General features: G+C 49.5%; 29 protein-coding genes and 2 pseudogenes (1 of these 31 running past the window's edge). 7 read left to right on the forward strand and 24 right to left on the reverse strand.

Annotation, left to right across the window (positions count from 1 at the left end):
• The 10 genes and pseudogenes from ACN6NF_RS21780 to ACN6NF_RS21825 all read right to left on the reverse strand — a co-directional run.
• The coding region (locus ACN6NF_RS21780; protein ID WP_474319555.1) for a non-ribosomal peptide synthetase at window positions 1–9,963 on the reverse strand (9,963 nt) is incomplete at its 3' end.
• 230 nt (window positions 9,964–10,193) lie between these two features.
• Window positions 10,194–11,927 (reverse strand): ABC transporter ATP-binding protein, encoded by a 1,734-nt coding sequence (locus ACN6NF_RS21785; RefSeq protein WP_474319556.1) that lies wholly within the window; start codon window positions 11,925–11,927, stop codon window positions 10,194–10,196.
• On the reverse strand, window positions 11,924–13,750 hold the full coding sequence (locus ACN6NF_RS21790; protein WP_474319557.1) for an ABC transporter ATP-binding protein: 1,827 nt from the start codon (window positions 13,748–13,750) through the stop codon (window positions 11,924–11,926). The genes ACN6NF_RS21785 and ACN6NF_RS21790 overlap by 4 nt, the downstream gene beginning before the upstream one ends.
• Window positions 13,740–17,048 carry a non-ribosomal peptide synthetase gene (locus tag ACN6NF_RS21795; protein WP_474319558.1) on the reverse strand — a complete coding sequence of 1,103 codons (3,309 nt, stop codon included), beginning with the start codon at window positions 17,046–17,048 and terminating at the stop codon, window positions 13,740–13,742. Before ACN6NF_RS21795 ends, ACN6NF_RS21790 begins: the two co-directional genes overlap by 11 nt.
• A 153-nt stretch (window positions 17,049–17,201) precedes the next feature.
• Window positions 17,202–32,192, reverse strand: coding sequence for an amino acid adenylation domain-containing protein (locus tag ACN6NF_RS21800; protein WP_474319559.1), 14,991 nt, complete (start codon window positions 32,190–32,192; stop codon window positions 17,202–17,204).
• Window positions 32,193–32,972: 780 nt separating this feature from the next.
• Window positions 32,973–33,404: a hypothetical protein gene (locus tag ACN6NF_RS21805; RefSeq protein WP_474319560.1), complete on the reverse strand. Its 432-nt coding sequence runs from the start codon at window positions 33,402–33,404 to the stop codon at window positions 32,973–32,975.
• A gap of 909 nt (window positions 33,405–34,313) precedes the next feature.
• Window positions 34,314–34,499: a helix-turn-helix domain-containing protein gene (locus ACN6NF_RS21810; RefSeq protein WP_141651601.1), complete on the reverse strand. Its 186-nt coding sequence runs from the start codon at window positions 34,497–34,499 to the stop codon at window positions 34,314–34,316.
• Between the two features lie 242 nt (window positions 34,500–34,741).
• Window positions 34,742–35,125, reverse strand: coding sequence for a TetR family transcriptional regulator C-terminal domain-containing protein (locus tag ACN6NF_RS21815; protein WP_474319561.1), 384 nt, complete (start codon window positions 35,123–35,125; stop codon window positions 34,742–34,744).
• Window positions 35,126–35,136: 11 nt separating this feature from the next.
• Window positions 35,137–36,468: an erythromycin esterase family protein gene (locus tag ACN6NF_RS21820; protein WP_165084616.1), complete on the reverse strand. Its 1,332-nt coding sequence runs from the start codon at window positions 36,466–36,468 to the stop codon at window positions 35,137–35,139.
• 221 nt (window positions 36,469–36,689) lie between these two features.
• Window positions 36,690–37,872 (reverse strand): annotated as a pseudogene (locus ACN6NF_RS21825) (serine hydrolase domain-containing protein).
• A gap of 719 nt (window positions 37,873–38,591) precedes the next feature.
• Here ACN6NF_RS21825 and ACN6NF_RS21830 point away from each other — a divergent pair.
• On the forward strand, window positions 38,592–39,389 hold the full coding sequence (locus ACN6NF_RS21830) for an SPL family radical SAM protein (protein ID WP_474319562.1): 798 nt from the start codon (window positions 38,592–38,594) through the stop codon (window positions 39,387–39,389).
• Between the two features lie 170 nt (window positions 39,390–39,559).
• Window positions 39,560–39,807: pseudogene (locus tag ACN6NF_RS21835) on the forward strand (Tn3 family transposase); the annotation flags it as partial.
• Between the two features lie 462 nt (window positions 39,808–40,269).
• Here ACN6NF_RS21835 and ACN6NF_RS21840 read toward each other — a convergent pair.
• The 4 genes from ACN6NF_RS21840 to ACN6NF_RS21855 form a co-directional block, all read right to left on the reverse strand.
• A complete protein-coding gene (locus ACN6NF_RS21840; protein WP_474319563.1) occupies window positions 40,270–40,707 on the reverse strand; it encodes a protein-tyrosine phosphatase family protein in 438 nt (145 codons plus the stop codon).
• A gap of 31 nt (window positions 40,708–40,738) precedes the next feature.
• On the reverse strand, window positions 40,739–41,158 hold the full coding sequence (arsC, locus tag ACN6NF_RS21845; protein ID WP_264217580.1) for an arsenate reductase (thioredoxin): 420 nt from the start codon (window positions 41,156–41,158) through the stop codon (window positions 40,739–40,741).
• Between the two features lie 25 nt (window positions 41,159–41,183).
• Entirely contained in the window at window positions 41,184–42,473 is a 1,290-nt protein-coding gene (locus ACN6NF_RS21850; protein WP_464688615.1) for an arsenic transporter, read from the reverse strand.
• 147 nt (window positions 42,474–42,620) lie between these two features.
• Window positions 42,621–42,971, reverse strand: a complete 351-nt coding sequence (locus ACN6NF_RS21855; RefSeq protein ID WP_165084439.1) for an ArsR/SmtB family transcription factor — start codon at window positions 42,969–42,971, stop codon at window positions 42,621–42,623.
• A gap of 131 nt (window positions 42,972–43,102) precedes the next feature.
• Between ACN6NF_RS21855 and ACN6NF_RS21860 the strand changes: the two genes are divergently transcribed.
• The 4 genes from ACN6NF_RS21860 (at window position 43,103) to ACN6NF_RS21875 (ending at window position 45,165) form a co-directional block, all read left to right on the forward strand.
• Window positions 43,103–43,552, forward strand: a complete 450-nt coding sequence (locus ACN6NF_RS21860) for a MarR family winged helix-turn-helix transcriptional regulator (RefSeq protein WP_165084437.1) — start codon at window positions 43,103–43,105, stop codon at window positions 43,550–43,552.
• A 61-nt stretch (window positions 43,553–43,613) separates the two neighbouring features.
• Window positions 43,614–43,793: a hypothetical protein gene (locus tag ACN6NF_RS21865; RefSeq protein ID WP_040103017.1), complete on the forward strand. Its 180-nt coding sequence runs from the start codon at window positions 43,614–43,616 to the stop codon at window positions 43,791–43,793.
• 61 nt (window positions 43,794–43,854) lie between these two features.
• On the forward strand, window positions 43,855–44,646 hold the full coding sequence (locus ACN6NF_RS21870; RefSeq protein ID WP_474319564.1) for an arsenite methyltransferase: 792 nt from the start codon (window positions 43,855–43,857) through the stop codon (window positions 44,644–44,646).
• A gap of 24 nt (window positions 44,647–44,670) precedes the next feature.
• Window positions 44,671–45,165: an arsinothricin resistance N-acetyltransferase ArsN1 family A gene (locus ACN6NF_RS21875; protein ID WP_474319565.1), complete on the forward strand. Its 495-nt coding sequence runs from the start codon at window positions 44,671–44,673 to the stop codon at window positions 45,163–45,165.
• Window positions 45,166–45,261: 96 nt separating this feature from the next.
• Here ACN6NF_RS21875 and ACN6NF_RS21880 read toward each other — a convergent pair whose 3' ends face one another.
• From ACN6NF_RS21880 to ACN6NF_RS21895, 4 genes are all read right to left on the reverse strand, one after another.
• The gene (locus tag ACN6NF_RS21880; protein ID WP_474319566.1) at window positions 45,262–45,996 is read right to left on the reverse strand and encodes a hypothetical protein; all 735 of its coding nucleotides are present in this window, start codon (window positions 45,994–45,996) and stop codon (window positions 45,262–45,264) included.
• 20 nt (window positions 45,997–46,016) lie between these two features.
• A complete protein-coding gene (locus tag ACN6NF_RS21885) occupies window positions 46,017–46,580 on the reverse strand; it encodes a hypothetical protein (protein ID WP_474319567.1) in 564 nt (187 codons plus the stop codon).
• Between the two features lie 1,211 nt (window positions 46,581–47,791).
• On the reverse strand, window positions 47,792–48,628 hold the full coding sequence (locus tag ACN6NF_RS21890) for a hypothetical protein (protein ID WP_474319568.1): 837 nt from the start codon (window positions 48,626–48,628) through the stop codon (window positions 47,792–47,794).
• 661 nt (window positions 48,629–49,289) lie between these two features.
• The gene (locus ACN6NF_RS21895; protein ID WP_474319569.1) at window positions 49,290–49,736 is read right to left on the reverse strand and encodes a contact-dependent growth inhibition system immunity protein; all 447 of its coding nucleotides are present in this window, start codon (window positions 49,734–49,736) and stop codon (window positions 49,290–49,292) included.
• 353 nt (window positions 49,737–50,089) lie between these two features.
• On the opposite strand from ACN6NF_RS21895, the gene ACN6NF_RS21900 reads away from it, so the two are divergent.
• Entirely contained in the window at window positions 50,090–50,488 is a 399-nt protein-coding gene (locus ACN6NF_RS21900; protein WP_474319581.1) for an integrase core domain-containing protein, read from the forward strand.
• 785 nt (window positions 50,489–51,273) lie between these two features.
• On the opposite strand, the gene ACN6NF_RS21905 is transcribed toward ACN6NF_RS21900, so the two are convergent.
• The 6 genes in view from ACN6NF_RS21905 to ACN6NF_RS21930 are tightly spaced (at most 29 nt apart) and all read right to left on the reverse strand, a layout consistent with a single transcriptional unit that may run on beyond the window.
• On the reverse strand, window positions 51,274–51,516 hold the full coding sequence (locus tag ACN6NF_RS21905; RefSeq protein WP_305166981.1) for a hypothetical protein: 243 nt from the start codon (window positions 51,514–51,516) through the stop codon (window positions 51,274–51,276).
• A 14-nt stretch (window positions 51,517–51,530) separates the two neighbouring features.
• Window positions 51,531–54,590 carry a CdiA C-terminal domain-containing protein gene (locus ACN6NF_RS21910; RefSeq protein ID WP_474319570.1) on the reverse strand — a complete coding sequence of 1,020 codons (3,060 nt, stop codon included), beginning with the start codon at window positions 54,588–54,590 and terminating at the stop codon, window positions 51,531–51,533.
• Between the two features lie 11 nt (window positions 54,591–54,601).
• Window positions 54,602–55,036, reverse strand: coding sequence for a DUF4280 domain-containing protein (locus ACN6NF_RS21915; protein ID WP_474319571.1), 435 nt, complete (start codon window positions 55,034–55,036; stop codon window positions 54,602–54,604).
• A 29-nt stretch (window positions 55,037–55,065) separates the two neighbouring features.
• Window positions 55,066–56,490 carry a phage baseplate assembly protein V gene (locus ACN6NF_RS21920; RefSeq protein WP_474319572.1) on the reverse strand — a complete coding sequence of 475 codons (1,425 nt, stop codon included), beginning with the start codon at window positions 56,488–56,490 and terminating at the stop codon, window positions 55,066–55,068.
• On the reverse strand, window positions 56,487–57,146 hold the full coding sequence (locus tag ACN6NF_RS21925) for a hypothetical protein (RefSeq protein ID WP_129550044.1): 660 nt from the start codon (window positions 57,144–57,146) through the stop codon (window positions 56,487–56,489). The genes ACN6NF_RS21920 and ACN6NF_RS21925 overlap by 4 nt, the downstream gene beginning before the upstream one ends.
• 22 nt (window positions 57,147–57,168) lie before the next feature.
• Window positions 57,169–57,671: the 3' portion of a hypothetical protein gene (locus ACN6NF_RS21930; RefSeq protein WP_474319573.1), read on the reverse strand. Its footprint extends 55 nt past the window's final position; 503 of the gene's 558 nt are visible here — the last part of the coding sequence; the start codon falls outside the window, past its right edge — the gene reads right to left on this strand; its stop codon occupies window positions 57,169–57,171.

The raw sequence follows: 57,671 nt of genomic DNA on the forward strand, positions 1-57,671 counted from the left end.
CATTTCTTCCGCCTGCTCCTCGCTGATCTGCACATATTCCACCTGGAAGGCGGCTTCTTTGTAAATCCGCTGAACCGCTTCGCCTTTTACCATCTCAAAGCCGGTACGCAGCGTTTCATGACGAGCTACGAGCCTACGGAACGCTTCTTCAAACCGCTGCCGGTCGAGCTCCCCTTCGAGCAGCATAGCTCCCGGTATGTTGTAGCTCAGCTCGGCTCCTTCCAGCTGGTTCAAGATATAGAGACGTTTCTGAGCGGAAGAGAGCGGATAATACTCGCTAGGTTCCGCAGCCGGAATAGCCGTGAACGAGCCGATCTCCAACCGCTCCATAGCCGCGGCCATTTCTTCAACCGTCGAGTAGCGGAATACGTCACGAAGCGGGAATTCAACGCCTAGCTCCTTATGCATTTTGCTGACAAGCGTCGTCGCCCGCAGGGAGTGTCCGCCGAGGTCGAAGAAGTTGTCCGTTACGCCTATCGCCTTCTCCCGAACAAGCACATCCTGCCAAATGGCGGCCAGCTTCGCCTCCAGTTCGGTGCGCGGCGCCACGTATTCGCGGCCTCCGCCTGCCCCCCCTTCCGGTGCCGGCAGCGCCTTCCGGTCGATCTTTCCGTTCGGCGTCAGAGGCAGGCGCTCCAGCTCCACGAAGTACGACGGGATCATGTACCCCGGCAGTTCGCTGGCAATCGCCCGTTTCAGGTCTGCCGCCGTCAAGCCTTCTTCTGCTGTATAATAAGCGCACAAAGCTTTCTGACCTTCTTGATCTTCCCTGACGACGACGACCGCTTCCGTCACGCCACCTACACTCAGCAGCTTCGCTTCGACTTCACCCATCTCAATCCGGTACCCCCGGATTTTCACCTGGTTGTCGATCCGGCCGATGAAGTCCACGTTCCCGTCCTCCATCCACCGCGCCAAGTCTCCCGTGCGGTACAGCCGCTCGCCCGCGGCGAACGGGCTGTCTACGAATTTCTCCGCCGTCAAATCCGGGCGGTTCAGGTAACCGCGGGCCACACCCGCTCCGCCGATAACCAGTTCGCCCAACACCCCGATCGGCACCGGCTTCAGATTCGCATCCACGATGTAGAACTTGGCGTTCAGCCACGCTTTCCCGATCGGCACGCTACCCGTCTTCGGCAGCTTCTCCAGCGGCTCGTCATAGAAGCTTGAGTCAATCGCCGCTTCCGTTACACCGTAGCTGTTAATAATACGGAACTGCGAGCCGAAGCGCTCCTGCAAGGTCCGGTAATCGGCTACGCTGCACGCATCCGAGCTTGTGATCAGTAGCTTCACCGAGCTGAGGTCCAGACCCTCGGCATGCACGTGCTCCATGAACGGCACGATCAGCGCCGGCGTCGATTCGAAAATTGTGACCCGCTCCTGCTCAATCCAGTGGTGCAGACGAGACGGATCGATCCGGTCGTCCTTCGGCACGATGACCATAGTGCCGCCGTTGTACAGCGTCCGCGCAATGTCTCCCACGAACACGTCGAATGAGAAGCTTGCGAGCTGCAGCAGCCGCACCGGGAACTGATCCAACCGGTATTCCCGCCGGTAGCCCGCCGCCGTGTTCACCAGGCTGCGGTGCTCGATCATCACGCCCTTCGGCTTGCCCGTCGTACCGGAGGTGTAGATGACGTAAGCCAAATCGCGCGGCTTGTTCACATTCGCCGGATTCGATGCGAGATCCGCCGCTAGTACGTTCTTCTCGGCTTCTGCCGTGGCGGACGTTTCGGCAGAAGCCGTTTCCGCTTGCGCCAAAGCCTCCGCCTCTGCGCCTGCTTCGCCCAAAGCTTGTACGCCCACAGCCGCTTCGAGGCTGTACGTCGCGGCATCGTCAAGCGCAAGCACCGTTTGCAGCACTAGAGCTCCGTCGCTGCGCCAAGCTTCCGCCTGCTCCAGCAGGCGGGTCTGCGTAAGCAGTACCGACGCCCCGCTGTCCGCGAGCATATACTCGATCCGCTCCGCCGGATAGTCCGGGTCGAGCGGCACATAAGCGCCGCCCGCTTTCCATACGGCGAGCACCCCGATCAACAGTTCCGCCGAACGGTCGGCCAGAATGCCGACCACCTGCTCCGGCTTCACCCCGCGCGCCCGCAGTGCATACGCCAGACGATTCGCTTTGGCGTTCAGCTCCGCATACGTCAGCTTGCTGTCTTCGTAGACAACCGCCAGCGCTTCCGGAGTGCGCTCCGCCTGCTCCTCGAACAGCTCGTGGAACGTTCTCTCTCTCCACGACTCATCCGCTTCCAAACCTGTGCCCTCTGCGGCGGGTTGCTTCACAAGAGCCGAAGACGACACGTCAAACCCGACCAGCAAATCATGCTTTTCGCTGTCCGTCAAGATATCCAAATCTGAAATCCGCGCACCCGGCTGAGCCAGGATCGACGCCAAAAGCTGCTCGTAATGACCCGCCAGCCGTACCATCGTTTCCTGTCTAAACAACGAGGTAGCGTACTCGATCTTGCAAACCAGCTCGTTATCAGCTTCCACGATATCAAAGCTAAGATCAAACTTTGCCGTCTTTTCCTCGATGTCGAACAGCGACCATTGCAAGCCTTCCAGGGTTAAATCCAAGCTTTCGTGCTTTTGCAAAGAAAACATGGTGTCAAACAGAGGATTCCGGCTTAAATCCCGGCTCACCTGAAGAGCTTCCACCAGCTCCTCGAACGGATAGTCCTGGTGCTCGTAGGCTCCAAGCGTCGTTTCCTTCACTTCCTGCAAGTAATCCAGGAACGTCCGCTCCGCCGTCGGACCCAAGCGAAGGGCCAGCGTATTGACGAACATGCCGATAATTGGCTGCAGGTCGGCGTGAGAACGGGCGGCAATCGGAGTGCCGACCACTATATCTTCCTGTCCCGCATATTTATGAAGCAATACGGAGTACGCAGCCAGCAGAAGCATGTACAGCGTCGCCCCCGAATCGCCGGCAAGCCGTTTGAGAGCTTCGCTTTTCTCCGCACCAAGCGTAAACGTGAGCGTTTGACCGTCAAACTGCTGGACGGCCGGGCGGGAGAAGTCGAGAGGCAGCTCAAGAACCGGAGGCTCGGAGTTGAAGACCCCGCGCCAGTATTCCTCCTGCCGTTTGATGCGTAGACGCTGCTCCTCGGATTGCTGCCAAACGGCGTAATCCTTGTATTGAATACGCAGCTCCGGCAATTCTTCCCCATTGTAAAGCCGCACGAATTCGCGCAGCAGCACGTCCATGGAAAGGCCGTCGGAACCAATATGATGAATATCCAGCGCGAGCAGGAATTTCTCTTTCTCCAGTTCGATCAGCAGGGCGCGCAGCAAAGGCGGCTGGGTCAAGTCAAAAGGCTGAATGAAGCCTTCAAGAATGGCCGCAACCTGATCTTCGCTTGCTTGAAGCTTCTCGACCTTGAAAGCTACGAGCGGATGAATACGCTGAACCGGCTCCCCATTCACGATTTCAAAACCAGTGCGCAGCATATCATGCCGGGCCACCAAAGTAGTCAGTGCCTTTTCCACTTTGGCCTCATTCAAAGCCCCTTCCAACTGCAAGGCGCTTGGGAGGTTGTAATTTAGCTCCGAGCCATCCAGCTGGTGCAGGACGTACAGCCTTTTTTGTGCGGAGGAAACCGGATAGTACGCTTTCTCTTCCGCCTTCGGAATTGAACTGTGCCGCGTTTCTTCCAAACTGGCAATAGCCCCGGCCATAGACTCTACCGTCGTATAGCGGAACACATCGCGCAGCGGAAGTTCAACGTTCATTTCCTTCTGAATCTTGCTGACAAGGTTTGTCGCCCGCAAGGAGTGGCCTCCGAGCTCGAAGAAATTGTCCAGGACTCCAATGCCGGAGTAGCCCAGCACTTCCTCCCAGATCTTCACAAGCTGGGACTCCGTCCGGTTACGCGGTGCTACATATTCGACGCCCGTCTGCAAGCTGCCTTGCGGCTCTGGCAGCGCTTTGCGGTCTACTTTGCCGTTGGCCGTCAGCGGCATGCGCTCCATCTGCACGAAGTACGACGGGATCATGTACCCCGGCATTCCCTGGGCCAGCGAGGCTCTCATTTCGCTGACCGTCAGTGTCCGGTCCGCCACAAAGTAGGCGACAAGCGCCTTCTCGCCCCCACCGTCCTGACGGGCAAGCACCACCGCTTCTTCCACGCCCTCGACGTTCAGCAGTTGCGTCTCGATTTCGTCCAGTTCGATCCGGTAACCGCGGATTTTGACCTGGTGATCGATCCGGCCCAGGTATTCGATGTTGCCGTCCGGCAGCCAAGCCGCCAAGTCGCCCGAGCGGTACAGTTTCTCCCCCTCTGCAAACGGGGAATCGACGAACTTCTCCGCCGTCAGATCCGGGCGGTTCAGGTATCCTCTCGCAAGGCCTTCCCCGGCTACGTACATTTCGCCCGCTACGCCGATCGGCACAGGGCGGCGGTTTTCATCAAGGACGTACACGCTCAGCGTCGGGATCGGCTTGCCGATATTGCTCTTCGCCGCCTCTATTTCGACCCATGTGATTTCCTTATACGTAACGTGAACAGTCGTCTCGGTAATGCCGTACATATTGATCAGCTTCGTCTCCGGGTACTTCGTCTTGAAGCCCTTGAGCAGTAGCGGACTCAGCGCTTCGCCCCCGAAGATGACGTTGCGAATCCGCAGATCGTACGGATGGTCCGCCAAGACCTCACGCAGCAGCTGGTAGAAGTACGTTGGCGTCTGGTTCAAAATCGTGACCTGTTCGCGGCCCAGCAGCGCCAGGAAATCGGCCGGATTTTTCGCTGTGAGCGGCGGTACGATGACCAGCTTGCCTCCGTTCAGCAGCGCTCCGTACATTTCCCAGACGGAGAAATCAAAGCAGAACGAGTGGAACAACGTCCACGTGTCGGACGGCCCGAAGTCGAACAGGTTCTTGTCGTTGAACAGGAGGCGCACGACGTTCTTATGCTCGATCAGCGTTCCTTTCGGTCTGCCGGTCGTTCCTGACGTGTAGATGACATAAGCCAGGTTGACTGGCCCGGAAATCGGCTTCAGGTTCGAAGCGTCCAGCGCACCTTCGGAGTCCGTCCCTCTGTCGCCCCAAATGAAGTCGTCCAATTCGAGGCGCGTTCCTGCGAAGTCGGTCTTCTCGTGCAGATGCTTTTGAATCAGCAATAACGGCGCGCCCGAATCCTCGATCATGAAGCGGATGCGCTCCTCCGGGTAGTCGGGATCGACAGGCACGTATGCTCCGCCCGCTTTGAGAATCGCCAGAATGCCAACGACCATATCGAGCGAGCGTTCGGCCAGAATCGCTACCAGCTGGTCCGCTTCTACTCCCGTCTCCCGCAGCTTCCGCGCAAGGCGGTTGGATCGCTCGTTCAGCTCGCGGTAGGTCAGCTGCCGCTCGTTCATGACGGCGGCCACGTTGTCCGGGTAAAGCTCCGCCTGTTCTTCGAACAAGCCGTGAATCGTCTGCTGCCGCGGGTAGTCCGCCTCCGAATCGTTGAAACCGCGCACCAGCTCGCGGATTTCCTCCTCCGTGAGCATTTCCAGCGAGGCAATATCCCCGTCCGGCGCTGCTGCGATGGTTTCGAGCAGCTTGCCATAATGTCTGGCGAACCGCTCCGCGGTCTCCTGTTTATACAAAGCCGTAGCGTACTCCAACCGACATTCGAGCTGACCGTCCATCTCCGAAATGTCCAGGAGCAGCTCGAACTTGGATGTTCGGTTTTCCAGCGGATAAAACGATTGCTCTAGCCCCTCGATGACAATTTGCTCGTTCTCCGTATTTTGCAGGGAGAAGAACGTGTCAAAGAGCGGATTCCGGCCGGTTGCGCGCGGAATGTGAAGACTTTCTACCAAGTCTTCGAACAAATAATTTTGGTGTTCGAAAGCCCCGAGCGTGATGTCCTTGATTTCTTCCAGGTACGAAAGGTACGGCTTGGAACGCTCCGGACGGCTGCGAATGGCCAGCGTGTTGATAAACATCCCTACGATCGGCTGCACTTCTTCCTGCGTTCTTCCGGCAATCGGCGTTCCTACGATCAGATCTTCCTGACCCGAATATTTATGCATAAGGATGGTGTAAGCCGACAGCAGCACCATGTACAGGGTCGTCCCTGTCCGTGCCGCCAGCTCTTTCAACTTCTCCGTCCGATCTTTCCCGATATAAAACTTCACGGTTCGGCCGTCAAAGCTTTGCACCGCAGGCCGCGGGAAGTCCGTCGGTAGCTCCAAGACCGGCAGCTCGCCCGACAGCTGTTTCAGCCAATACTCCTTCTGCGGCTGGAGCATCTGCCCATAAGCTTCGGAATGCTGCCAAACGGCATAATCTTTGTATTGAATGCGCAGCGGGGCCAGCTCCTCGCCCCGATACAGGCGGCTGAACTCGTCGAAGAGCAGCGCTGTCGAAATGCCGTCCGAGACGATATGGTGCATATCGAACAGCAGAATGTGGCGATCCTCGGCGACTTCGATCAGGCCGATGCGGAGAAGTGGCGGTTTGGTCAGATCAAACGGGTGATAGTAAGCTTCCACCACTTGCTCCACTTCCCGCTCGCTCGCTTGGAAATAATCTACAGCAAACGCCACCTCGTCATAGATGTGCTGGACAAGCTCGCCTTGAACCTGCTCGATCCCGGTACGCAGCGTCTCATGGCGCTGAATCAGCGCCCGGAACGCATGCTCGACGCGCATGCGGTCCAGCTTGCCCTCGAGAAGAAGCGCCGCCGACATATTGTAGCTGCGCTCGGCCCCGTCAAGCTGGCGCAGGACGTACAGACGCTTTTGCTCGGATGAAACCGGATAGTACTCGGCCTCAGCCGCCTTTGTAATCTCATACGTCTCCTGCTGCCTTAAACCGCCGATTCTTTCGGCCAGCTGTTCGATCGTGGTGTAGCGGAAAACTTCCCGCAGCGGAACCTCGACTTGCAGCTCTTTCCGAATCTTGGAGACAAGCGTGGAGGCCCGCAAGGAGTGACCACCCAAGTCAAAGAAATCGTCTTGGACTCCAACTCGCGCAATACCCAGCACCTGCTGCCAAATGAGAGCAAGTCTTGTTTCCAGCGTTGTGCGAGGAGCCACATACTCACGGCCTGCTTCTATCTCTCCGGTCGGTTCAGGCAGCGCTTTGCGGTCAATTTTACCGTTCGGCGTGAGCGGAAGCTTATCAAGAGACACCAGCCGGGCCGGGACCATATGGGCCGGCAGCTCTTGCTTCAATCGGGACAGCAGATCGCTCAGCTGCAAGGAAGCATCCGCCGCCACGTAGCCGCACAAATACTTTTGCCCCTGCTCATCCGTACGGTCGGTCACCACAGCCTGCTTGACGCCCGGGAAACGCTGCAGGGCCGTTTCAATTTCGCCGAGTTCGATCCGGAACCCGCGAATTTTCACCTGATAGTCGATCCGGCCGATGAAGTCGACGTTGCCGTCTTCCAGCCAGCGGGCCAAATCGCCTGTCCGGTACAGACGTTCGCCCGGCACAAACGGGCTGTCCGCAAACTTCTCGGCGGTTAGGTCCGGACGGTTCCAGTATCCGCGCGCCACCCCGTCGCCGCCGATGACAAGCTCGCCCGGAACCCCTACAGGAACCGGCTTTAACGCGTCATCGACAATGTAAAACCGGGCGTTCAGCCAAGCTTTGCCGATCGGCACATGACCCGACGGCGGCAACTTATCCAGCGGCTCACCGTAAAAGCTGCTGTCAATGGCCGCTTCGGTAACGCCATAGCTGTTGATGATGCGGAATTGTCCGCCGAATCTTTCCTGTAGCAATCGGTAATCGGTGACACTGCAAGCATCCGAGCTGGTAATCAACAACTGCATGGAGCTAACGTCTAGCCCTTCTTCATAAACATGCTGCATGAACGGCAGGATGAGCGCAGGCGTCGATTCGAATATCGTAATGTTTTGGTCCCGAATCCAGCCGTATAAGAGGTTCGGATCAATCCGGTCATCCTTCGGCACAATCACCATCGTGCCTCCGTTATACAGCGTCCGTGCGATGTCTCCGACGAACACGTCAAACGAGAAGCTGGCCAGCTGCAGCAGCCGCACCGGAAACTGATCTAACCGGTACTCGCGACGGTACGCATCCGCCGTATTCACGAGACTACCGTGCTCGATCATGACGCCTTTCGGGCGTCCCGTTGTACCCGAGGTGTAAATCACATAAGCCAAGTCTTGCGGGGCGCTGCCGGCAGATTCAAATTCCACGGCTAAGGCATCCCCGTTATAAATCTGTTCATCGTCCATGGCATAGACAGCTTGAAGCTTCAGCCGGTCATCGGCCAACCAACCTCTGGCCCGCTCCAACAGATGACGCTGCGTAAGCAGCACCGATGCATCGCTATCGCTGAGCATGTACTCAATCCGCTCCGCCGGATAATCGGGGTCCAGCGGTACATAGGCTCCGCCGGCTTTCCAAACGGCGAGCACCCCGACCAGCAGTTCCACCGAACGCTCCGCCCAGATCCCCGTAATCGTCTCCCTTCCCACGCCCTGTTCGCGAAGGAGAGAAGCCAGCCGCTCGGCGCGTTCGTTCAATTCGCTGTAGGTCAGCTGTTTGTCCATGTAGACGACTGCCGGATGATCCGGAATTTCTCGGGCAAACTTTTCAACATACCGATGAAACGCTTCTCCCTCGCTCAGCCCTGCCACCGGCGGGTTAAAAACGTTGAGAATGCGGTGTCTCTCCTCATCACTCAGCAGAGAAATCTCGCGTACCGGCAGTTCGGGAGTCTGAAGAAACTGGTCCAGAACGGTCACATATTGGTCCATAATCCGATCAATCTCGGCTTTCTCGAACAGGCCGGTACGATAGGAAGCATGGAGAATTACATGGCCTTCATTCAGCATATGGTCGAAGCGCAGCAGCAAATCGTCCATCTCGTGCCTAGCGAAGTGAGCCTCCAGGCGTACCTTGATTTCTTCGTACTCCACGATTTTCAAAGGCAGATATTCCAGAGACGTGCGGAACAGCCCCGAAAGATCGTTGCGGCCGTGTTGTTCGCGTAAATCCTGGATCAATTGGTTATAAGGATATTTCTGATACCGCAGATCCGCCGCATTTTCCTTGGAAACCGTTTGGATCAAGGAAAGCACATGCCCGTCTGGATTCAGACGAATCCGCGTAGCCACCGTGCTGACGAACATACCGATCGTTTCTTTTTCCTTCTTGCTGGTGCGATTGGCGAAAACCGTGCCGACCGGAACATCGGTGCTGTCGGTCAGCTTGTACAATAAGGCGTACATGACGGACAGAAATAACGTATATAAGCTGACCTGATATTGTTCGCTGAAGGCCAGAATGCGTTCATACCGGGAACCGTCCAAAGTGATGGCCAGTTTATTGGATTCGCTGCCGATCGAGAATGGCGGATACGATTTAATGCCGGTCGTTTCAGGCAAAGTGCTGTACTTCGTCAGCCAGTATTCCTTGCCTTTTTGATAACGCTGCGATTGCTCATATTCACGCTCCGCGGATATATAATCCAGATAGGAAGGGGCCTGGTAACTGCTGGAGATGCCTTTGCGCAGTTCCAGATATTTTTCCATCACCGCATGCAGCAAAGCATTGACGGACAAGCCGTCGGCAATAATATGATTTACCGTCAAATTGAGCCATACTTGGCCGTTCGCAAAATGGATAATCGTAAATTGGTAGAGGTGTTCGTCGAACACGCTAGCCGGTTTTTCGCTTACTTCTTTCACCCAAGCATAGAATTGTTCGGTTGTGCCTATTTCGAGGCGGCTTATCCTAGCTTGGACATTCTCCGGCTCTTCGAACCACTGCGTTGGATTTTGCAAATCCCCGCTAATGCGTATTCGGAAAACGTCATAGGTTTTGACGATCTCTGCCGCCGCTTGCTCCAGAAGCTGTGTGTTGATCTCGCCCGTAATCTGGTAGGTCGCGGAAAGCATCGTGATGGACGTTCCCGGATTCATAATTTCCATGAACCATATTCGACGCTGGGCTTGCGTTAATCCATATTGCTCGTTGGTATTCTCTCTCACATCGACACACTCCCGGTTTAGAGATTCTTTATAGATAGGCTTTGTACCTAGATGTCACTTAGTCACTCTTAGAAGAACCGCGCAGGCCATTCCCGGAACGGCTCCTTCGGACTCTTCCTCCTTTTTCGTGTCTACGTTTTCTGGTAACTACCGGTTATAAAGTAATACCTTGGATTACTAAAAGACTCTGTCACATTCGCAAGCAGGAAGCCGCCCGCCATAAAGTGGGTCTAGCCGTACAGCCGGGCGTAATAACCCCCGAGCGCCATCAGGTCCTGATGGCGGCCCCGCTCGACGACCGCCCCTTGGTTCATGACGGTAATCAAATCCGCATGTTCCACGGTGCTGAGACGGTGGGCGATCAGAATGGTGGTGCGTCCCTTCATCAATACGTTCAGGGCCTGCTGTACCCAATGCTGGGATTCGTTATCCAGTGCGGAAGTCGCTTCGTCCAGCAGCAGAATCGGGGCGTTTTTGAGAATCGCCCGGGCGATCGCAATTCGCTGCCTTTGTCCGCCCGACAACGACGCTCCTCTCTCTCCCACCGGTGTTTTATACTGTTCAGGAAGTTCCTGAATGAAATGGTGAGCGTACGCCGCTTTGGCCGCTTCGATCACTTCTTCATCCGTTGCATCTGGGTTACCGTAGCGGATGTTTTCCTCAATCGTGCCGGTAAACAAGAACGGCTCCTGCGGAACGTATGCAATCTGCCTGCGGATTTCGTCCAGCGTGTAATGGCCGAACGGCTTGCCTTGGAGCAGGATTTCTCCGCTGTCCACAGGATAAAAGCCGAGCAGCAGCTTGATCAGCGTACTTTTGCCGCTGCCACTGGCTCCCACGATAGCGGCGACCTGGCCGGGAAACACCTGCATGGAGATGTCGACAAGCACCTTTTTATCCGCCTGATAGGAAAATTCCACATCGCGAAACTCCACCGCAGCCTCCGACACGAGCTCGCTGTGAGGAGATCCCAAATGCTCCGGTTCCTCTTCCTCTCTTAGTACCTCTTGAATCCGGTGAGCGGCCGCGAGCGAATTTTGGGTCATCGACAGAACCATCCCCAAGTTCAATAAGGCGTGCGTCAGATTCACTTGCAGAACCGCCAGGGCAGCGACACTTCCCATTCCCATCAGTCCGTAGGCATAAAGAAGACTGCCGATGACGATGATGCCGCAGAACGTGACGTAGCTGATAAAATGATTCACTGCAGCCTGCATGCCGTTCTTCTGCGCGGTTTGCCGAAGCGTCTGCGTCATTTGTTCGTTCAACGCCTCGTACTGCCCGTAAATCGTGCGGATGCGGAACAGCTTCACAATTTGAATGCCGCCCATAAAATCTTTGAATTTTTCGGTCATTTTACCGAGCGTTTGCAAGCCTTGTTCGGACAAGGCGCGAATATCCCGCGCAAATTTCAGGCTGACCACGGAGGACAGCAGCAGAATAACGAAGGATACGCCAGCAAACCGCCAATCGATCAACACCATAGAGACAATGGAGCCGATGCAAAAGACAACTTGAAGCAGCAAAACAAAGTAAACCTGCGAGAATGTAAACTCAACGGTCGTTACGTCGTTGTTCACCCGCGACAGCAAGTCCCCATGGTGCGTCTGCTCCAGGAATCTCGGCCGCACCCGGCACAGCTTGTCATAAAGACGTTCGCGGATATTCAACACAGTCAGCTCGACACTGCGCTGGTATAAGTAAATGAACCAGGGAGAAATCACATTTTCCAGGAACAAGGCCACGCCCAAAATAATAAAGGCTTCCACCATCAGGGACGTATCTCGGGACACGGCGAAATCAACCAAGTTATGTACGACCAAGCTGAAGGCGATCAGGAACAATGTCTGGGTGAGCGCCGTCACGGCTAGGCCAATGGCGTACTGGGTTTTGCGCTTGCGGTTCATAAACATCAGCAAGTAGCCGAGTTCTTTCACTTGCGAGAGCCATCCGCCCTTTTTCATGTGTACGCCACCTCCCTGCGTTCGGCAGACTCGGTAAATTCCTGATAGTACGACTGGGCGTACAGTCCCTTCATCTTAAGCAATTGTTCATGAGTGCCCTTTTCAACAATACTCCCCTGTTCCATGACCCAAATTTCGTCGGCGTTTTGTACTGTAGAAAGCCGGTGGGCAATAATCATCGTCGTTCTCTGCTTCATCAATACGCCCAGCGCTTCCTGAACCGCGCTTTCCGACTCCGGATCAAGAGCCGACGTTGGCTCGTCCAGCAGCAGAACGGGAGCATCCTTCAGAAAAGCCCGGGCCATTGCAATGCGCTGGCGCTGCCCGCCGGACAAAAAGCCTCCGCGCTCTCCGACATACGTCTGGTAGCCGTCGGGAAGCTGCATAATGAAGGAATGCGCCTGAGCGGCTTTGGCGGCTTCGATAATCTCGTCCATCGACGCTACTTCCCGCCCGTAGCCTATATTTTCAGCGATCGTGCCGCTAAACAAATATGAATCCTGGGTCACCACGGAAAAATGCGACCGAAGCTGCTCCAGATCGGCGCCGTGGATCAGGCTGCCGAACACGCGGATCTCGCCCTGGTCCTCCGCAAGCGGATAAAAGCCGCATACAAGCTTAAACACCGTGCTCTTCCCTCCGCCGCTAGCTCCGACAAGCGCGATCGTCTTCCCTTCCGGCACCGAGAAGCTAACATTCCGCAGGATCGGGGAACTCCCCTCATACCCGAAGGTTACGTTCTGAAACTCGATGGGGGTGGCGCTCGCTTTCGATAGCGAACGGCCATTTTCCGTTTCGGTCGGCTGCTCGACGATCTCGGAGATCCTTCTCAGGGCACCGGTCATTTCGAACGTCCGCGTGATGAGTTCGGGAATATGCTCCAGCGGCTCCAGACACAGATTCAGCAAGTACAGGAAGGCGATCAGCTCTCCCGCGCCTAGCTGCCCTTTGTAGATCAAATAACTTCCGTAACTGACGGCGAAAATGATCGGGCTGATCATCAGCGTGGAAAGCAGCGGGTTGACCCAGGCTTCCCGCTTTTTCACGGCCAGCTTTTTTTGGGCCGTCAATTGCAGCAGCACTTGGTAGGAGCGAGATAACATGCCGGATAGCAGGTAGCTTTTTACAATAGGCATACCCCCAAGCGTATCCTGGAGGTTGACGTTCATTCGACCCATGTTCGCCTGGGCTTCCTCCGTCAACCGCTCCAACTGCTTGCCGATCCATTGGGAAACCAGCAGCGCTACGGGAAATAACAGTAGGCTGTACAGCATCAGCTCCCATTGGAGGTAGATCAAATAAGCAAAACAGCCGATGAACAACAGCGGATGATAAAACCACTGAGCGAGGTCCCGAATCATAAACTGCTGGATGAGCTGCAGGTCGTTGTTGATCCGCGACAATACGTCGCCGGAGTGCTGCTTTTCCAAATAGGAGACCGGAAGTTTGCCGGTATGACGCATGACATGGTTGCGGATATCCTGCACCGCAGAGGCGCTGCTTCGCTCCACGCCGAAGCTCATGAAAAACTTCGCCGGCACACCGATCAAGATGACCACAAAGACCGCGTACACGATTTGCAGAACGACTGGCCCCGCCCCCTTCTCGGCCTGGGTGGTCAGCTGCTCCATCAAACTTCCCGTCCATATCTCAATAACGGCGGCGGCAATCGCGGACAAAACACCGACGATCATCCAGCCTTTGTGACGGCTTACATAGGACATCAGCCAGCGGAACGCTTTCCAGGCGGCGTAAGCGGTTTGGCGCTTGGAAGGCGCCGCTGTGTCTTGTTCTAGAACAGACGGCTGGCGGTCAGCTTCCATGCAGTACCCCGTCCTCCGCTTCGATCTGCCGCTTGACTTGCTCTAAGATGTCCCGGATGACGACGGCCGTTTCTTCCACGCGCGCGAGTTCCAGCAATTCCTCGTGCGCGCCCTCCAGCCGGTAATCGGCGTAAGCTTGCGTCGTTGCCCCCTGCCAGGAAGGCAATTGGTGCTCCAGGCGGAACGCTTCGCTGTCCTTCGCAATCAGTTCGTAAATCCTGGCCGGGATCGTGCCGGAATTAATAAGCTGCGCTTCATACGCTAAGGTCGCTTTGACCTTCCGATGAACCCGCTCCCGCACGAGCGGGTTGCTCATTAATTCCTTCTCTTCTTCGTCGAAATCGGCAAGCGTTTCTTCAAGCTCTTTCTCCGACGTTTCGGAAGGTGTCAGCGTGTCCTTAATCCACGAGTCCACCATGAGTACGTCCGTTACGGAATACCCTCTTTTCTCCATCGTTTTGGCTACCTCGAACGTCAGGTTGCCTCCGAAGCAGTAGCCAAGCAGCACGTAAGGTCCTTCCGGCTGGATGCGGACGATCTCGTCCACATAACGGTTCAGCATGGCCTCGTAATCGACGGCATCGTCGATAAAATCAATGCCGTAGAGCACGAACCGGCCGTCGAGCCTGCTTGCGAGCTCTCGGTAACCGATGCCGAAGCCGCTACCCGGAGGGAAGCAGAACACGTTCAGATCTCCTGCTTTATTCAGTTTAATGAAGGAGTCTCCCCCTTTATCCAGGCCGAGATCCGACTCGCCGAAAGCCATGGCTTCAACTGTTACATTGTGGAATTGGCGGTTCAGCGGTATCTCGATGCCCGTTTCATCGTAAACGGCTTGAACGAGCCTCATCAGACTTAACGAATTGCCACCCAACTCAAAAAAGTTATCCTTTACGCCGACCTTCGGAACGCCAAGCGTATCCTGCCAGACGCGGGCGATCTTCATTTCGAGCAGCGTTCTCGGCGCGACATATTCCGTTCCTCCGGCCGCAGATTCCTCTGGCGCGGGCAGCGCTTTGCGGTCAATTTTCCCATTCGGGGTCAGCGGCATCCGCGAAAGCTGCACAAGATGCGAAGGAATCATATACCCCGGAAGCTGCTTGGCGAGCTCCTCCTTGAGTTCATGCGCCGCCAGCCTCGTTTCCGCGACGTAGTAAGCGACAAGCTGCTTTTGGCCGTTCGCATCGTCGCGGTCGAGCACCTTGGCTTCTTGCACGGCGGCGATCTTCAGCAGCTGCGTCTCGATTTCGTCCAGTTCGATCCGGTAACCGCGGATTTTGACCTGGTGATCGATCCGACCCAGATATTCGATGTTGCCGTCCGGTAGCCAAGCCGCCAAGTCGCCCGAGCGGTACAGTTTCTCCCCCTCTGCAAACGGGGAATCGACGAACTTCTCCGCCGTCAGATCCGGGCGGTTCAGGTATCCTCTCGCAAGGCCTTCCCCGGCCACGTACATTTCGCCCGCTACGCCGATCGGCACAGGGCGGCGGTTTTCATCAAGGACGTACACGCTCAGCGTCGGGATCGGCTTGCCGATATTGCTCTTCGCCGCCTCAATTTCGACCCATGTGATTTCCTTATACGTAACGTGAACAGTCGTCTCGGTAATGCCGTACATATTGATCAGCTTTGTCTCTGGGTACTTCGTCTTGAAGCCCTTGAGCAGCAGCGGACTCAGCGCTTCGCCCCCGAAGATGACGTTGCGAATCCGCAGATCATACGGATGGTCCGCCAAGACCTTACGCAGCAGCTGGTAGAAGTACGTTGGCGTCTGGTTCAAAATCGTGACCTGTTCGCGGCCCAGCAGCGTCAGGAAATCGGCTGGATTTTTCGCTGTGAGCGGCGGTACGATGACCAGCTTGCCTCCGTTCAGCAGCGCCCCGTACATTTCCCAGACGGAGAAATCGAAGCAGAACGAGTGAAACAGCGTCCACGTGTCGGACGGCCCGAAGTCGAACAGGTTCTTGTCGTTGAACAGGAGGCGCACGACGTTCTTATGCTCGATCAGCGTTCCTTTCGGTCTGCCGGTCGTTCCTGACGTGTAGATGACATAAGCCAGGTTGACTGGCCCGGAAATCGGCTTCAGGTTCGAAGCGTCCAGCGCACCTTCCGAGTCCGTCCCTCTGTCACCCCAAACGAAGTCGTCCAATTCGAGGCGCGTTCCTGCGAAGTCGGTCTTCTCGTGCAGATGCTTTTGAATCAGCAATAACGGCGCGCCCGAATCCTCGATCATGAAGCGGATGCGCTCCTCCGGGTAGTCGGGATCGACAGGCACGTATGCTCCGCCCGCTTTGAGAATCGCCAGAATGCCAACGACCATATCGAGCGAGCGTTCGGCCAGAATCGCTACCAGCTGGTCCGCTTCTACTCCCGTCTCCCGCAGCTTCCGCGCAAGGCGGTTGGATCGCTCGTTCAGCTCGCGGTAGGTCAGCTGCCGCTCGTTCATGACGGCGGCCACGTTGTCCGGGTAAAGCTCCGCCTGTTCTTCAAACAAGCCGTGAATCGTTTTCCCCCGCTCGAACCCGGTTTCGGTGTCATTAAATCGCTTCAGCAGCGTCTCCCTCTCGTCTGGGGACAGCACATCGGCTTGTCCGAGCTCCAGATCCGGCTGAAATAAAAGCACGGACAGCAGCCGAACAAGATGGTCGACCGCCTGTTCCACAAATGCCCGCTCGTACCGCTGCCCGTCAAAGCTTATTTCCAGCTCGATGGAGTGGTTTTGGCGGTCGAAGCGAAAAAACGTATCGGCCGCCACCCGGTTAACCAGCGGTTCCGGATGAATCGGGGCGAAGGATACGACGGTGTTGACGACCGGGAGGCCGTCCCCCGTATAGTCCAGATGGAGCGGCTCCACCATTTTCCGAAAAGGCAGGTGCTGATGCTCCAGCGCCTCGCCGATGGAAGCTTTGATGCCCCCGAGCAGCGTTTTCAGCGTAGTCTGGCGGCTTACGGACGTCTTGATCACCAAGATGTCATGCGGCGGCGGAGTCCCGTCGGGGTCTGCGCTATAAGAAGGCATGCCGACCAGCACTTGGTCCCTCCCGGTATATTTGAACAGCAGGCTTTTTACTCCTGCCAAAACAATCATGTACAAAGCCAAATCCGAACCGTTGGCGAGGCAAATGATTCTCTCCGAGATTTCGCTCGGCAGAGTACGATGAAGCAAGCCCGGCTCGGCCGCAGCTTCCCCGTCGGCCGATAATTTGGAGGATTGACTGTAGGGAAGGAAGCTCAGGCTGTCATCGGCGTCAAACTTGCCGCTCCAGTACCGTTCTTCCTTTTCAAACAAAGATTTCATTCGTACCTCCCCTAAAAATGAAGTGACCGCATGCCCCGGCGCAGGTCCGAAAAAGTTTGCTTTCGGCCTCCGCGTTTACGGGCTTGGACGTTGTTCGCCGTCTTCCTTGGGATGCGCGCCGCTTTCGTTGACGGCGGAGGCGCGCTTGTAGGATTAGAACGCGAATTCGATCGTATCGACGGCACTCTTTGCACCTGCCGTCGGTTTATGGCATTCAATCTGGCTTAGCTCGAGTTGTGGATTTTCCGCAATTTGAGACAGTACCCGCAGGTAATCCTCGGTCAAGGTGCGGATCATCGCTTCTTTGAACAGCTTGGTGGCGTAGAAAAAGCCCCCGCTCAGCGCCCCATTGTTTTCATACATAAACAGTGTCAGATCGAACTTCGCTTCTTCCAAATGGTCAAGCTCGTAAGTCTTCAGGCTGACCCCTTCCAGCTCGGCGTCTCGTTCTTCGATATTTTGCAAGTCAAAAACGGCATCGAACAGTGGGAAGCGGCCCGGCTCCCGCTTAACATTCAAACGCTCCACGAGCTCCTCGAATGGATAATCCTGGTTCTCGAAAGCTCCCAAAGCCGTTTCCTTCACTTCTTCCAGGTAGGACAAGAACGTCTTGTCGCCCGAAGGACGATTTCGGATCGCCAGCGTATTGACAAACATCCCGATGACCGGTTCCAAATCGGCGTTCGTTCTTCCCGCCACCGGGGTGCCCACGATCAAGTCCTCCTGCCCGCTGTACTTGGACAGCAGCACGGTATAAGCCGCAAGCAGCACCATGAACAGTGTGCTTTCACGCTCGGCCGCCAATTCGCGCAGCCGCGCAGAGAGAGAAGCTTCGACGTCGAACTCCAGATGCGCGCCTTCGTAGCTGCGAGCCGCGGACCGTTCGTAGTCGATCGGCAGGTCCGCCGTCGGCAGCTCGCCTTCAAAGGTTTGCAGCCAGTACGCTTCCTGCCGCCCGATCCGCTCTCGGTGGGCCTTCGACTGCTGCCAAACGGCATAATCCTTGTATTGAATGCGCAGTGGCGGCAGTTCTTCCCCGGCGTAGAAACTTGAGAACTCATCGATCACAATCGCCATCGATACACCGTCGGACACCATATGGTGCATGTCGAAAAGGAGAATATGCAGGTTCGGCTCCAGCTCGATGACCCCGGCGCGCAGCAGCGGCGGCTTGCCGAGATCAAACGGTCGAATGAAGCTGCGGACGATCTGCTCGATTTGAGCCGCATCCTCTTTATCCGCTTGATGATGCTCGATCGCAAAATCGACCTGCGGGTAAATCCGCTGAACCGCTTCGCCCTTCACGATTTCAAAACCGGTGCGCAGCGATTCATGCCGTGTTATCAACTTCCGCAAGGCGGCTTCCAACCGGTTTAAATCAAACTCGCCTTCCACCTGCACCAGCTCCGGCATGTTGTAAAGCTGATCCGCTCCATCCAGCGTGTGCTGAATGAACAGCCGTTTCTGCGCGGAGGACAGAGGGTAGTACTCTCTCTCCTCCGCTTGAGGAATGGCCTCATGCTCCCGCCGTTCCATCCGGGCGATCGCCTCGGCCATCGCCGCAATCGTCGAATGACGGAATACGTCGCGCAGCGGCAGGTTGACGTTTAATTCCTTAAATACCTTGCCTGCCAGCGTCGTCGCTCGCAGGGAGTGGCCGCCGATGTCGAAGAAGTTGTCGTGAACGCCAATCTCCTTCGCAAGCCCCAGCACCTCCTGCCAAATCGCCGCCAGCTTCGTTTCCAGCTCATTGCGCGGTGCGACGTACTCCGTTCCGCTTCCCGCTTCCCCTTCCGGCGCCGGTAGTGCCTTCCGGTCAATCTTTCCGTTCGGCGTGAGAGGCAGGCGCTCCAGCTCCACGAAGTACGACGGGATCATGTACCCCGGCAGCTCCTGCGCCAGCGCGCCGCGCAAATCGTTCACCGCCAGCTCCGCTCCGGTATCCGGCGTGTAATACGCGCATAGCGCCTTCTGCCCGTTCGCGTCACTTTGAACCAGCACCACCACTTCGCGCACGCCTTCCACCCGCAGCAACTGCGACTCGATCTCGCCCGTCTCGATCCGGTAGCCCCGGATTTTCGCCTGGTTGTCGATCCGGCCGATGAAGTCCACGTTCCCGTCCTCCATCCACCGCGCCAAGTCTCCTGTGCGGTACAGCCGCTCGCCCACGGCGAACGGGCTGTCTACGAACTTCTCTTCTGTCAGCTCCGGACGGTTCAAGTACCCGCGCGCCACTCCGACTCCGCCGATGACCAGCTCGCCCAGCACTCCGACCGGCACCGGATTCAGGTGCGCGTCCACGATGTAGAATTTCGCATTCAGCCACGCTTTGCCGATCGGCACATTGCCTGTCTGCGGCAGCTTCGCCAGCGGCTCGTCGTAGAAGCTGGAGTCGATCGCCGCTTCCGTCACGCCGTATGCGTTGATGATTCGGAACAACGAGCCGAAGCGTTCCTGCAAGGTCCGGTAATCCGCCACGCTGCAGCTGTCCGAGCTCGTGATCAACAGCTCCATCCCGCTCATATCTAGCCGCTGCTCGTGCACGTACTCCAGGAACGGCACGATCAGCGCCGGCGTCGATTCGAAGATGGTGACCCGCTCCTGCTCAATCCAGTAGTGCAGACGAGACGGATCAATCCGGTCGTCCTTCGGCACAATCACCATCGTGCCTCCGTTGTACAGCGTCCGCGCAATATCTCCCACGAACACGTCGAACGAGAAGCTTGCGAGCTGCAGCAGCCGCACCGGGAACTGATCCAACCAGTATTCCCGCCGGTAGCCCGCCGCCGTGTTCACCAGGCTGCGGTGCTCGATCATCACGCCCTTCGGCTTGCCCGTCGTTCCCGACGTATAGATCACGTACGCCAGATCCTCCGGACGGGCTTCATGGAAGCTGTCGGTGCCAACATTCTGAGGGCTCTCATCACCGTCGTCCACAGCATCCGTCAGCTTGCTGGAAATGCCGGAGACAATCGGCGCATTCGCCCGTTCCTCGCTGTACGACGCTTCGTCGTCCAGGTACAGCACCGCCTCCAGCGTCAGCTCCTCTTCACCGAGCCAGTCTTCGGCACGCTCTCGCAGCAGTGTTTGCGTCAGCAGCACCTTCGCTCCGCTGTCTTCGAGCATGAACCGCACACGCTCCGCCGGATAATCCGGGTCGAGCGGTACATACGCCCCGCCCGCTTTCCAGACGGCCAGCACGGCCACCAGCAAGTCCACCGAACGCTCGGCGAGAATGCCGACGATCATCTCCCGGCCGATGCCGCTTGCGCGCAGCGTGGCCGCCAAGCGGTTCGCCCGCTCGTTCAGCTCCGCATACGTCAGCCGGTCGTTCTCGTACACAACGGCCTCCGCTTCCGGCGTGCGCTCCGCCTGTTCTTCGAACAGCCGGTGGAACGCAGCCGCAGAAGCCGCTTCCGGTTGCACCGGGTTGAACGCGCCCAGAATTTGTTCTTTTTCCTCTGCCGTCAGCAAGTTCAGCTCGGCGATCTTCGCATCCGGACGGCTTACGATCGTTACGAGCAGCTGTTCGTAATGTTTCGCCAGCCGTTCGATCGTCTCCCTTTTGTAGAGAGCCGTCGCATATTCGAAGCTGTAATCCAAGCCACCGTTCTCCTCGCCCACATCCAAGCTGATATCAAACTTCGCGGTATCCAGTGCGCTCGGATAAGGAATCAGGCGAAGCCCTTCCAGCTCAAATTCCTCATTCTCCGTATTCTGCATCGTAAACAGCGTGTCGAAGAGCGGATTGCGGCTTAAATCACGGGTGACTTGCACCTTGTCCACCAATTCTTCGAACGGATAGTTTTGATGCTCGAAGGCGTGGAGGGTCGTTTCTTTGACTTCGTTCAGGTATGACAGGAATGTCTTCTCCGAAGCCGGATAACTGCGGATAGCCAGCGTGTTTAAGAAAATCCCGATCAACGGCTGCACATCTCCATGATTCCTTCCAGCAATCGGCGTACCGACGATCACGTCTTCCTGACCTGAATATTTATGCAAAAGGACGTTATACGCCGCAAGCAGCACCATAAACAGCGTCGTGCCCGTTTCCGAGGCCAGCTGCTTCAGGCCGTCGGTTTTCGAAGCGTCGAAGAAAAACTCCAGCGTTTGGCCTTCGTAGCTCTGCACGGCCGGACGCGGATGGTCGGTCGGCATTTCCAGCACCGGAAGCTCGCCTTGGAACATGTCCAGCCAGTATGCCTCCTGACGCTGAAGCCGTTCCTTCTGCTCCTGCGAATGCTGCCAAACGGTGTAATCTTTGTACTGAATGCGCAGAGGCTCCAATTGCTCGCCGCCGTACAAGCGGACGAATTCTTCAACAAAGATTTCCATCGAGACGCCGTCAGATACGATATGATGCATGTCGTACATTAGAATATGGCGTTCCGGAGCCAGCTCGACAAGGCCTACCCTCAGCAGCGGAGGCTTCGTCAAGTCAAACGGACGGACGAAACGACGAACTGTCTCTTCGGCCTCTTGCTCATCCGCTCGATAGAACTCCACGGCAAAATTCACGTCCTGGTAAATCCGCTGCGATGCTTCGCCATCCACCATTTCGAACCCGGTGCGCAGCGTTTCATGCCGCGCCACGAGCTTACGGAATGTTTCTTCGAACCTTGCCCGGTCCAAAGCACCCTCCAGCAGCATCGCTTCCGGCATGTTGTAGCTAAGCTCCGCGCCTTCCAGTTGATTCAGGATAAAGAGACGTTTTTGAGCAAAAGATTGCGGGTACACCTCTCGGTCATCCGCCACCGGAATGGCAACGAATGTCTGCTCATCCAGCCGAGAAATGGCGGCCGCCATGCTCTCGATGGTGGAATGGCGGAACACGTCGCGCAGCGGCAGATCCACGTTCAACTCTTTATGAATCTTGCTGACCAGCGTCGTCGCCCGCAGGGAGTGTCCGCCGATGTCGAAGAAATTGTCGTGAACGCCAATCTCCTTCGCAAGCCCCAGCACCTCCTGCCAAATCGCCGCCAGCTTCGTTTCCAGCTCATTGCGCGGTGCGACGTACTCCGTTCCGCTTCCCGCTTCCCCTTCCGGGGCCGGTAGCGCCTTCCGGTCAATCTTTCCGTTCGGCGTCAGAGGCAGGCGCTCCAGCTCCACGAAGTACGACGGGATCATGTACCCCGGCAGCTCCTGCGCCAGCGCGCCGCGCAGATCGTTCACCGCCAGCTCCGCTCCGGTATCCGGCGTGTAATACGCGCATAGCGCTTTCTGCCCGTTCGCGTCACTTCGAACCAGCACCATCGCTTCGCGCACGCCTTCCACCCGCAGCAGCTGCGACTCGATCTCACCCGTCTCGATCCGGTAGCCCCGGATTTTCGCCTGGTTGTCGATCCGACCGATGAAGTCCACGTTCCCGTCCTCCATCCACCGCGCCAAGTCTCCTGTGCGGTACAGCCGCTCGCCCGCGGCGAACGGACTGTCTACGAACTTCTCTTCTGTCAGCTCCGGACGGTTCAAGTACCCGCGCGCCACTCCGACTCCGCCGATGACCAGTTCGCCCAGCACCCCGACCGGCACCGGATTCAGGTGCGCGTCCACGATGTAGAATTTCGCATTCAGCCACGCTTTACCGATCGGCACATTGCCTGTCTGTGGCAGCTTCGCCAGCGGCTCGTCATAGAAGCTGGAGTCGATCGCCGCTTCCGTCACGCCGTATGCGTTAATGATTCGGAACAACGAGCCGAAGCGTTCCTGCAAGGTCCGGTAATCCGCCACGCTGCAGCTGTCCGAGCTCGTGATCAACAGCTCCATCCCGCTCATATCTAGCCGCTGCTCGTGCACGTACTCCAGGAACGGCACGATCAGCGCCGGTGTCGATTCGAAGATGGTGACCCGTTCCCGCTCCATCCAGTGGTGCAGACGAGACGGATCAATCCGGTCGTCCTTCGGCACAATCACCATCGTGCCTCCGTTGTACAGCGTCCGTGCGATATCTCCCACGAACACGTCGAACGAGAAGCTTGCGAGCTGCAGCAGCCGCACCGGGAACTGATCCAACCGGTATTCCCGTCGGTAGCCCGCCGCCGTGTTCACCAGGCTGCGGTGCTCGACCATCACGCCCTTCGGCTTGCCCGTCGTTCCCGACGTATAGATCACGTACGCCAGATCCTCCGGACGGGCTTCATGGAAGCTGTCGGTGCCAACATTCTGATGGCTCTCATCACCGTCGTCCACAGCATCCGTCAGCTTGCTGGAAATGCCGGAGACAATCGGCGCATTCGTCCGCTCCTCACTGTACGAAGTTTCGTCGTCGAGGTATAGCACCGCCGCCAGCGCCAGCTCCTCTTCGCCGAGCCAGGCTTCAGCACGCTCTCGCAGCAGTGTTTGCGTCAGCAACACCTTCGCTCCGCTGTCTTCGAGCATGAACCGCACACGCTCCGCCGGGTAATCCGGGTCGAGCGGTACATACGCCCCGCCCGCTTTCCAGACGGCCAGCACGGCCACCAGCAAGTCCACCGAACGCTCAGCGAGAATGCCGACGATCGTCTCCCGGCCGATGCCGCTTGCGCGCAGCGTGGCCGCCAAGCGGTTTGCCCGCTCGTTCAGCTCTGCATACGTCAGCTGGTCGTTCTCGTACACGACGGCCGTCTCTTCCGGCGTGCGCTCCGCCTGTTCCTCAAATAGCCGGTGGAACGCGGCCGCAGGAGCCGATTCCGGCTGCGCCTGGTTAAACGCGCCGAGAATTTGTTCTTTTTCCTCTGCCGTCAGCAAGTTCAGCTCGGCGATCTTCGCATCCGGACGGCTTACGATCGCCACAAGCAAATGTCCGAAATGAGTCGACAGCCGCCGGATCGTGCTTTCTTTATAAAGAGCCGTTGCGAATTCAAAGCTACACTCCAGGCCGCCGTTTTCTTCCGTAACATCCACACTCAGGTCGAACTTGGCCGTACCGTATTCGCTAGGGTACGGGGACAATTTCAGCCCTTCCAGCTCAAACTCTTTATCCTCCAAGTTTTGCAGGGAGAACATCGTGTCAAACAGCGGGTTGCGGCTCAAATCCCGGCTGACCTGCACTTTATCGACGAGCTCTTCGAACGGATAATTCTGATGCTCGTAAGCACCTAAAGTCGTTTCTTTCACTTCTTCCAGATACGACAGGAAGGTCTTCTCCGAAGCCGGATAATTGCGGAGCGCCAGCGTATTGACGAACATTCCGATCAAAGGCTGCATGTCTCCGTGCGTTCTGCCCGCAATCGACGTTCCGACGATCAAATCGTCCTGACCTGTGTATTTATGCAAAAGCACGGTATATGCCGCAAGCAGCACCATATACAGCGTCGTTCCTCTTTGAGCGGCCAGTTGCTTCAAGCCTTCGTTCGTTGCCTCGTCCACGAAGGACGTCAGTGTTTGTCCCTCAAAGCTCTGCACGGCAGGACGCGGATAGTCCGTCGGCATTTCCAGAACCGGCAGTTCACCCCGGTAACGGTCCAGCCAGTAAGCTTCCTCGCGTTTCAACTGCGCTTTTTGCTCGTCCGACTGCTGCCATACCGCATAGTCCTTGTATTGAATGCGCAAAGGCTCTAATGACTCGCCACCGTACAGACGAACGAGTTCCTCGACTAACACGTCCATCGAAACCCCGTCGGAGACGATATGGTGCATGTCGAACATCAGCAAATAACGTTCGGTTGCGAGCTCTACGAGCTCCACCCGCAGCAGCGGAGGCTTCGCCAAGTCGAAAGGTCGGATGAAGGCCTGCACGACTTCAGGCGCTTCTTCCTCGCTCGCATGACGGTACTCGACGGCAAAGTCGACGCTCTCGTAAATGCGCTGTACTGCTTCGCCTTGTACGATCTCAAAGCCGGTTCGTAGCGTTTCGTGCCGTACGATCAGTCCGCGGAAAGCCTTCTCCAGCAGGCTCCGGTCAATCGATCCTTCCAGCAGCAGCACGCCCGGCATGTTGTAGCTCTGATCGGACCCTTCTAGCTGATTCAGGATAAACAGCCGCTTCTGAGCTGAGGAAAGCGGATAATATGCTCTTACGCCTGCCAGCGGAATCGACGAGAATGACTGCTCTCCGATCCGGGTGATGGCGAGAGCCATCTCTTCGATCGTCGAGTAGCGGAATACGTCGCGCAGAGGCAGCTCGACGTTCAGCTCCTGATGCACCTTGCTCACCAGTGTCGTCGCCCGCAGGGAATGGCCGCCCAGGTCGAAGAAGTTGTCATGAACGCCGATGTGCTCCAATCCGAGTACGCTTTTCCAAATTCCGGCCAAGCTGGCTTCCAGCGGAGTCCGAGGCGGAGTACGTCCTTCGCCCGGCTGCAAGCTCTCCTCCGGCGTCGGAAGGGATCGGCGGTCGACCTTGCCGTTCGCCGTCAGCGGGAGCCGCTCCAACTGGATCAGGTACGCCGGGATCATGTAGGCCGGCAGTTCCTGGGAAATCATGCTCTTCAACTCGGCCGCCGGAAGCTCGCGGTCCGCTTCATAATAGGCGCAAAGCTGCTTCTCGCCGGAGGCGTTTTCCCTCGCGAATACCGTCGTTTTCCGAATTCCCTCCACTTTCTGAAGCTGAGCTTCGATCTCGCCCAGTTCAATACGGAAGCCGCGGATTTTCACTTGGTCGTCCGTCCGTCCCACGTATTCGATCGTGCCGTCCGGCAGCCATTTCGCCAAATCCCCCGTTCGGTACATGCGCTCTCCCGGCACAAACGGATTGTCGACAAATTTCTCCGCCGTCAGCTCCGGCCGGTTGTTGTAGCCCCGTACCAAGCCTTCTCCGCCGACGCAAAGCTCTCCAGCCACGCCGATCGGCAGAAGCTTATTCCGGCTGTCGACGATATACACCGTCGTATTGCTGATCGGCCGTCCGATGGGTACGGTAACCGCCGACTCATCGACAAAGTCGACCGGAAGGTACGTGGTGTAAACCGTGCTTTCCGACGGGCCGTACAGGTGGTTAAGCCTACCCGGTCCGATATGGGCGAGCGCTCGACGCACATGGCCGACCGACACGCGCTCTCCTCCAAACAAAATCGCCCGGACATCCCGCAGGCAGTCGACGTTCACATCTACAAGGACGTTGAAGAAAGCCGTCGTAATCAGCATAACCGAGATGCGTTCGCGCTGGATGAGATCCGCCAGTCGGCCGATTTCTAGCAAAGTCTCGCGGGGAACCAGCACCAGCCGCGCCCCGTTGGTCAAAGCGCCAAAAATATCGAAAATCGCTCCGTCGAACGAATAGCTCGAAAGCTGGAGGACATGATCCCGCTCGGTGATGTCGATATAATTCGTATTTCGCACGATCCGCACGATGTTGCGGTGCGAAACAAGGTTGCCTTTCGGCTTGCCCGTCGTACCTGACGTATAGATGACGCAGGCCAGATCTGTCGCTTCGGTGCCCGGATTAAGATTTGTGCCGTCCTCGTGATAGAAGGACTCGTCATCCAGTAAGATCACGGAGTCCGAACCCGCCAGGCGCTCGCTCAAGCGGCTTTGCGTCAGCATGACCTGCGCTCCCGAATCCTCGATCAAGAAACGGATACGCTCCTCGGGATATTCCGGGTCAATCGGTACGTAAGCCGCTCCGGCTTTGTGTGCCGCCAGCATGCCCACCACCATTTCGATGGAACGCTCAGCCATAATGGCGACCAGACGGCCTTTGGATATCCCGTGGCTACGCAAGGTACGGGCAAGGCGGTTGACGCGTTCGTTCAGCTCGCGGTAGGTCAGCTCTTGCTCATTCAAGGAGATGGCAGCTGCATCCGGGTTGCGCTCCGCCTGCTCTTCGAACAATTGAATGAGCGTCTTCCCGCGCGGAAATTCCGTGGTAGTGTCGTTAAAACGTCCGAGAAGGTCGGCCTTTTCCGCCTCCGTCACAAGTTCCAGCTCGCCTACTGTAATTTCCGGGTTATCCGTCACCTGCTCCAGCAGATGGACCAGATGCCCCTTGAGCCGCTCGATGCTGTCTTTATCGAACACCTCGGCGTTAAAGTCGAACCGAATTTCAATCTCGTCTCCCGGCACCACGGTCACGTTGAAGTTATAGTTCGTCTGCTCCTCCATCTGAACGTCAGCAATCGTCAGGTCGCCGTGCTGCTGGTCGCCCGCCTGCTCCATCTGCTCGTCCACCGGATAGTTCTCGAAAGCGATGATATGGTTGATCAGGTTCTGCTTTTGCACGCTGCGGGCTTGAATTTCATACAGCGGATAGTAATCATAACGCCCAGACTCCAGCGCCCGCTCTTGGAGCTTCGCCATCAGGTCGGCGAACACGGTGTCCGCTTCGCTCGTGACGCGAACCGGCACCGTATTGATGAACAGCCCGATCATGGACTCGATGCCCGGGATTTCCGCCGGTCTTCCGGCTACGACGCTGCCGAATACGGCATCGTTTGTCCCGTTATATTTTTGCAGCATCACGCCCCAAGCGGCTTGCAGCAGTGTATTGACCGTAACCAGGCGCTGTTTCGCCACCCGGTCCATTCGCTCGCTCAAGTCCTTGTCGAGCTCGACGGTGACGTGATCAGCCGTAAATCTGCCGTTTGGCGCCGGTTCCTTTTGTCCTGGGAGTACGGTTTGCCCTTCATAACCTGCCAGGAATGCCGTCCAATAGCCGGATGCCGCCTGATCGTCCTGTTTCTCCAACCATTCGATATAAGCGCCATAATCCGATCCCTTATCTCCCGCTGGCTGCTTGCCGGATGCCAAGGCCGAGTACGTCTCAAACAGCTCCTGCGTCAGCTGCGGCAGGCACCAGCCGTCCATCAAAATATGCTGGAAACTCCACAGCACATGATAGTTTTGCTCTTCGGTGCGCAGGATCGTAACCCGAACGAGCGCATCATGTTCCAGGTCGAAGCCGCGAAGCTTGTCATCCTCGGCTTTTTTATCCAGGTACGCTTGTTTCTCGTCCGACTGCAAATGAAGCAGCTCTTCATATTCAAAGCCGACCGGCTTGTCGCGGTATATGATTTGCAGCGGCTCGCCCGCTGGTCCTTTCACAAAATTCGCCCGCAGCACCAGATGACGTTTCGCAAGCTCCATCCAGCTCCTCTCGAAAAGCTGGACGTCGAGCTCTCCCCGCATCGTAAACCGCGTCTGCTCGAAGTAAGCGGCCGTTTGCCGGTCAAGCGCGCTGTGGAACCACATGCCCTTCTGCATCGGCGTAAGCGAGTAAATATTTTCGATTTCCCCAAGATGGCCCGAGCGCTGAGCGATTTGCTCCAATTCCGCGATGGTCAAGCCTTTAAATTGCACGTCGCTCGGCGTCAATTCGGTGTTTTCTTTGCCTGCGCAGTGGGTAATGAGCTCTCGGAGACTTTGCTCAAGCCGCTGAGCGAAGGCTTCCATCGTTTCCTTGCGATACTGCTTCCGGCTGTAGCTGAGATCGAGCGATAAAGCGCCGTCCAGCACCATGCCGTTGATATCCAGCACAAAGCTGCGGGCCTGCCGGTCGCTGGCCGGGCTGCCGCTGGAATAAGAAGATATGCCGATCTCGTCCTGATTGACATCATCGTCGAACTGGCCTAGGTAGTTAAAATTAATTTCCGGCTCTGGGCCCCAAACAAAGCCATCCTCCGATTTGGAGAGATAGCGGCATACGCCGTACCCAAGCCCCTTGTTCGGAATACGGCGCAAGCTTTCCTTGACCTGTTTAATCTGATAAACCAAATCCCGGTCGGTTTCCGGCTCCAGGACGACCGGAAACTTGGTCGTAAACCAGCCGACTGTGCGCGTGATGTCGATATCCGTTCCAATCGTTTCACGTCCGTGTCCTTCGAGATTGATCCGCACCCGTTCGTGTCCCGTCCACTTGCGAACGGCTATGCCGAGCGCCGTTACCAAAATATCATTCATTTCGGTGTTGTAGGCCCGGTGAACCCGCTTCAGCAGCAGTTCCGTTTCTTCAGGAGTTAAACGCACGAACAGCGATTCGCTGTCCTGCTGCGTCGTAACGTCCGCCTCCAGATCCTTCGGCAAGGTCGGAACCGTAATTTGTTCCACGGCCTGCCAATAGGCCCGTTCCTTCGCCATCTCCGGGCTTTGCGCGTAAGCGGCCAACTGCTCGGACCAAGTGCGGTACGCATCCGTTTTCGCCGGGAAACGAATTTCCTCGCTTTTGCCGGCCTGCTCGTAACCCAGAGCGAAATCCTCCATCAAAATGCGCCAAGACACGCCGTCCACCACGGCATGATGAACCGCGAGCAGCAAATGATCGCCGTCCGCGCATCGGAACAGTCCCGCCTTCACGAGAGGCCCGTTTTCTAGATCGATGCCCGCTTGAATGTCCGTTGCCTTCGCTTCCACAGCCTGCGCGGTATTCTCTGCATCCTTGAAGTCGAACACGTCCAGTGTGAACAGCCCGCCTTCCTGAATCGCGCGGTTCCGCGCGCTAAACCCTTGTTCCGTTTTGCGGAACACCATCCGCAAGGCGTCATGATGCTCAGCCAGCTTTTGCAGCACCTGACGCACCGTCTCTTCGTCGAAGCGTTCCTTCCGGTACAGTATCACCGACTGGTTGAAATGATGCGTGTCCGCAAAGAAGCTCTCAAAAAACCAATGCTGAATCGGCGTCAGCGTCGTTTCACCCGTTATTTCGCCTTGATCGATGGTACGTCCGATCGGTTTAACACGCAGGCTGAGCTGTGAAATAGTCGGATATTTGAACAAATCCCGGATTTCCAGCTTGTACCCGGCTTGATGAAGCCGTGAAGATACTTGAATGGACTTGATCGAGTCTCCGCCCAGCTCGAAGAAATGATCCGTTACCCCAACGTGATCGGCGTTTAATACCGCCTGCCAAACATCGGCAAGCGTCCGCTCGGCTTCATTGCGGGGAGCTACGTACGCGCCGCCGGTCAGAGCGTTTCCTTCCGGGGCAGGCAAAGCCTTGCGGTCGATTTTGTCGTTCGGCGTGAGCGGCATCCGCGGAAGCTGAACAAAATGCGCCGGAATCATGTAATTCGGCAACTTTTGCGCCAGCGCGCTTCTCAGCTCGCCGAGCGTAAGCGTGCGGCCCGCGACCAGGTAAGCGCACAGTTCTTGCCCGCTTTTGCCTTCCCGCGCAATTACGATCGTCTCCTGCACGGAGTCGATCTTCAGAAGCTGCTCTTCAATCTCGCCGATCTCGATCCGGAATCCACGGATTTTCACCTGATGATCAATCCGGCCCAAGTACTCAATATTTCCGTCCGGCAGCCAGCGGGCCAAGTCGCCCGTCCGGTACAGTCTCTCTCCGGGCTCAAACGGGTGTTCGATGAATTTCTCCGCCGTCAGATCCGGCCGGTTCCAATATCCCCGGGCGAGACCGACGCCCGCGATGCATAATTCTCCCTCCACTCCGATAGGCGCCAGCTGATTCTGTGCGCCCAGTATATACAAGCGATGGTTCCAGATCGGACGTCCGATCGGTATCGCTCTGAATTCGGTGTCATACGTAGACGCCGCCCACACGGATGTGGCGATCGAGGCTTCCGTCGGACCGTACGCGTTATAGTACTGTACCTTGTCTTTCCACTGCTGCACGAATTCGGCTGAAACGGCGGAGCCCGCCGTGATGAGCCTGCTCAGACTCGGCAGGCGGTCTGAATTCAAATAAGCCGCATAAGTTGGCGGCAAAGTGGCGATCGTAATTGCATGCTCGTTCATGAAACGTTCGAACAGCTGATCATCCAAAATCGTCTCGGTTGACGGTATATATAAGGTCGCCCCGAAATACAGAGCGTTGAACATCTCCCAGCACGACGCATCGAACGATAGGCTGGCGAATTGCAGCACTCGATCCTGTTCGGTCGTGTGAAGCGTATGGGCAAACGTCAGTTTCAGGCTGACCAGCCCGCGATGCTCCAGCATGACCCCTTTGGGTTTGCCCGTCGTACCTGATGTATAGATGACATAAGCCAGATCATTCGGACCGCTGGCCGGCTCCAGGTTCGAGCCATCGTCGCTGTAGGCCTGCTCGTCATCCAGCGCCACCACGGTCCCTTCGAACGGCACCTGCTGTAGCAGCTCCCTTTGAGTCAGCAGCAGCTGTGCGTTCGAATTCTCCAGAATGTAGCTGATACGTTCTTCCGGGTATTCCGGGTCGATTGGCACGTAGGCACCGCCAGCTTTCAGAACCGCCAGAATGCCAACGACCGTCTCCAGCGATCTCCTAGCCATTAAGCCTACCAGCTGATTGGGCAGCACGCCGACCGATCGCAGCGTCCGCGCCAGCCGGTTCGCCCGTTCGTTCAGCTCCGCGTACGAAAGCCGCCGCCCCTCAAAGACAACCGCCGTCGCTTCGGGCACCCGCTTCGCCTGCTCCTCCACGAGCTGATGAATCGTCCGATCACGGGGATAGTCCTTCTCGGTATCGTTAAAGCTTTGCAGCAATTGAAATTTCTCGTCCTCCGACAGCATGTCCGCCCGCACGATGTCCAGCTCCAACTCGTGGAGTCCTACGGCCAGCAGGCGATTCAGATGGCCGACGACCCGAGTCATGAACTCGGAGTCATATAAGTGCTCGTTATATGACAGCGCTAGCTGTATTGTCCCGCCGGTTAAGCTGAATTCAAAGGAACAATCCGTGACCACGTTTTGCCCGATTTCGTCCAGATGCAGTTCCTTAAGGGATACTAGCGTATGGACGACGGGTATCCCGTCTGCATATTGCAGATCCAGCCTCTCCGTCATTTTCAAGAACGGAATATGTTGATGCTGAATCGCTTCCGGCAAGGAAGTCCTCAGCTCGCTCAGAAGTGTTTTAAAAGTCGCACCCGCCGAAAGCGAGTTTTTCAAAATGATCGTATGATTAACGGATCGGCGCGTCTCCGTCGGTTTCCGTACAACCGGCATGCCGACCAGAATGTCAGAAGCGCCTGTATATTTATGTAAGAGCGATTGAACACCTGCGAGCAAAATCATAAAAGTGGCCAGCGGAGTGCCCTTGCTCATTTGAAGGACGCGCTGCGCCACTTCCTCCGAAAGCGTCCCGCCGACGGTTGTCATAATGGGCGCCAGGGAGCTTGGAGCTTTGCTGTAAGGCAGCCGCGTCAAGGTATAATCGTCGCTACCGAATTTTTCGTTCCAAAACAACGTTTCTTTTTCAAAAGCCATCTGGATCGTTCCCCTCTCTTCATCGGTAAAAGCAATCCGGCTAAGCATATGCCGCAGCAACGCTCCAGCCTCGCTCCCCGCCTTTTCAAACATGTGACAACAAGGTCAATGGCTTTCGCCAGGTCATCGCTTCGCTTGCCCGATTGATCGCATGCAGCAATCCTCTGCCTAGCAGCTGTCCCACTCGGCTGCTATGCGTGAAAGACAACTAAGAGCATCGTTCTACGCAAGAGATGCGGGTGCTTCAATATGCTTGCTGCGGACGAGCCGCCCGAAGACGGGCTTTGGTTTAACATTAGGTTCGGAATTGGATTTGGGGATGGACAAGGGATGTTCCTCCCATCGATGTAAGGCTTGCTGTAGGGTTCCGGCCGGCCAGCAGGAAGTCGGCCGTACCTCCGGATTCGGCACCGGAGTTGCCTTTGTCGAAGCCTATGTTTAAGGGATATTGATACACTCTATGTACGATTTGTGTATTCCCCCGTCTGGTGTGGATAAGTAAAGATACGGCTGCGGGGTAGTGAGCTTTTCCTGACGATTAGATGTGACGATGGGTCTGCATGAGGCTCAAAGAATGCTCCGTATGGCATGAACGGGACAGTCTTTATATTGGAAGTGAATTACATCTTTTCAAAAATGCTCACGCGCTTCATCCTCCATTGGAATTGGGATAAGGTTGGCTTCATCCTTTCTGAACCTTCTGACGTCATGGAGCAACATATTCTCACTTGCATAGATATAAAAACCATCTAATTCTATTTTCTATCATAATTGGAAAGGTAACCTAGGTAGAATTATATCAAAATTTCCAAGAATGTATAGTAAAACTTTAGTTAAATTTGGTCTGTCCAACATAAAGTGTTAATATTTTGCCTAAAAAAAGCGAATGGAGAAGAAACGCTGGGAATGGTTTGCCATCAATCGAGGAATTCGACGCGTGTCGACATTCAGGCGGGGTGTCCGCCGGTTTGGGAGATCTTCCCTGGAGACATTCTCTGCCGGTGCTCCGAATCCTTGCGCTTTACGATAACTTAACATGATTACCTGACGAATTTCTGGAAGCCCAGCTGGATATTCTGCTGGAAAATCCGTGAAAAAGTCCCGCAAGGTATCTTCCGTTAGGTAAAAGAGAATACCTCCCGATGGGAATCTATTTTCTAAAATAATCATGGATTGTAGAGTAGGCTGTATTAGATGAGTCATATCCACTACCCAATAGCGATTCGCTATTAAATATTTCACGATTTGCATGCAATACCCACTTGGTAAACCAAATAATTCATCTTGTTCTCTTGTAACTTTCACAAAATGTGCAATAAATTTTATACTTTCTTCTTGTTTTACTGTAATAACATATCTGTAGTCATAATGATGGGAAGCTTATTCTTGGGGTCAGTTGGATGTTTAATGCCTAACTTTTGTGCAATATAGAGGGTTTTATCTAGAGGTAATAAAGGAAATTGTTCGCGAATATCAATCACTTGCTCTGACCACTCCATTTAGTAATGATGTGCCAATTCAAAGTGTTCAGACAAATAATGGTGAAGTCGACCACTTTTCCAACCAAGAATTCGAGTAACTATCCCTATTCAAGGTACATCATGATAGTCAACCAAGGTTTATATTCCGAAAAGTGGCCTTGACCTCTTCCTTCTTTGATTTTCCGTTGAATAGATGCTATAGAGTTACTTGATCGAATTTTGCTCATTATTCACCTTCTTTTTAGAACTACTAAATCAGAGTAAAGTTCAGTTATCTTTTTCTACTCCTAAGATATATTTAAGTTTTACTTCAAAATACAAATGTAGAATATAACAACTCATAGCTTTATACAATAGCAAAGTAATATTTTTTAGATATATTTTACTTCGTAGCCTATTCATAGGCTACTCGTAGGGTACAGTAGAGCATGAATAAGCTATAATATGGGCTATAAGTAGGTATAATTAGTAAGCAGATGGGTCGGGTAAAACCTATTTGATTTAATAGAGATGAATTCATGAATACTTTGGAACAGAGATGTAAAAATTTGAGTATAATCCATAAATAGATAGAAAAGGAAATTTATAATAAGATCGGGGTAACTAAACAGGTTGTTTCTAATTGGGAGTGAAACGTAGCACGGCCTGAAATTAATCATTTAATATCTTTAGCAAAGGTTTTTGACGTTACAACTGATTATTTACTTTGTATTGCTAATCGAATGACGTTCCCCTACTGTGTGGGCTCAATTGCTACAGGCGTATCTCCAAAGATTAACCACTCTATATGGGAATTGAAGTTTTCTTTAATTGCTATAAGTATATCTTGCTCCAGCTCACTCAACGTTCCTTGAGAAATTCCAATTATATTTGCAAACTTTATTTGATTTAAGTTGTTTGTTTTTCTAATAGTTCGAATTCGTTAGCCTATTGTAGACATAATTGCCTTCCTAAGCTAAAAAGATCCCGATATATCATCGGGATCTTTCTTGATGTTTGTAAAATGACTAGTTCCACACTTTTTTATCACCAGACATTTGTTTACAGACAATAAAGTTGTGTACCTAACTCCATTTTTTTGTAATAAACCATCCATAAAACAGAAGCCGCTCTCAAAGATTGTTATCGAACTTCCTTTGAGGGCGGCTATTGTCCATCTACCTATGTTAAATCTCTAAGAGTTACAGCATTCCAACACAAACGGATTGCACTACTAACGCTCTCACTGCTTAACTCGAAGATTCCATGTATATGGGCCTTCAGCATATAAACAAATGTCCCGTAATGCATCTGCACCATCATTTTCGGATTCATCGGGATAAATAACTTCTTCTGGATAGCTTCTTGATATAACTCGTTCATTGGCGCACACCATCCGCCGGTATAGACATCTTGCTTTACCTCTTCGTAAATGTAAGGCGAGAACGAATACTGCTCAATAAATTGAAAGCCCTGAGGATATTGTTTCCCAAGTTCGATAACCCGATTCCAACGAAATTCAAACTTTTCACGAATCTTTGTGCCCTTAAGCAAGCCTTCTCGCACATTATTACAAATTATTGATGTAGTTGAGATGGACTGACTTTTTGAATTTGAACAAGTATATCAAACGTTTTACCTAATGATATATCAACAGTTTTGGGTATAGCAGGGCCTTCTTTAGTTATTCCAGCGAAAATTTGATGTTGTTCGTTTAACCAAGTTTTTGTCACTCCGTTCGCCTTACGTAAATCAATAAAAAATTGATCTTTTTTGACCTGTCCAAAAATGTAATTATAACTGTTTGGATCATCTGATTTTAATATTCCATATGGGCCAAATTCACCATCATTATTATAGACATTATATTGTCCTTTATAAACAGATGTTCCAATAGATACATACCGTTTTCCATAATATTCTGCTAAATGCTGCCCAGCTACTTTAGGGTATATAAATGGAATCATATTTGTTTTCGAAACGTGTCCATTATGTCCCCAAACTATGGTTTTCCCTAAATGTTCTTCAGTCCACTTCGCATTTTCATACATTGCAATATCATGTTTCAAAAAAAGGTCCGATGGTTTATCAGGTGGTGACGCTAACATTGTAGTAAATTGTTCAATAATACGGGCATTTTGTTTTATCCATGCGAACTCTTTGGATTTTCCATTTAGATAGCTTTTATTTTGTTCTAATAAAGCTCTGATTTGTTTAGCATCTGAAATATACTTTTCTTTTTCTTCTTTCGTAAGGCTCTCAAAAGTATTCATATCCTTTGTTACAGGAATAAGACCTTTTATCTTCTCTTCTACTCTAGGCACAAGATCTGAATTGTTTCTTTTTATATATTCTATTATATTATTATAAACATTCTCGTTTACTGATTGAATGTCCATCCCAATGATACGCACTTTAGATTTATGTTTTGGATTAGCATTATATTGTCGAATCCAACTAAGTAGATCTAACATTTCTTTTGTGTTAAATACTGGTGATAGATGTTGGCTTGGGTTTCCCTTACCAGTAAGAACATATCGATCAAGCTCCAAAGCTCTGTCCCATCCCTCTTCTAAAACTAAGTTGGTGAATCCCTTTTCAGATACTAAATAATTAACAATGCGTTGTTTCATTGTAAAAATTTCATGAGCCCCATGCGTAGCTTCACCTAAACCTACAATTGAAGCTGAACCTACCATATTCTTAAGTGGTTTTAAATCATTAAAAGATGCAGTTGGATTAGTTGTTTTTAAAGGCTTTGCATGCATTTCTAACCATTCCGCTATTTGATTTGTATTGTAGGGAGCTGTAACAGAAACTCCTGTTTTCGAGTCTGCATAAGTACTTCCTACAAAATTAGTCAGTATTATTGCAGAAACACCAAGTGCAATAATCATTTTCTTTTTCATAAAACCCTCCTAAAATACTTATTGTTAGTTTTTTGACATGCTCTAAGGACCAGGGGATACTTCAAGCCCCTAGTTTGATGGCGACGTGGCGGGACCTCATGCCTATCAACTTAAGAACTTGCTTTATTCAAATTTTTTTAGAGTAAGTTGTTTTTTGAACCAGAAAGGCATATTTTTAACTATAAAAACTATGACAAAATTTATCCGGTTTTCCTTTTTGCCTACTTGCTAAATTCAGCAAGTAAAATATTTTTAAATGGATCAGGACTATCAGCTTTAAGGCTGTTCAAATTGACGGCCAATGTATGCTTGCCTCCAAGTGTGCCACCAGCAAAAGTGGTAAACCCTAGAACGCTACCTTTGTGTCCCCATATCGAGACACCGTTTGGAAGCTTAGTTTCATAGATTCCAAGACCATATCCGGTTCCTTCTCTTCCTGTAGGAACAGTAGTAAGCATTTGTTTTAGTTGCTGTTCCTTCAGTAATTTACCACTGAGTAAGTAAGAGAAGAATTTGTTTAAATCGTCAGCAGTAGAAATTATATCTCCATCCGAACTTCCTGGGTTAATATAAGTAACGTCTTTTAGCTCACTTGCTCCGTCTAGTTGGAAATAGCCACGGGCATGCTTGATGCCTGGAATCACGCTTGAATTGCCAGGTAGGAATGTATTTGACAAATCAAGCGGTTCAATAATCCGATTTTCAACCTCTTCTGCATAGCTATTTCCAGTTACTTTTTCAATAAGGATTCCCAGTAGTACGTATCCTGTGTTTGAATAAGACCAACCCTTTCCTGGGGCAAAGTCTGGGGGAAGAGAAATCCCCATCTTTACGAATTCTTCAGCCGTATACGATTTTTTTGTCTCCGTAATATCAAAGTCTTTTGAATTTACATAGTCAGCGATACCACTTGTATGATTCAATATCTGCCGGATAGTAATTTGGTTACCATCATATCCGTTTCCTTGAATGACACCAGGCAACCATTTTTCAATGGGGTCGTCTAGATTCAAGCGGTTCTCTTCAGATAATTGAAGTAGAACTGTTGCAATGAATGTCTTCGTCACACTGCCAATGCGAAAACGAAAATCTGTTTTCATCGATTTCTTTGTTCTCAGATCCGCTATCCCAGCAGCATAACTCCATGTTTTTCCACTCTTATAAATTTCAGCAAGTATCCCAGGGTATCCAAGTTGTAGTGTATCCCACATTGCTTGCTTAGCAGAAGTACAATCTCGTTGGGTACTTGTTTGTAACAAACTAGATACATTTTGAGTGGGCTCTGCTTTTACAATTGAGGTTGGTGTTGTGTATAACAGAGAACTTCCAATCATTAAAAGAACTAAACCTGTAGATGTAATTTGACAATGCTTTTTCATAAAGATATTCTTCTCCTCTATTCATATTGTATCGGTAATTATCTGCTGTTTTAGGGCAAGAGTGGATTTGCAATTATCTTTACTCATTATTATTTTCACAAACGCTATTGTGTCCTAACAAACGGTAATTCCTTTTTTTCCAAATGTATGTTAACCCTAGAAATTACTTATTTTCCTTAAAACACTCTTGTTACTGGTTTGTTTTTCATAAATAGGTCATACCTGTTTCCCCTTTCACGCCTCGTTAAATTTTTATCATACACAAGAAAATCCCCTCCTCATTTATTGTTAAACTACCTCTGTGATTCTAGGTGTTTTTCTGTCACATACGGTAGTGTCAAAATGTCACGCTATATAAATCCTAATATTATTCGGAGTGAATAACTCAATTCAGATGTCGCTGTCAGTGAAGCTGATGATTTGGCTGTGTTGAGTTATAATTTATACAATTACGTAGCAGGAGAAGATGGACTAGAAAAACTTCAAAAATGTTGGAATACTACTGAAGTTTTTCGCTTAATTAATGGCGAATAGCGTACAGTACATTCCCATTGGTCTTTTGTCCGCCATCCTGGGATTATATCAGTTCTTGATGAGTTCTAATTTTACTATAATTAATTAAAACTCCCTTTATCAGTTGAACTGGTAGAGGGAGTTTCTGTTCATTCGGAATTTCATTTACGTAAATATTTAAAATGAAGGGGTATCTAACATGTAGATTGATAGTACGGTGGCAAAAAAATTTTGAGCGAAACCAAAGGAGCATCTACTGTTGGATTTACTCACTCTTTGAATCCTTACAGTGGTTATGCTTTTGGATGTAGTTATTGCTATGTTAGAGAAATGCCCATTCAAAAATATAAAGATATTCCTTGGAAAGAATGGAATGATATTAAAATAAATGCTGTTGAAAACTATAGTAAAGAAATTAATAGTCTCCGCCGAAGAAATAAACCTATCAATATATTCATGTCTACTGCTACAGATCCATACCAACCCATCGAGCGTAAGGTTGAGATCACAAGAAAGATATTAACGGAGATGATTGAATCTCCACCAGATTTCCTTCAAATCCAAATAAGAAGTCCTCTGGTGGTCAGAGACCTCGATATACTATCAGAATTGCAGCAACGTTGTGAATTATTAGTTTCTATGACTATTGAAACAGACCGAGAAGATGTAAAGCGACTTTTTGCACCTTTAGCTCCAGGGATCAACCAGCGCTTAAAGGCTCTTAGAAATGTCCATGCAGCAGGAATTAATACACAGGCAGCCATTTCTCCTCTTTTGCCCTTCACGCCAGATTTCCCCAAAAGATTACAGAGGATTGTTGATCGAATATATATTGATTCGCTGAACATTGGAGATGGTTTAAAGGGGAAGCGATCCGTGCAATTGGGTATGCCTTTGTTGTTTCAGCGAAATGGGTTTTCTAAATGGTATCAGCCTGATATTCATTTAAAAACGAACAACTATTTTAATAAATATTTTGACGAAAAGATTATATTCTTATCTTCTAGTAGAGCATCCTCTAAGAGGTAAAATATGTATAATTAATTAATCTACAGGAAATGGGACAGTCATATCCTCTACTCCAATCTAGACGGTAATTCTATCAGTTACATTCTTATACATACAAAAAGAGCAGCCTGTTTTGCTGCTCTTTTTGTATGTATAAGATATTGAGTTTTCATCAGTTGAATCTCCTAATAGTTTCGACGCTTCACGTAGATGCGAAGTCCCATTACGGGACGGGAAAAGGAGCTACGATTTATCGGTTCGTGAGCGACCAATTTTCCATTTTCTACACGAAAGTCATCAATACGAACACTCGGGATGCCGTACACGTCATCGACGATTTGCTCCACCATGAAACGGACTTGGCCATCGAGGTGCATTATACGGATACAGCCGGTTACACCAACAAGTCTTTGGTTTAACGCATTTGCTCGGATTTCGCTAACAGGAAAGGATTCAAAAACTTTTGACTTGTTATGCAATTTATATTCGCTCTGATTGAAACCTAAGCAGTCACCCTCTGAATTTAATAAAAACCTGATGATACGTGCTCATCGGGCTTTTTATTAAATACTTATCAAGAAGATATATTCTTGTTATCCGTCATTAATAATTAGTATACAACTTTATTGTCTGTACACAACATTAATGTGTACAGACAATAAAGTTGAGTTCTGAACAGTGCAGATTAACCAACGTTTTTCGTTAGTTTTTTAAGTAGAAAAAATACAATAAAGTTGAGTTCCGAGACAACAAAATCATCGATTACAATTCTGAACATATACAATAAAGTGAGTTATCAAATCATATTGGATGCTCTCCTTTCTACTAATAAAAATCTTATTATTTGAAAAAAATAAAGACTATCTCCCGAAGGAAGTAGTCCCATGTTATATCGATTTAATTATTTGGAAGGATAAAATCCCTTCAACACATCACGCATTTCTTGCTTTATATTGATATCTGGACGTTTTTCTTTGGCCAAGGCTTCCGCCTCTTCCACTGTGGTAGCTAAACCCAACTCAAGTAACACTCCCGTTGCTACGGTTCCTGTACGATTCCGTCCGCCGGCGCAATGAAAATACACGGTCTTCCCACTGTTCACCGCTTCTTTAACCGCCTGAATAGCAGCTTGCACAGAATCCTCCTGTCCAGTCTCATGTTCCACAATCGGATAATGGCGACGCGTTACCTTTGCCGGAAATCCTTCTGCCTCAGTACCGTTATCTCGCAGATCAAAAACATCTGTGATCTCTTGCTCCCGAAGAACTTGAAGCAATGCACTCTCTCCACCAATATATACTTTGTTCTCAACAAGCGCGTGATAATTCACCTGAATCATTCTCCCTCTATCGAATTCATAGCAGGAACTGCTATTCTCCGGTTTCTGCAAATTGTTTAATGCGTTCTCCTACCTGGTCACGAACCCGCTGAAAGACGCCCCATTTCTCTTCTTCCAATCCTTCAGCTTTGGCCGGATCATCAAATCCCCAATGCTCACGGCGAACTTGTGGAGGAGTGATAGGACATTTATCAGCCGCGTCCCCGCACAACGTCACCACCAGATCGGCGCTGTTCAGCAAGAGAGGATCAATAATATCAGAAGTTTGACCAGAGATATCGATACCTACTTCACTCATCGCTTGCACTGCTTTAGGATTAAGGCCGTGCGCCTCAATGCCTGCACTATATACGTTCCAATTGTCTCCTAGATATTTCTTAGCCCATCCTTCTGCCATTTGACTCCGGCAAGAATTACCAGTACACAAAAAGTAAATTGTCTTTTTCTCCATGGGAAACGTCTCCTTTAATATTCAATTATGAAATGACTAACCACAGATACAAGCCTAATAGCGTAATAAAAAGAGTAGGGATCGTTAAAACAATGCCTGTTTTAAAATAAGTTCCCCAAGATATTTTCACACCTTTAGAGCTAAGCACATGTAGCCATAGCAATGTCGCCAATGAACCAATCGGGGTTATTTTCGGACCCAAATCCGATCCAATGACATTAGCGTAAATCAGCGCTTCTTTCACCATTCCAGTCGTATGGGTGGCATTAATGGCAAGCGCATCAATCATGACCGTAGGCATGTTATTCATCAACGATGAGATAACCGCCGCGATAAAACCCATGCCCATGGTGCCTACAAACATACCTTGATCGGCAGCCGCTTGAATCACATGAGCCAGCAGATCCGTCAAACCGGCATTACGCAGACCATACACCACTACATACATGCCGATAGAGAAAAATACGATAGCCCATGGAGCACCCTTGATGACTTCTTTCAATGGTACCGCAGGACTTGTTCTCGCCAGCAGTAAGAAAAAGATGGCTATGATACCGGCTACGACTGAGACAGGAATACTAAAAAATTCGCATGCAAAGTAGCCAACTAACAGCACCACAAGAACAATCCAGGACATACGAAACATTTTTGGATCTTTAATCGCTTCTGTAGGTGCCATTAATTGTGTGTCATCAAACGTTTTTGGAATCCTTTTGCGGAAAAAGAGATACAGAACTACAATACTAGCCAATAAGGAAAATAAATTAGGTACGACCATACGACCCGCATATTCCATAAACGTGATGCCAAAAAAATCGGCCGATACAATGTTCACCAGGTTGCTGACTACAAGCGGAAGCGACGTCGTATCTGCAATAAAGCCACTCGCTATGATGAACGGAAAAACCATTTTCTCATCCAATTTAAGTGCTCGAACCATCGCTAGAACAATGGGTGTCAGAATTAAGGCCGCACCGTCATTTGCAAAAAAAGCAGCGACAACAGCTCCAAGAATGGTCACGTACACGAACATCCGAGTTCCGCTTCCCTGTGCAGCTCTGGCCATGTGAAGCGCCGCCCATTCGAAAAATCCGATTTTATCAAGCACCAACGAAATCAGAATGATGGCCACAAAAGCCAGGGTTGCATTCCAGACAATCTGAGTCACTTCCCAAACATCATGCAAATCGACGACACCTACCAGTAGAGCAAGTACAGCTCCTCCGCAGGCGGACCAGCCAATAGACAAATTTTTAGGCTGCCAGATCACCAACACTAAAGTGGCTAGAAATATAATGCAAGCTAACCAAACCAATGTTCAAAACCTCCATTACCCGTGATATCCATAGTCCTCATCTTCACGTTTAGCTGATTCCTCCTCTTTGTAATCTATAACCTTATAATCATATACTTATATTGAAGACAACATTTATCCCCTGCAAGGACATAAACTGAACAACCTTTAGGAAGAGCAGCCTGAGGAATCCGGCCCACAAGTTGCTATAGGTCCTTCTTTATTCAGCCATTTTAAAATCCGTTTTGAATCCGGCATACAATCAAGAACAGCTTGAATATGTGGTTTGTCGTCTACATTCAAGGAATAGTATACCCACTGACTTCGTCTTTCTTCTTTAACCATCCCTTGCGACTTTAATTTTCTCAAATGTTGGCTAATGGCTGGTTGCGACATATCAAAGATATCTACAAATTCGCAGACACACCATTCTCTCTCTCTCAATAGAGAAATCATCGCCAGCCGGGTTTTATCCCCCAATAGCTTTAAATGATCGGCTACATAACCAAGTTGCTCCAATGAGTTGCCTCCTTCCATTCATATAACTGTATGCTTATATGCTAATTCAAATTCATTTTGAAATCAATAAAGAATATTACTTGCAATTTGCAAATTAATAATATATAACTAAGGCATGAGGTGAAACATACATGGAAAATACACGAGAGTTATTTCAAAACATGACCCGTCGTTTAGGCTTACTGAACAAAAACTGTTGTACGGTGGGTGGGCACGACATTTCTCCGGTTCAAAGCCATATTCTTTATGAGATTGATCGCCAGCATAAACCTTCCATGCAGCAAATTGCTGAAACCCTTGGAACCGATATCACCACCTTTAGTAGACAGGTTCAGAGCTTAACCAAGATGAATCTGGTTGAGAAAACGCCGGAGCCTAGTGATCGAAGAGTCTATACCTTATCCCTCACCGTGGAAGGTAAATATGTAGCGACCACCATTGACACACAGATGAATGACTACTTAAACGAAGTTTTTTCGTATTTGACCGACTTTGAACGAGAAACGGTGATTCGGTCCGTAAAACTCTTTAATGATGCTATGGCTCGATCCAGCAAATGCTGTTTTCCGGTGAAAGGATAATACTCACTCCTTATAGTTGCAAATTACAATTATCGAGTTCATATCGTTGGAGGTATTAAAAATGAATGAAAATATCTATGTTGCAGAATACCTGATGAAAGCTCATGAACTGGAAAAGCAGCACCGATCTCAATCTGTTTGGAAATGGTCAAATGCAAATTCTAAAAAAAGCCGGTTGTCTTTTGACTTTTTTCTTCCTAAGCCAGTGCAAACCTCCATCTGCTGCGCGCCTTGCTGCTAACTAAAGCATAATAGCCGTTAAAATTCTGTTCCATCTATCTAATTTAAAGGAGTGTTTTGCGATGAATAAACCTACGGATGATGAAATCCGCCAAAATGTACGGAAGCATTACCAACAAATTGCCGTTAAGGAAGTCAATCGCCCCGCAGCAGGTAGCTGCTGTGGGGCCCCGTCCGATGCGGATGCCCTCTCATCACAAATAGGTTATTCCACAGAGGAGTTAACAGCTGTTCCCCAAGGAGCAAATCTCGGGCTTGGCTGTGGTAACCCGCAAGCTATTGCTGAATTAAAAGTCGGTGAAATCGTCTTGGATTTGGGCAGCGGCGGCGGATTTGACTGCTTTTTGGCCTCACGACAAGTAGGAGGGAACGGTAAAGTCATCGGAGTCGATATGACCCCAGATATGGTCAGCCGGGCCCGCAGTAACGCAGTTAAAGGGAATTTCACAAACACTGATTTTCGTTTAGGAGAAATCGAACATCTGCCAGTAGCAGATGGCACAGTAGATGTGATTATCTCAAATTGTGTGATCAACCTTTCACCGGATAAACAGCAGGTCTTCAACGAAGCTTTTCGTGTTCTGAAATCGGGCAGCAGACTAGCAATTTCCGATATTATTACTACTGCTGAGCTTCCTTCTGAAATAAAAAATGACCTGAGCGAGTTGTATTCCGGCTGTATTTCCGGCGCCTCTTCATTGGAAGAAGTGAAGTCCATGCTTCTGCAGAGTGGATTTACGAGTATTAGCATCGAGCCTAAAGATGAGTCTAAATCATTCATCAAAGATTGGGTACCTGGTGCAAACGTGGATAATTACATTGTTTCTGCGATCATAAAGGCCAAGAAAGCCTAATGTGCTTATGGGTGGGGGATCAGCATGCCAATATTGAACGTTCGAACAGCAACCTCAGAAGATCTGGATCGTATTCTAGACATTTACAATCAGGGGATTGAAGATCGGATAGCTACACTAGAGACGGAAGCAAAAGACTTCGACTATATAGTTGACTGGTTTAGGGAACATCAAAATCGCTACACCGTTTTGGTCGCAGAAGCAGACGGAATTGTGGTTGGCTGGGCTTCCTTGAATCGTTATTCTCATCGTTGTGCTTATGATGGTGTAGCAGACCTATCGATTTACGTAGACCGAACCTTCCGAAGTAGAGGCGTTGGTAGTACGCTTCATGCGGAATTAGAGAAAGAGGCCAAGAAAAACAATTTTTATAAGATCGTCCTATTCACCTTTCCCTTCAATGAAAACGGTCAGAGGCTTTATCGGAAGATTGGTTACCGTGAAGTCGGCATTTTTGAAAAACAAGGGGTTATGGACGGTCAGTATATAGACGTTATGATTATGGAAAAATTGATCTAAACCATATGGATAGCAGGACCTGTCCAAAAGGTCTTGCTATCTTTACTTTAACAACCATATGCGTGAAATGTAGCAAACAAGTAAAGGAAAGGCCCCTCACTTTGAGTTCATCGTGACTTTTAGATTCTTATCCATATTTGACCAACTCGTAACTTTACCATTTAAATCGAATTGAACCGTCGAAAAACCATATCCCCACGAATCCCCAATCACGGATGTAGGGGTACCCATGGCATGAATCACTTGCTGTTTGGAGGACCCTTTCGTAAAAGGAGCCGCAGTTTTTATTCGTGGACCCATAAATACATTTAAGTTATCACTAATGTTTGACCAACCAATAACCTCTTCACTACTTGAATTAAGCTGTACTGCCGAATAATCGTAGCCCCATGAGTCACCAATGATAGACGTCGGGGTACCCATGGCATCAATTACATCCTGGACAGAAGATCCTATCGTAAAGGGGGCGGCCCCCTTCTTTTTTGGCCCAATAGATACTTTCAAATTATGGTTGATCGACGTCGAAGTTCCCATAACATCGATCACCTTTTCCTTTGGAGAACCTAGAGTGAAAAAATTAGTATTTTCTACTATAACCATGCTTATCTCGGAAGAAGCTGTCAACTCCGTCTCATTGCTTACCACATCTGAAGATGCAATCTTATTACTACCATCATTATTGATCTTTTGAGATTCGTTAACAGAACTTGGAGAATCATGCCCGCTGTCTCCTTCATTTCCAAAGCCGGTTTGACTCGAATCATCGACTTCTTGTGGCGTATCTGAAACTGGCTTTTCATCTGGGTTACCTATATCTGTACTTTCATTCACCTCAAAAGTAGGCCCATTTCCTAATGAAGAATGCCCCCCTTTGAAAATCCAGAATGTGAAGGTGTATAGGATGGTGAATGATTAAAAAATATCAATAGTCCAAATCCCACTAGAAGTAGAATCCCCCGATAATCGTAAATTATGCTAAAGACGACACCTAACCCATTTAAAAATGCTCCCCCTATCTTTGATAATTTCGGTTGCTCCGGTAATACTTCATCGAGGAAATGTCTCTTACTTTTATAATCAGCATGCGTGTAATCCAGAAACAATTGATGCTCCGCTTTTACTTTCACATGATGAGCATAGCTGGTAGCACCTATTTTGTTCATCAAATGATGATATGCTTCACTCATTGGGAGGTCAGGTTTTAAACTGTTCGGAGTCTGCATGGAGGTTTCCAGATTGAGAAAATGGCGAAGAACTTCGTTACGTGCCATAGCCGTAAACACTTGAATTTTAAACAGTCGCGGTGAATTACGGTAAACGACGCTATTTTCGACAAACAGTTGGTTCATTTGTAGTTCTTTTCTCATCGCTTCACGTACATCTGTTTTAGTAAGTTCCAATATAGCTCCGTCCAACTTTCTCTCTCCCGTCCTCATTCAAGTATATATTCGTTTCGCTTACCCATTTTCAATTATTATACAAGACTATTCCTAACTTAAATAAAAACCCGATGAAACTTACTCATCGGTTTTTTTACAAATAATAACTTAATTAATTTTAATATGATATTTTACTATTTTTTATAAACTTCATAACTTTAGTACATCGATACAACAATAAATAAGCTTGAATTTTTAGAACTCAACTTTATTGTGTTTGATCATTAATGTCGGGTGATAAAAAAGTACGGAACCAATTTTGTTGGTTTTATTGGGTTTGCCGCGGCACGTGATAAACACGAGAAATAAAAAGTCTGGAATCACTAAAATTTACCATGAAAAGAAAGTTGGAAACCGACTCCCAAACGCGGTCTTCCTCTTAGTTTATTCCATAATCCGCTGGTTCGCTTACATCATATAAAGTTTAAACCCACAAACCGTCTTACCCAATTTAAAGTAATGCTCTCCCTTATTAAGTTGTGAGGAGAAGAATATTTTATATCAGGATAAAGAAAAAGAGTGTCGTTTCTGCATACAAAACAAGTTTTTTTGATTATTTTGATATCGTGTATTGGCCTTATTAAATCTTCTTCATAAATTTGTTGTAGAAGATTGCCGACTGGTTTTTGATATGCTTGACGAAGATTAACAAGCTCGTCCATATTGTCAGAACCATGTTCAAGCACATTCTCCCGCCGTATAAGGACTATGTCGTATCTAAAGGAGATGCTTCATTGATTCGCCCTGCCTACCGCTGCGGCGGTAGGTTCTTGCTGCTCTCCACTTCCATCATAAGATATATGCTTCCTGTTCATCGTAGCCAAAGCGGGGGATGGAATGAGTGTAGCAATACAAGCAACTACGAAACCTCTCAAGAGATATCGTACAGAACGACAAACGCCCGATGTGTTAGCCCAAACATTTGAATGCAGTCTTTTACAGGATGATATAAACGATTTCTCCTTTCGAGATACTTCCCCTTATATGGTAGACACTCTATAGGTAGGAATCACACACAGAAGCATAGGGCGATTATTTAATCTTGAATATGTCACATCGGAATAATATATCAATTCAATCTTAGCAGGGGTAAGAATAATCGAATTTGCTTGGCTTCGTTATCTAACGCCCGCTTAATCCAAGGAACATATCATCAAGTGGTTAGGTAGAACTCTTTACGTAATTTTCTACACTGGCAAAGTAAAGATTACCTCAAGTGGATCTTTACCTTCGAAAAAATCTTCATACAATTTTCTGACTTCCATCGAATCTAATTCTTTTTCTTGCATATTGATTAACCTATCCAACTCTTCTAAAACACTTACTTCCTTTGATGACAACACCTTTGACTTAATAAGCGTGTCTTTCATATTAGGAAGTAACCCTCTTGGCCAGCAATCTTCATACACACCTCTGTATGAATCATATAGGAAAGTGATTTGACTTAATCCCGCATATTTCCGAACATGTGGATGCACTAATAATAAAAATTGAGCAACAATTCCAGAACGCTGGCTTAAATAGTAGGCCTCTTGTACTTCCTTCATCAAGTAAGAATTGGTTTCTACAGAATTAACAAGATAATTGATGTACATTCTTGAGAGTACGCCTATTAAGTGTTCTTTCTCTAAATTCTCCTCCAACTTCTTAATTATTTCTTTCCCACTAATTCCCGCTTGTATAAACCCTATTAAACAAGCTGACATTCCTTTCACATTAACAGCTTTTTCAGCTATACATAACATATATTTATCAAAGATTTCCTTGAGGTAGTTTTCACTAAATGTGTAAATGTCTAAACATTCAATGATCGTTTCTATTAGTGAAGCTTGATCATACTTATCTTCTATACGCGGGAGAAGGTCCATCAAATGTTCAACAAATTCTTCTCCGTAATACTCTAGCAAGCTAGGATTATATTTTACTTTTTCTAGTAGAGCAAAAAACGTTTGATATTCTTTTGTATCATTATTTTGTGTTAGATATTTGAATAGCTCATTAATATATTTAACTTTCTCGTCCACTAGACTTTCTCCCTTTCTATTGTTAGTGTTACTTAATTTAACTTTTTACACGACTTTATATCAGATTAATGGCAATAAAAGTAATTCTACCATAGAAAACCTAGTGCCATTGTACTACATGCCACTCAATCCCTTTAGGAGTTTGCTTATAAATAATTCGCATTACACCATGGTCTCCATATTCATCTTAGCAAGCTTGACGATTTTGAATCAGATAGAAACTTTCAATTTTAATTCTCTTTCTTTTAGTGGTCTTGTGAGCATCATACCCTTTTTGCAATTTATAATTCAGTATACTGAATCACCAGAAAGCAAGAACGGCTTTACCGTCAATTTATCAGTCTAGCAAACAATACTTTGGGATGCAGAACGCATCCCAATCGTCACTCTTTTACGTGGTAGCATTGCTTATTCAAGCGTTGAGGATAGGGCAGAATTACTTCCTGATGATTTACTTCTTCTTTGACAAGGTGAACAAAGAAAAACCTTGAAAGACTACAGCCTTTCAAGGTCACACTACAAAACAGAATTCAGAGGTTCATGTTCACACTGTGAAATGTTTACACAAAATATCTTACAGTTCCTACTATCCACTAAATGGGGGCTTGACCATACCTCGTTTGACAGATATTCATATTTAAAAGCACCTCATTAAATTAAATCATTGGATTTTATTCTTTATTTTATTGATATAGTCTTTGTATGTTTCTTTCTGTTCATCAAACATCCAGATATCTGCTAAATCTATTAAGTGCTTCTGTTCAATATTTTCAATGATTTTATCTAATTTAACCTTATACACTGAAAGCATTTCAGAACTAACAGATGATAATTTCTCCATCAATTCCATTGAATCAATATCAGCATAGAAAGGTGTATTCTGTTCATCAATCCTTTCAATAATTTCAAATATTGCTAGATTGGTAAAAATGTCTTGTCTAATACAACGAATCAAATCAAAGTTTGATAGCTCAAAAAGACATTTCCCTGTAATCTGTAAGTGCCATACAGGTAGTGACATATCTGAAAATTGCGTTGCGTTTTTTACAATATTTTCATATTCTTCATTTGTTAAATACTGTTTTAATGCTTTTCTTCTATTAATCACTATACATTACTCCAATCATTATTTAGGTGGATACACTCCGCCATGAGGGGCAAACATATCTTCAATTTTTTTCATCGAAACGTCTACTTCATTTAACTTAGAAGTATAAAGTTGTCGGAGTTCAGTGTCCAAATTAGGATTTCTAAGAACCCCTTCCCAACTTTTTTTCATATCAACTAAACCACGATATGCGTCAGAAACTTCTTGAGCATGATCATACTAAGCTCCGCCTGGTTTTGGAACAGGGTTTCCATCTAAATCTCTCTGTGCTCCCTTTAGATCTATTTCGGTTAAATGTGAGTATGTTCTTTTCTGATCTAATCTATGTGAAAGTCCGGAATCAGTAGCACTATATTTGCGTACTTGTCAATTGGTTTAATTGTGAGATCATAGGCCATAGTGCAGGTCGCCAGAAGGACGCTGCACTGGTTTCCCGCGCCTTTGCGACGATGAAAGGCGATCTGCGTCAGATTCAGTGGTTTCACACAGACCGAGGAAGTAAGTTCAAAAATCAGAGGATGGATGAGATATTGAACACCTTTAACATTGGCCGATCACTCAGTATGAAAGGCTGTCCTTATGACAATACCGTGGCTGAAGCTACCCTTAAAGGCATGATAACGGAGTTCGTCAACCAGATGAACTTCCAGAGCCTTCGTCATCTGGAACTGGAGCTTTACGATTACGTAAACTGGTACAACAAACATCGAATCCATGGAACACTGGGGTACATGACTCCTATCAACTATTAAAATTTAGCCCTCAAAAAAGATATTTGATTTGCTTTTGACAATCCTTTGTTTCAGTATGCCCCCTGAACCGTTGACCTCAATTCTTCAATGAAATCTACTCCATTCCCTTCAATTGCTGAATCGTTTCAATAACGTCATTGTTGCTATCCTTGCTGGCCTGCATCGCATAGGCTCCCTTCTCTGTAATTAGTTCAATGGCTTGCCTGTCCCCCTATACTGTTACAACAGATCACGCATCCCACCTTGATATTTTCCGGTAAACCATTGTTCATACCTTCTAGCCCTCCAATTCTGTATGCTAAGCCACTTTTTCAGCCAATATCTCTTGCTGTTGGCGCTGCGGTCCATCCTTCTGATTATGCTACCGCATCCAAATGTTCTGCACGAATTACAACTTCTGAATCTCTTCTCTAACCTAGAAATCTGTATACCCTGATTGCAGCAACTCTGTCTCCTGTTCCCGCAATTCCCCTTGCTTGCTAGCAGTAACTACGAATTCTATCCATAAGCTTTTCGTATGCTGCTTGTGTCTGAATAATAGACCGCATTTCCTTTTCTAGCTCCTGTCTGATTGTCTGCTCCTTCAACTGTTCTGCTGATTACCTATTTACGTTTTGCCATTCGTTTCGTCCTCCTTGATTTTGGGCATGCCAAAAAAGCTCATTCCCCCCTCATGATTCAAGTAGGAATGAACTTTTGAAAATTCATCAAGTATTTGTGAACTGTTTAGTGTTTGGTTTGTTGGTTGTATTGTACGATCTAATTTTTTGTGATTGTATACTCCGTTATTGTTTTTCTACCACATAGACCTTGTTAACTGTATTATCCTCGTTAAAAACGTAAATTCTTTCGCAATTATTACATCTCCATACTTCTTTCTTAGGATCAGGTATTGAAAGCGGATCTATAGAGTCCCCCATGTTTATAATATCGTCCCACTCTCTATCAGTATAAACATGCAATTGAACATCGTTCGGAGCTTCTACAGTGGACAAGTACTCCCCACACTTACATTGCAATCTAGCCATATTTTAAATTCCTCCTAATTAGTTACCTTCCCATCTTTTGTCCATATTTCTACTTTCCCCGGAATTTGCTTATCAGCATAAGTCCCCTTAGCACGGTCAAGAATCTGCTGTGCTTGTTCTTTCGTAAGTCCCGCCTCTCTACCATCAATAATAACTTTTTCAGCATGTTGTTTAAATCCGTCTTTAATCCGTCCAACCCCAGTATTAACATTTGGATTTTGAAGAGATTTAAGCTCTGTTAGAACTCCATCCACTTTAAAATCTGGTGTTTTTTCCCCGTGCTTTGTTGATTCTGGAATCCGCTCAACTGTCTTGCCCTCTGCAATTAAATCATTTGCAACTTTTCTTTCTGCTGGCTTCAACTCGTTAATATTTCCAATAAACTTCCCTGTAGAATGAGGAACTTTTGGCGTCCCCTCAGAGGGATGATCATCCTTCTTATGCGATCCTCCTGGTGAAGCACCGTCATCTTTGGAATGTTTCTTTCCTTCCTTTCCTTTCCTTCCAACTACAAACGCAAATGCTGCTTCTACTAACAGATGGGCAGTTTCTTGTTTGGAGCTGTTTTTTGCTTTTTCATAAACAGCATCTGGCTCCGTTATGACTTTAACAATTTTATCTGCTACGTCTTGTTTTCCTTCGTAGTTATCAATCACCATTTGACGAATATCTAGATTAGGAAAGTTACGTATTCGCTCCCATATCGCCTCTACATTTTCATGAGCAGAGTTTTTGATTTCATTGAACACAATCCGCTCAGTCTCATCCAGGTCTTTCATAAAAGGACTTTCCCTAAACGGCCCATACTCTTTTCTATATTCGTCAATTGAATTCAGAAAATCAATCAAATATTTCTTCTGTTCCGTCGTATACCCTTTCATATCATCCCGATACTTGGAACTCATCAAAGCTCTGTCACTATATCGAAAATGGTTGTCTGTCTGCCGCTGATGTTCCATTAATGCGATTATATCTGTAGAGAGATCCTGATTATTATAATAAGCATCCAGCGCCTTTTCAAACTGTTGATCCACATTTCTTTGATACCAGCGTTCCCGTATATCAGAAGGAATTTCGCTATAGGCCTGTACGGAAGCTTGATTGACTCCCTTTACATAGTTGATGAAGTCATGTATGGATTGTACTCCTCCATATCCTCTGGCACTCGTCCACACCTTGCCTAGAAAATCCATCATGGCATGTTGTTCACACGCCCTCTGTTCCTCCGCGTGCACATGTAAAGTTTGGGCAGCAACCTTGGCAGTCTTCCCCAACACCACTCCCCAGCCATGGGAAGGTACACTGGCAATCATGGACAATCCGGCTGCCGCATATTTAACTATGGACGACGGTCCGGAGGAAGCCACTTCGGAACGAATCGAAGCTATTTTTTGACTTGCTGCTTTCGGAATGGCCCCCAAGACAGGAATAGACGCAGCCACATCACATACTTTCTGGGCTAGTCCCAATACGCCATCCAGTAGACTAGCCTTCGGTGAGCTGGGAGTGTTTACGGTTGACTTAAGGGCTCCCCCATCTTTCGATGTAGCGCCTGAATTAGAGCTTCCTCCTGTACTGCTGCTTGCTGCACTTTTCGCCGCCTGCGCCTCCGCATAGGCTTTTACAGACATTAATGGCGGCTCCCAGACTGGTGCCAGTTCAGCTACAAAAACCGGTTTTTTAACCGTGCCCTCCAGTTGGACTTTAGCGGACCGGATATCCGTTTCACCGTCCAGTACCAAACTACTGCTGCCTGCTTTGAAATAGATGGCCTCGGCAGCTTGAATATTTAGTTTCCCATCTGCATGCAATGAAAGTGTCTTGCCTGCCGACAATGACAATTCATGCTCACTGACGACCTGAACCCCCGATGCATTCAATTGAATATGAACCTGTTCCGACTTGGCCGTCACCTTCAATTCACTGGCACTTTGCTTGATGTTCTTGTCATGAGGTGTCCCCCAATACTTGGTAGCTGGGTCAGCGAGCTTCGGCGAATTTCGCCCTTTTCGTATGGAGTTTGCCGCATATCCGTCCGCCTCCTGCTCTGTTGGGAAGCGGACAGATACCCTATCTCCCAGTTCCGGCATGACGTACCAACCGCTGTGCCCTTCGGCTGTATAACTGCTGGCATATGGAAACCACCATGCCGTTTCCCGATCCTGCTTTTCATCCACTGTAAGATGAACACGGATTCGGCCTGATTTGGCTTCCAATACACGTCCTTCGAGTGAAGCTCCTGTGAGGTGAGGGCACAAAATCTCTGTTTGCTGAACTCCCTGTTCGTGAACCAGTTCATACTCGTGTAGCAGCACTCCTTTTTGTAATTCAGAAGTGACTTCCGCCACCATCCATTGCTCACCATTCCAATCCGTCAGATCCCCGGGCCGGGCAAGCGTTTCACTCTGCAGCATATAGCTAAAATTCGTTTTGCTGTTGGGATCAAAACTACGCCGGGTTCGGTAAACAGGATGCTTCATTTCAACGTATTGTCCCTCCGGCATACCCAACCAAAACTTGGGTCCGTTCAATGAAATTTCCGGTATCAGCACAGCTCCAAATCGGGAAGCGATCCGTTTGAGAAAGGCCCAATCCGTCTCCTGATACTGTAAAGTAAATGCATGCAAAGTAGCACCGTTTGTTGCGTTATCGATAACATCGGCCTGGCTGTACTTCTGAATGATTTGCTTGATCAACTTTTCGTAAGGCATTAAGGTATGCTGATAGGAACGAGTGACAGGTGTGATGTCCAACTGAATCGTATGGGAAACCGCTTCAAGCTCCACGTAATAGATACCACGCACCATTCGTGTTTCTGCACGGACGAGTAAACCATGGAACAAAATGCGTTCAGGCTGATCATTTTCTGTTTTGGTACGGATAATGACCGGTTCGTTATCCTGATCCTGTTCTATGTAATGATCTCTCTGTTCCTCATCTATCCATCCACTGATCTTTAACCGGGCATGGTCATTTAGTTTTCGTTCGATACGCAGTTCGTTTATCGTTTGAAGAGGATATGGACCTGTACATTCCAGTTCCTTATACGTTAACATCGTTTGTATGTGATCCAACTTGTACCTCCTTACTCCAGCGTCTGGCCATCGTCTGTAATCCGAATCATTCCCCCGTATAGGCACGCATTCGAGCATTGGTCCAGCAAGGCCGGTTCTCCTTCCACAAGCACATCGCTTTTGCCCCCGATCCAGGGTCCGGTGATCACCGGAACACAGTTCGCTTTTTTGACCCCATAAATATCGACCATGTCACTGCTTTTGACCGCTGGATTGGCTGGGCAGGAGCAACGGCCAAAATTGCTGATATTGGTGCCGGGCAAGTAATCTCCAACATTCATTTGGGCTTTTCCCTTCACATATACGCCGTGACTGAACGGACGTTTGAGCCGTGTCGGCTGCGTACCAAAGCTGCAGCTCAAGATGGCCCCGGCAACTACGTAGCCCTGCTTGCTTCCCCGTCCAGCCTGAATAGTTTCCTCTTCCGAATGAGATTTTTTTGCCATTCTTCTCTTCCCCTTCCCCATGTCCTTTCTTAGTTTGTTTTCACTTCGCTACCCAGAACATTGGTTATTCCACCCAACGATACGGTACTGCCTTTGCTCGTCATTTGAATTTCATCCCCGGCCGTGATTTTCACTTTACTGCCGGAATGAAGGGAGATATTCCCTCCTGCTGAAAATTGAATCTGTTTATCGCTTACAATGTGAATTCCATTTTTCTCATTTAACTGGATATACATCGTCCCCTCTTTACTGGTGATGACAATTTCATCAGGGGTTAATTTGATTTCCTTGCCGTGCGCGGCACGAAACAATTTGATGTCAGGATGTGCAAGAGCGTGTTGCCCCGCACTCCGATTCTTTTCGCGCAAAGATGTACTTGCCATGCCCTCTTCTTCTCGATGGGTAGGGAAATAGAGCAGAACGGTATCCCCGAGCTCAGGCATTACGTACCATCCGCTATGTCCTTCTGCAGTATAAGGAGAAACATAGGTAAACCAGTGGGCCTTTGCAGGGTCCTGCGCAGCATCGATATGTAAATGTAGTTTGATACGATCTCGCTCTACCTGAATGACTTTACCAGGTAAAGACAGACCGATAAGCTGCTCGTTAAACACCTCTTGGTGTCTCAATCCCTTGTGGGAAGTCAGGGTATACACGTGCTGCATCATTCCTTTTTGCATATGAGTGTCTACCTTGTACACATACAGATTTTTACCCTTAAAGGTAACGGTGCTGCCGAGCTCCAATACCTGCTCCGCCTCAACCCGGTAATCAATAAAATCATGCTCGTTTACATGTGCTGTATCATTGCCGTTAAAATAACGATAATCTCCAACTCGCTTGCTGACGGTATAATGATAATTGGTTAAGTCCAGTCCAGACTGGGTTTCCTCGACTCCAAAATAGCACTTCGGCACATCAAATACCGACGCAGGCGTGAGTGAAGTATGGTAACGCGAAGCGATCCGCTTGAGGAACTCCCAATCGGTTTCACGATATTGGACTGCTATACGGCCTAAAGTCGCTCCCCCTGTAGCCGAATCAATGATATCAAAACCGGGATAATCTGCACCTACAGCTCGCAGCAATTCCTCAACCTTCATATTTTTATCTTGAAAGGACCTGTTCTTTTTACGAATATCCAGTTTATACGTGTGTGATATTGCCTCGACCTCCAGGTAATACACATCTCTGACCACTTTGACTTCCATATGGAGCACCGTTCCGTTAAATAGCGGTGTTGGAGTGCCTGCCTCATCTAGTTGTGATACACAAACCGGTGAATCGGCTTCGATCAACTGGACATAACTGTCCTGTAGTTCTTCAGGCAAAATAGCGGTAAAAGAGAGCCGGGTGTGCTCATTCAGTCGCTTGGTCATATGCAGTTCCTGAATGCTAACCACTTCAAATGGTGTAATTTGCAGCCGATCATATGTAATATGGGTTAATGTCATAAGGGTTGATTTTCCTTTCGCTCAGACTCGATTTTCAACGTTAGCAGCATACTGCGGGCTATTGGCTGCCAGGTCGCCATCTCTTCATCCGTACAGTTAAAAGTACACATGAGCGCACGTCCTTCCAGCACCGTAAAAAAGGATAAATTATACACACGCGCATTCCATACTGGTGTCATAAATTCACAGTATCCAATCTGACACTCTTCGTTCTCCAGCACTTCATGGCCAAACCATTCAGTCAACTTCTGGGTTTGTTTTACCACCTGAGCCATCTCATCCGTAAAGTTCTCCAACTCTTCGGTTTGTAATGGACTTTCGGTATGCTTGAAGGTTAAGTTAATCGTGCCTGTGTCATTGGTAAAAATAAAATCCGGACGATGATGAGAGGGATATTTTAATCGTTGCTCGTGCATGGGCATATCCCGAAAGCTCTTTGGCATTGTTATACTGATGCGTTCATCCAGCAAATGTCGCTGCGCAAAAATAAATCTTTCCCCACCGAGTTGCATAAATGTTTGTAAGGGCTGTCCAAACGGTTCCTTCCCGTGAGCGTGATTCACTCCTTCATCCTGAATTAAAGATTGATCATTTTCGGTATTTTCTGCTGTTACTGTGTGTAGCAACGAAACAATTTTCTTATCCAGATGTTCCATACATCATCCACTCCCATCTTTATTACTGCATGGCGACTTCCTGAAAGGTGATGCCACTTGTCCCTCTCCGCAGCAGACTTTCCGCCAAGGACAGATTGACCAACGTGCAGGTTTCACGCAACCCTTGAACTTGCAATAGGGATTTCCCCTCGGTACGTTTTCGATCTACCACCAGCTTCATCAATGTTCCTCCGGGATGAAATTGACTTTCCTCACCCAAACAATCCACTAACGGGGGTTGAATCATCCAATACAACTTTTGCTGCGAACGTTCTATATCCCGAAGCAAAGCCATGCGGCTGAACAAGCTTGGCACATAGACCTGTAACAATTCATGCACAGCATCAGATACCATCATCCTGGAACCCATTAGAATATCAGGGTAAATTGTATAATCGTGACCATTAACCTTAAACTGTGCAGCATAAGACGGGGGCCAATTCGTCCAGTCATTTAGGTCCATCATCTCTGCATTTGCCTCTTCATCCCACACGGGTACAGCAGCATACAACATCCGATCATCCT

It is taken from the genome of Paenibacillus sp. TSM33, from assembly GCF_056099025.1.

Bases quoted from the DNA above. Each gene is read 5' to 3' on its own strand.
- ACN6NF_RS21785 (WP_474319556.1), bottom strand. From the start codon at position 11,927: ATGAAAAAGGGCGGATGGCTCTCGCAAGTGAAAGAACTCGGCTACTTG.
- ACN6NF_RS21790 (WP_474319557.1), bottom strand. From the start codon at position 13,750: ATGGAAGCTGACCGCCAGCCGTCTGTTCTAGAACAAGACACAGCGGCG.
- ACN6NF_RS21795 (WP_474319558.1), bottom strand. From the start codon at position 17,048: ATGAAATCTTTGTTTGAAAAGGAAGAACGGTACTGGAGCGGCAAGTTT.
- ACN6NF_RS21800 (WP_474319559.1), bottom strand. From the start codon at position 32,192: ATGTTTGAAAAGGCGGGGAGCGAGGCTGGAGCGTTGCTGCGGCATATG.
- ACN6NF_RS21820 (WP_165084616.1), bottom strand. From the start codon at position 36,468: ATGAAAAAGAAAATGATTATTGCACTTGGTGTTTCTGCAATAATACTG.
- ACN6NF_RS21840 (WP_474319563.1), bottom strand. From the start codon at position 40,707: ATGATTCAGGTGAATTATCACGCGCTTGTTGAGAACAAAGTATATATT.
- arsC (WP_264217580.1), bottom strand. From the start codon at position 41,158: ATGGAGAAAAAGACAATTTACTTTTTGTGTACTGGTAATTCTTGCCGG.
- ACN6NF_RS21860 (WP_165084437.1), top strand. From the start codon at position 43,103: ATGGAAAATACACGAGAGTTATTTCAAAACATGACCCGTCGTTTAGGC.
- ACN6NF_RS21865 (WP_040103017.1), top strand. From the start codon at position 43,614: ATGAATGAAAATATCTATGTTGCAGAATACCTGATGAAAGCTCATGAA.
- ACN6NF_RS21870 (WP_474319564.1), top strand. From the start codon at position 43,855: ATGAATAAACCTACGGATGATGAAATCCGCCAAAATGTACGGAAGCAT.
- ACN6NF_RS21875 (WP_474319565.1), top strand. From the start codon at position 44,671: ATGCCAATATTGAACGTTCGAACAGCAACCTCAGAAGATCTGGATCGT.
- ACN6NF_RS21905 (WP_305166981.1), bottom strand. From the start codon at position 51,516: ATGGCTAGATTGCAATGTAAGTGTGGGGAGTACTTGTCCACTGTAGAA.
- ACN6NF_RS21915 (WP_474319571.1), bottom strand. From the start codon at position 55,036: ATGGCAAAAAAATCTCATTCGGAAGAGGAAACTATTCAGGCTGGACGG.
- ACN6NF_RS21920 (WP_474319572.1), bottom strand. From the start codon at position 56,490: ATGACATTAACCCATATTACATATGATCGGCTGCAAATTACACCATTT.
- ACN6NF_RS21925 (WP_129550044.1), bottom strand. From the start codon at position 57,146: ATGGAACATCTGGATAAGAAAATTGTTTCGTTGCTACACACAGTAACA.